This window comes from Ottowia cancrivicina (assembly GCF_029813755.1).
In the GTDB taxonomy this organism is placed as follows: Bacteria; Pseudomonadota; Gammaproteobacteria; order Burkholderiales; family Burkholderiaceae_C; genus Ottowia; species Ottowia massiliensis.
Window position 1 is genome coordinate 1 of the sequence record NZ_JARVII010000005.1, and the last position, 56,703, is coordinate 56,703.

Sequence of the window (56,703 nt, forward strand, 5' to 3'; positions counted from 1 at the left end):
GCTGCTGGAGCCTGTCAAGCGCGAAATCGAGCGCTGGCGCGAAGCGGGCGCGCGCCGGGAAGGGCTGGCATGACGGCCCCCGTGTCCACACCCGCACCCGCGCCTGAAGCCGCCCTCGCCGTCAGGCAATTGAACCACGCCTGGGCCACCCGCAGCGTGCTGGAAGACATCGGCTTTACCCTGCCCGCAGGCCGCGCCATCGCTCTTGTTGGCCCGTGCGGCCCATTGAAGATTCAAGATTCGCCAAGTCCCAAAGCGCCTGAAGCAGCGCTTTTTGCTCTGGCAAACAGACGGTTTTGAACAATCCTTTAAAGCACCGCCAACCTTGGCCCTCTGGGACTTGGGAAGCCGCCACCCCTGACAAAACCAGCGCTTTCGCTGTTACTTGCAGCGCCCAGCCGCCTCGTGCGCTTTGCCTGCTTTGCCCCTTCCGCGTCAGCTCACACATTTGTGTAGAAGCTGCGCGCAAATGAGCGCAAAAATCCCGGGCCAGACTGGCCGGGCGCAGGCAATCCAGCGCGCAAGAGACAAAGCGCGGCAAACACGGAGCGGCAGACAGGGCGGGCAGACTCGAATGTAGGGCGCTATTTTGCTCCTTTATTCGTAGCGCGATGCCCTAGATCAACCTGCGCTGACCCCCGCTTTTCGGTGCCTGGATTCGCTCTTGTTTTAGGTGATCCAGGCGCAGCCCGAAAGCGCGGCAGCATCCGCTCGCCACGCCCGCGCGGCCCAATTTCGACGTTTCCGCGCCTGTTTGGGCAGTGGCAAGTGATCAGAGGCATGGCGGATCGATTACTTGCAGCGTTTATCAAGCCGTATTTGCCAAACGCGTGTCGGGGCACATCTGCCTGGTGACGTGGTTTGCATGCCGCTGCATCCCGGCCATGCCGCTGGGTTGGTTCGAACCCGGTGCTAACGTCGATTGCCTGATTGAGACGCCAGGCTGCGCCCAAGGTCGCAGCAACGCTCCGGTCGGCTCGCGTGCCAGACCTTCGCTTTCTGGGAACCCGTGCTGCGGGCGATGTCTGGGCGCTGGGGCCGCTGTGGCGGGCGCTGGATCTGAAAGACCTGCAAACAGGCAATGACTGGAAAGGAACAGGGAGCGCAAATGCGATGCTGGCGGGCAAATGGGCGCTCGTGTGCGGAGCCAACAAAGGGCTGGGCCTGGCCGGGCCTGGGTTGTGCGCAGGCGCTGGTGCGTGAAGGGTGAACGTGGTCGTGGCGGCCTGCGGCGCAGCGGCCTTGCAAGCCAGCGCTGCGGCGGGCGGGCGCGTGCCGCCTGTCGCGGCAGACATCGCCATCGGGCAGAGGCATGCCGCCGTCTTTGCCGCGCGGCAGGACTTCGGCATCGCGGCACCTAATGCGGGCGGCCCGCCACCGGACGATTTCCGCCAGTTCGACACCGCTGCCAGGCAACAGGCGGTGCAGGCCAACATGCTCATTCCCATCGAGCTGATTCGTGCCAGCATCACCGACATGGCATAGCGCGGCTTTGGCCGCATCGTCAATGTCGCCTCCAGCGCAGTCAAGGCGTCCATCGACATCCTGGCCCCGTCCAACAGCGTGCGCTCGGGGCTGACGGGTTTTGTCGCCGCTCTGGCGTACAACCCCGAATTTGCCGCACGCGGCGTCACGCTAAACAGCCTGCTGCCGGGCAAATTCGATGCCGACCGCCTGGCCGGCACCCTGGCCAGCGCAGCCCAGAAAACTGGCCAGTATGTGGACAAAATCCACCAGGCTCAGCAAAACTAGGCCCCTGCCAGCGCACAAACAGAATGGCCAAATTGCCCGCAAGTCTCAGCGCCCCCAATCCCCAAGTGCAACACTGCCAAGGAATTGAGAGGTCCTGAGAGGCCCTGAACCACCGAGCCTGCATACCAATCAGCGAACCAGAACGCCATGCCCTAGCGCCGGGGCGCAAGCCCCAGTGCCATCAGCGGGGAAATCCAGCGCCACAGCGGCGGCTGCGGCTACGCCAGCCACTTCGCTCACATGCGCCGCCTCAGGCGTTGCAAGTTCAGTCGCCCCCCAAGAAGCGGTGCCCACAGTTCGATCTGTTTGCCTGCGCGCGCCAGCACTTGCTTTGTGCTGCTCACTCCGGCAAGCGCTGCTTACCCCGGCAAATGGCCGATCACCTCTAGAGGCGGCGCGCCCCCAGACAGGCACAAGCGCGTGTCACACGAAAGCATCTGCTCCTGCCGCTATGCACAGCCCGGCGGCGCTCTCAAAAAGGCCTTGCAGGCCTGCCTGCGCAACGGCCCACGCCCCACGGCCCGTGCCACGCGCTGGCCCCGCTCCAGGAGACAAGACAGGCGCGGGCAAATCAAGAGCCTGCTGAGCATCCATGTGCGCCCGCCCAAAGTCCATGAGCGCCAGCGGCCGGGCCACCGAGAAGGCGATCTGGAAGGCGATCGCATTGAAGGCGCCCGCAGCACCCGCGCCATCGGCGCTTGGGTCGGGCGCGCCACGCCTTGGGTCCTCTGCTGGTTAAGCTGCTGCGCCCCAACCCGGCCACAGCTGCGTGCTGCCAGCCTCCGGCGACAAGCGGCATGGCCGCTCCAATGAGAAAGAGCCTGAGCTGTGACAGGGGCCAGGAAATGGCTTGTCACGAGCCGCTGAGGCACGGGCATGAAGGCGTACTTTGGCGAGCTGCGCAGTCCTTGGCCAAGAGGCGGCAAGGAGAACGCCAGCGGGCTGCTGCATCAGCGCTTTCCCAGGGGCACGGATTTGAGCGTCTACACGCAAGAGCAGCTCGATGCCGTGGCCGATGAGATCAATGCTCGTCCGAGAAAGGCGCTGGGCGGCCGCACGCCGCTCTGTATGCCCGGTGCTTGCAGCAGCTGAGCGTGCAGGGGCAGTGCATTGAGGTGGTGTGCGGTTGGGGCTGCCTTGGCCCTCTACCATAATATAGCTACTGAAAACGTAGCATTATGTCCTAGTGGATATTGCGCGGAGCGGCATTTCGATCCCCTTGGTTTTGCTCCTGTTTTCAATGCAAATCAGCAAGCAAAGGCCGCCTCGCGCGCGGCGCCGTCCATTGCTGCCTGCTACTTTCGCCCGCCGTCTGCCGCGTGGAGCGTGCGATCATCCCGCTCCATGACGCAGCAGCACTCCCCTGATCTGGAACGCCGCTTTGGCGGCCTGGCGCGGCTTTACGGCACGGAAGGCGCAGCCCGCATTCGCGCGGCGCGCGTGGCCGTGGTAGGCATTGGCGGCGTTGGCTCATGGGCGGCGGAAGCGCTGGCGCGCAGCGGCGTAGGCGCCATCACGCTGGTTGATCTGGACAACGTGGCCGAGTCCAACGTCAATCGTCAGATTCACGCTCTCACCAGCACGCTGGGCCAGCCCAAAGTGGAGGCCATGCGCCAGCGCATCGCGCTCATACACCCCGGCTGCGAGGTGCATTGCGTGGAAGACTTTGCGGCCCCCGGCAACTGGCCGACCTTGCTGCCCGCCGCCGTGGACGGCGTGATTGACGCCTGTGACCAGGTGCATGCCAAACAGGCGCTGGCGGCCTGGGCGCTGAAAACACGCGCGCTCTTCATCACTTGTGGCGCGGCTGGCGGCAAGCGCCAGGGCGAGCGCGTGGAAATTGCCGATCTGGCCGAAGTCACGCACGACCCGCTGATGGCCGCCCTGCGCGCCCGCCTGCGGCAAACGGGCAGCATGGCCAAGGGCGGCAAAGACGGCAAAGACCGGCAGGCGCGCAGCGGCCTGCACGTGGTCTTCAGCCGCGAAGCAGTAACAAGGCCTGCGGCTTGCGGCCCGCAGCCAGGCCACGACCGCAATCTGAATTGCCACGGCTACGGCTCCGCCGTGACGGTGACCGCGACCTTCGGCCTGGTGGCCGCAGGCTGGATGCTGGAGCGGCTGGCGCAAGGCCGGGCGCTTCAGCATCCGCATACTTGAAAGGCCGTGCTAGAATCCGTCGCTTCGCTTTCCAGCAATGAAGCGGAAGCGGGCGGGTCGTTAGCTCAGCCGGTAGAGCAGCGGACTTTTAATCCGTTGGTCGCAGGTTCGAATCCTGCACGACCCACCACAGACATGAAGCGCCTGAAGCCCAAAAGCGTCAGGCGCTTTTTATTTGCCTTGATCCGGCGCTGTTCTGTCATGTCCTTATCTGCCGAAATCACCCTTTTGCTTGATGGCCAGCCGCATCGCGTGCCTGCCGGCTCCACGCTGGCAGCCTTGGTACAGGCCCTGGGCCATGCACCCGAAGGCATTGCCACGGCCGTCAATGCGCAATTTGTGCCGCGCAGCGCACGCGCCAGCTTGCAGTTGCGCGAAGGCGATCAGGTCATGCTGTTTCAGCCCATTGTCGGCGGCTGAAGGCGCAAAGCGGCTCAGGCTTTTGCCGCCTGCCAAGGCCGGAATCATGCAATGCGGCGCGCGGGCAGCGCATCGCCTGGCAAACAGCGCCGCGTGAAAACGCCGCATGAATCAAGCGCGAAAAGCGCGTGGCTTTTGCAAAGCCCAGCCAGGGTTGCCTTATGGCAAGGCAAAGCAGCTTTTTCCGTGGCGTCACTGCGCCATCCAGCCCGGCTCAAAGCGTGAAGATTGAGGGAACGTTCACGTTTTTCGCTTTTTTTAGACATTTGGCTACGCTTTGATGCCATAGATACGTCACAATTCGTGACTTGAGGCTTTCTGCGCTTGAGGCGCGCCCAGAGCTTGTAAAGACGGGCGCGCTGTTTTTGGAAGCGCTCTTTTGCCAAAGCAGTTCCAACACATGAACACATGAGCTGGTTTTCAAAACATATCTTTTCGCGGCTGGGCTTTGGCGGCAATGATGCCGAGCGCGTGGTAGAGCAGCTCGAACGCATCCGCGCAGCCATGCTGGATACCCTGGGTGATGAGGGCGCACGCAAATATCCCCTTGTCGTGCGCCGCGTCTTTCATTCCAAAGACGCGCAAGCCCTGTGGTACGCCCGTGGCGAACTCATGGCCGCTCTGGCTGATCTGCATGGCGAGCGTGTGGCGCACCAGCGCATGTCCGAGCTGTCCCACATGTTCGATGGCCTGCTGCCCAAAAGCTTGTTGCCCCGCCGCACGCGGCTAAGGGGCTGAAGCCGGCCGAGTTTTGGCAGTTTCTTTTTTGCGCTGGCGTTCAGATTGCCCGCAAGTGCTGATGCGGTCTGTCCCGCAGCGTTTCATTCAGAAAAGCAGGCTGCCTGCTTTCAGTGCTGGTGGCCGCATCCGCAGCCGTTGGGCGAGTGGCTGTGGGCATGGCCGTGGTCGGGTCGGGGCGCTGGTTGCGCGCGGAAAAAGCCAGCGCCAGCGCTGCCATGGCCCACTTCGTCTGCCGTGGCTTCGCGCACGTCATGCACACGCAAATCCAGCCGCAGGCCTATGCCGGCCAAGGGGTGATTGCCGTCAAGCACCACGTGGTCGGGGTAGATGTCGGTTACGGTGTAGATGCGGTCAGCGGGCATGGCGATGCCTGGCGGCAGGGCGCTGGCTTCAATCAGCATGCCCTCTTGCAGCCCTTGCGGGAACAGCGTGCGCGGCTGCAAAAAGATGAGCCGTTCGTCAAAGTCGCCAAAGGCGTCTTGCGGCTCCAGGCTGAGTTGCAGGCGCGCGCCTTTGGCGTGGCCTTGCAGGGCTTGTTCGATGCGGGGCAGCAGATCCGTGCCGCCTACGAGAAATTCGACGGGGCTGTCCAGCTCATCCAGCACTTCGCCAAGGGTGTCTTTGAGCGTCCAGGTCAGCGCCACGACGCATTGAGGGGTAATGTCCATGTGAGAATTGTCTCATCACCCCTTACGAATGCCCCGCGTCATGCCAAGCGAAGCTGCCACCAGTCTGCCTGCACTGCCGCAAGGCTCCCTGCAAGGGCGCGAAGCCTTCCGGCAGGCAGTGCGCGATGCCATCGCCCATGCCGCCGCTGCGCCTGCGCAGTTCAGCCAGCTCATCTTCTGCGACCCCGACTTTGCCGACTGGCCCTTGGGCGAGCGCGCCGTGGCCGATGCCCTGCAAGCCTGGGCGCTGCGCGGTCACGGCCAGTTGCTGCTGCTGGCCAGCCGCTATGACGAAGTGCAGCGCCTGCACCCGCTTTTCGTGCAATGGCGGCGCTTGTGGAGTCACAAGATCGAAGCGCGCGCCTGCTGCGCCGCGCACGCGGCCGACCTGCCCGGCGTGCTCTGGACGCCCGCCTGGGCGCTGCGCCGCTTTTCTCCCCTGCATAGCGTGTGCGTGGCAGGCAACGAGGCCGATCGCCGCACCACGCTGCGCGCAGAACTGGACGAATGGCTGGGCCGCAGCATGCCTGCTTTTCCGGCATCCGTGCTGGGTTTGTAAGAGCCTGTTCACAATCCATTCGTGGGCGCGAAAAACGCGGGCTTGAACGCTCGTGGTTCTTGCAAATCTTCGCCGGGTCGCAACAGCTGCCTGTGGTTTACGCCTTGCAGCCCAACCCGATTTGCATTTTTGCCCTTCACGGCCGGAATGCGGACAGGCTTTAGCGGCACGCCCAAAGTGACACATTTTGCTACCCCAAAAAGGCGCTGCAATCAAGGGCGTTCCTATAATTTTCTTCACTTGCCTGCGCGAATTTTGATTTGGCTCAGGCGGTCATGGCGCCAGAGGCACAGCCCGCCTTGGCCTCATGTTTTCAATATTCGTGACTCATGGAGGTTCACAAAATGAACAAGTCCTTCGATAAATCTCTCGTTCTGGCGGCCTTGGCCGCTGCCGCCATGCTGGCCGCCTGCGGCAAGAATGAAGCGCCTGCCGCTGGCTCTGCCGCAGACGCTGTCAAGCAGGAACAAGCCAGCCAGGCGCCCAGCGTGGGCGAGGCTGCCAAGCAAATGGGCGATGCCGCCACCAACATGGGCAAGGCCGTAGGCGAAGCCGCCAAGGACGCCGCCAGCGAAGCCGCCCAGGCTGCCAGCCAGGCCGCGCAAGATGCCAAGAACGCCGCCCAAGACGCCAAAGAAGCTGCCCATGGCGCCATGAATGAAGCCAAGGAAATGGCTCATGACGCCGCCCAGGCCACTGGTCACGCTGTGCAAGACGCCAAAAATGCCGCCAGCGAGGGCATGGATGCCGCCAAACAAGCCGCTGATGACGCAGCGCAAAAAGCCGCCGAGGCCGCAGGCGCGGCCAAGGAAGCCGCCCAAGGCGCTTTTGGCCCAGGCGGCAAGTAAGGCGAGCAAGGCGCGCTGAACGCCTTCTGCCACACTCCACGCCCCTCATGCCGCCTTCTGGCGCATGAGGGGTTTTCCGTTTCCGGCCCCACTGTTTCACGGCTTGCGTGCATGGAAGAGGGTTTGAGTCAAGCCTTTTTCAGCTCCTTGATTGATAGCAATATCTCCCCGCCAAATGGGCGGGAAACGCATTTTCAACGTATCTGAATTTGCTCCTTTTTTGAAGCGACACACAAAGCCTTCGCCCATGCCACACGCTTTTTCTTCCCCGACTGCCATGCCCATTGCCCTTCAGATTGCTGCCGAACTCGGCGTACGCCCGCCGCAGGTGCAGACCGCCATTGACTTGCTGGATGGCGGCGCCACCGTGCCCTTCATCGCCCGCTACCGCAAGGAAGCCACGGGCGGGCTGGACGATGCCCAGCTGCGCGAGCTGCAAATGCGCCTGGGCTATTTGCGCGAGCTGCACGAGCGCCGCGCCGCCATCCTCAAAAGCATTGAGGAGCAAGGCAAGCTCACGCCCGATTTGCGCGCCGCCATCGAAGCCGCGCCCACCAAGCAGGAGCTGGAGGATTTGTATCTGCCCTACAAGCCCAAAAGGCGCACCAAGGCGCAGATTGCGCGTGAATTCGGCATGGAACCGCTGGCCGACCAGCTTTGGGCCGACCCCACGCTGGACCCCGCGCAGGCCGCCCAACCTTTTGTGAAGGCTGAAAAAGGCGAAGGCGGCGAAGACTTCACCACCATTGCCGCCGTGCTCGATGGCGTGCGCGACATCCTGGCCGAGCGCTGGGCCGAAGACGCCGCCCTCGTGCAGAGCCTGCGCGAATGGCTCTGGCAAGAAGGCCAGTTGCAAAGCAAGCTGGCCGCCGGCAAGAACGAGGCCGATCCCGAAGTGGCCAAGTTCCGCGACTATTTCGACTACGCCGAACCCATGAGCCGCGTGCCCAGCCACCGCGCGTTGGCCGTCTTTCGCGGGCGGCAGCTTGAAATGCTGGAGGCCCGCCTCATCGCCCCTTTGGCCGAAGACGGCAAAACGAGCCTGGCCGAAGGCCGCATCGCCCTGCACCTGGGCTGGCGTCACCAGGGCCGCCCGGCGGATGATTTGCTGCGCAAATGCGTGGCCTGGGCCTGGCGCGTCAAGCTCAGCCTCTCTACCGAGCGCGACCTGTTCGCCCGCCTGCGCGAAGAAGCCGAAAAAGTCGCCATCAAGGTTTTTGCCGACAACCTGCGCGATCTGCTGCTGGCCGCCCCCGCCGGGGCCAGGGCCGTCATGGGGCTGGACCCCGGCATTCGCACCGGCGTGAAAGTGGCCGTGGTGGACGCCACCGGCAAGCTGCTGGAAACCGCCACCATCTACCCCCACGAGCCGCGCCGCGACTGGGACGGCAGCATCCACACCCTGGCGCGCCTGATTGCGCAGCACGGCGTGCAGCTCATCGCCATTGGCAACGGCACAGCCAGCCGCGAGACCGACAAACTGGCGGGCGACCTCATTCAATACATGCACAAAATGGCCGCCAGCCAGCCCGGCATCACCCTGCCCGCCATTGAAAAAGTCGTCATCAGCGAAGCGGGCGCATCCGTTTACTCCGCCAGCGAATACGCCAGCCAGGAGCTGCCCGATGTGGACGTGAGCCTGCGCGGCGCCGCCAGCATTGCCCGCCGCCTGCAAGACCCGCTGGCCGAACTCGTCAAGATTGACCCGAAAAGCATCGGCGTGGGCCAATACCAGCACGACGTGAACCAAAGCGAGCTGGCCCGCGCGCTGGATGCCGTGGTGGAAGACTGCGTGAACGGCGTGGGCGTGGACCTGAACACCGCCAGCGCGCCGCTTTTGGCGCGCGTCTCGGGCCTTTCAGGCGCCGTGGCCAAATCTATCGTGCGCTGGCGCGAGCAAAACGGCGCATTCGGCAACCGCCAGCAGCTGCTCAAGGTGGCGGGCCTGGGCCCCAAAACCTTCGAGCAAAGCGCGGGCTTTTTGCGCATACGCGGCGGCGACAACCCGCTGGACATGACCGGCGTGCACCCCGAAACCTACCCCGTGGTAGAGCAAATCATCGCCCGCACCAGCAAGCCCATCGAGCAGCTCATGGGCCGCGCCGAAGTGCTCAAAACACTCAAGCCCGAGCAGTTTGCGACCGCGCAGTTCGGCACCATCACCGTGAAAGACATTCTGGCTGAGCTGGAAAAACCCGGCCGCGACCCGCGCCCCGGCTTTCAGGTGGCGCGCTTTAACGAAGGCGTGAACGACATTGCCGACCTGAAAGAAGGCATGGTGCTCGAAGGCACCGTCAGCAACGTGGCCGCCTTTGGCGCTTTCGTCGATCTGGGCGTGCACCAGGACGGCCTCATCCACGTCAGCCAGCTGGCCAACCGCTTTGTGTCCGACGCGCGCGAAATCGTCAAAACCGGCCAAATCGTGAAAGTGAAAGTGCTGGAAGTGGATGTGCCGCGCAAGCGCATCAGCCTGAGCATGAAGCTGGACGCCGCCACCGGCAAAACAGGCAAGCACGACAAAAGCGAACCGCGCGAAAACCGCTACGCCCCGCCGCCGCGCGGCAACAAGCCGGGCGGCCGCGCGCCGCAAGCGCCCAGCACCGCGATGGCTTCCGCCTTTGAAAAGCTCAAGGGCCTGCAAACCCGCTAGCCAGGCCCAGGCGCAAAGCAGCCGCCTTGCCATTCACGGTGCGCAAGCGGCCTTCGGCGCTTCTGGAATTGATGGCCTGCTCACGGCTTGCCAGATGACATCAATAACAGGAGCGAATTCAAGGGGGTCAAAATGCCGTTTCGCGCCCTTTCCACTAGGACATCGTGCTATTGGAAAAGGAGCGAAACAACAGAATGCCCACGGCTTGCCCGGCTTATTGCCTGACGGGAATGGGCGTGCTGCGGTCTATGGGCACGGCGGCCACGCTGTTTTGCGGCGAGCCGTCAATCAGCTTGTCGGAATACGTGAGGTAGATGAGCACATTGCGCTGCACATCCACCATGCGCACCACGCGCAGGCGCTTGAAAAGAATGGACATGCGCTCGGAAAACACTTCATCCTGCGTTTCAAGCGGCTTTTTGAAAACAACCGGGCCAACCTGGCGGCAGGCAATGGAAGCCTCGGCGCGATCTTCCGCCACGCCCACGGCGCCTTTGAGGCCGCCCGTGCGGGCGCGCGCCACGTAGCAGGTCACGCCCTGCACGAGCGGGTCGTCATACGCTTCCACCACGATTTTGTGATTGGGGCCGATCAGCTTGAAGGCCGTGCTGACAGCGCCGATCTTCTCGCCGCTGGCCGCAGCAGGCAGCGCGGCGGCCAAAAGAGCGGACGCCAGGGCGGTTTTGAGAATTTTGGGAAAGCGGCTGGCAAGTAAAAACATGGCTGAAAAAAGAGTCAAAGCGTTGCAGGATAGCGCCCGCTGCCGCTAGGCGGCCAAATTGCACGCCCTAGAATCCGCCGCTTGGCCCGTGCCGCCATTGGCAAGGGCCGCTTGTTTCATCTGAAGGGAAAGGCGCAGCAAATATGAAAATCGGTAACGTTGTTGGCTTGGTCGGCTGGCGCGGCATGGTCGGCTCCGTGTTGATGGACCGCATGCAGGCGGAAGGCGATTTCAAGCTGATCGAGCCCGTTTTCTTCTCCACGAGCAACGCAGGCGGCACGGCTCCCGCCCAGGCAAAAAACGAGAAAACGCTGAAAGATGCGCGCGACATCGAGGCGCTGAAGCAGTGCGACATCATCCTGACTTGCCAGGGCGGCGACTACACCAACGAAATCTTCCCCAAACTGCGCGGCGCGGGCTGGCAAGGCCACTGGATTGACGCCGCCAGCGCCTTGCGCATGAAAAGCGATGCCGTCATCGTGCTGGATCCGGTGAACATGCCCGTCATCCAGAGCGCCCTGGCCAAGGGCGGCAAGAACTGGGTCGGCGGCAACTGCACCGTCAGCTGCATGCTGATGGGCGTGGGCGCGCTCTTTAAGGCCGGGCTGGTCGAATGGATGAATACGCAAACCTACCAGGCTGCCAGCGGCGGCGGCGCGCAGCACATGCGCGAGCTGCTGACGCAGTTTGGCGCGCTGCACGCCGAAGTGCGCGATTTGCTGGCCGACCCCAAGAGCGCCATCCTGGAAATCGACCGCATGGTCATCAGCAAACAGCGCAGCCTGAGCGAGAAGGAAACCGTCCACTTCGGCGTGCCGCTGGGCGGCAGCCTGATTCCATGGATCGACAAGGACCTGGGCGACGGCTACTCGCGCGAAGAGTGGAAGGGCATGGCCGAAACCAACAAGATCCTGGGGCAGGGCGAAGGCTTTGGCTCGCCCGCCGTGCCTGTGGACGGTTTTTGCGTGCGCGTGGGCGCCATGCGCTGCCACAGCCAGGCGCTGACCTTCAAGCTGAAAAAGGATGTGCCGCTGGCCGACGTTGAAGCCATGATCGCCGCCGACAACGAGTGGGTGAAAGTGGTGCCCAACACACGCGAGGCCACCCTGAAGGATCTGACGCCCGTGGCCGTGACCGGCACGCTGCAAATTCCCGTGGGCCGCATCCGCAAAATGAACATGGGGCCGCAATACCTGGGCGCTTTCACCATTGGCGACCAGCTGCTGTGGGGTGCCGCCGAGCCGCTGCGCCGCATGCTGCGCATCCTGTTGGAGCAATAAGCACCTTCACGCACCAGCCTGGCTGGTGGCGGGCCGGGAAACGTTACGTTGCCAGACCACAACAAGAACATGTGCATTTTTGCGCATATGGTTTGTTAGATAACGTTACCGCGTGTCTCGCCTTGTCAGGCACAAATGATGATGCTATGGTTAATTCCCTTCGCGGTCCCGAAGGGTTGGGCACGCAAAAAACAGAACGACTGAAGCCGCGCGAGCGGAATTCCGACGACAAATTCCGACAACATGCACAAACTGAACATGACACCGTGGAAACAAAAAACACTGGCCGCAGCCGCCACGCTGGCGCTGGCAGGCCTGAGCCTTGATGCCAGCGCCTTCGCGCTGGGCGCCGTCACGGTGCACTCTCACTTGGGCGAGCCGCTGCGCGCCGAAATCGAAGTGCCCCAAATCTCGGAAGCCGAGGCCAAAACGCTGCAAGCCACGTTGGCCTCGCCCCAGGCCTTCCAGGCTGCTGGCGTGGAATACAACCCGGCTGTCGTGGGCGTGCGCGTCACCCTGCATCAACGCAAAAACGGCCAGTCTTACCTGCGCCTGGTCGGCACGCGCCCCGTGAACGAGCCGTTCCTGGGCATCGTCATTGAAAGCTCCTGGTCCAACGGCCGCGTGGTGCGTGACTACACCATGCTGATTGACCCGGCAGACCCCGGCAAGCGCCAGACGGCAGAAGCCAATCAGGCCCAGACGTCAGCCTCAAAAAATGGAGGGGCCAAGCCTGCTGTGGCTGAGCAGGTGACATCGGCCCGCCCTTCCAAAGCCAACCGCTCTTCCAGGACCGCCGCCGCTTCGGGTGACGGCGAGACCGTCACCGTCCGCCGTGGCGATACGGCTTATGGCCTGGTTGCCTCCATCACGCCCCAAGGCATCTCCCTTGATCAGATGCTGGTGGCTTTGCAGCGCGCCAATCCGCATGCTTTCATCCGGGGCAATGTCAATCTGCTCAAGGCGGGCGCTGTCGTCACGCTGCCTACTGAAGAGCAGGCCAGCGCCATCACCCGCAGCGCCGCGCGCCGCGCCGTGGTGGCCCAGAGCCGGGATTTCCATGCTTACCGCTCCGGCCTTGCCAGCCACGCGCCCCGCACGGCAACGGCGTCTGCTGGCCGCAGCGACAGCGGCGCCGTGCAAGCCCACGTGCAAGAGGCTCAGCCCCGCCAGTCCAGCGGCGACAACCTGATCCTGACACGTGGCAAGACACGCGCCCAGGCTGAAGAACGCATTGCGCAGAACCGCCAGGCGCGCGAAAACAACGAGCGCGAAGCGGAGCTGAAACGCAATATCGACCAGCTCAAGCAACTGCAAACCGCTGCGGCAGGCACTGCGGCTGCACCGGGCGGCGGCGAGCCAGCCGCGCCATCCGCCGCACCTCAAATCAACGTGCCCGCCACTGCGCCTGTGGTTGAGTCAACGCCGCCTGCTGCGCCGCCGCCTGCTCCCGCCGCAGTTGAACCCCAGCAGCCGCCTGCCACGCCAGTTCCGCCTTCGCCTGTGGCCGCCACGCCAGAAGCGCCGCCCGCGCCGCCAGTGGCCGAACCGCCTGCGCCGCCAGCAGCGGAAACAACGCCTGCCGAGCCGCCTGCGCCCCCGCCCCCCCCGCCAGAGCAGCCTCCGGCACCGGTCACGCCGCCTGCGCCAGTTGTGGCCGAAGAGCCTTCCATGCTTGATTCGCTGCTTCAGGAACCTCTCATTCCGGGCATCGGCATCGGTCTGCTTGCCCTGCTGGCGGGCCTTGGCTTCTACAAAATCAGGCAGTCAAAAAAAAAGGCGGCGCCGCTCGATAGCGGGTTGAGCGAAAGCCGGCTGCAACCTGACTCCTTCTTCCACAGCAGCGGCAGCAGAACGGACAGCCGCAACAGCGACTCATCCGCCATGTCCGGCCAGACCTCCATGGCCTATTCGCCCAGCCAGCTTGACGCGGCGGGCGATGTGGATCCCGTGGCCGAGGCCGACGTCTATCTGGCCTATGGCCGCGACATGCAGGCCGAAGAAATTCTGAAAGAAGCCCTGCTGACGCATCCCACCCGGGTTTCCGTGCATCGCAAGCTGGCTGAAATCTATGCCAAGCGGCGCGACGCCGCCGCGCTGGAAGACATTGCCACGCAAGCCTATCCGCTGACCAATGGGCGCGGCAGCGACTGGGACGCCATCTGCGTTCTGGGCAACGAAGTGGACCCCGGCAACGGCCTGTACAAGCCAGGCGGCAAGCCAGGCGCCAGATCCGCCGCTGCGCCTGCCGCCGCTGCCAGCAACTATGGCGCCGACACCGAGCCGCAGGTAACGGCGCAGGCCAGCCCGCAGCCCGCAGCTTCTGCGGCGCCGGCCCCAGCCGTCAGCTCCACGCAAGCCAAGAAAGAGGAGCTTTCCGCAGCCTTTGCCGCGCAAGGCCCTTCGTCCGTAGCGCCCGCGCTGGACTCCACGATTGATTTCGACCTTGACGTGGACCTTGACAGCATCACCCCCCCGGCTCCCAAGGAGAAAGAAAAGCCTGCGGCTGCGGCCTCCTCGCCCAGCTCCGGCATGATCGAGTTCGACATCGACGCGCTCTCGCTCGACCCCGACTCTCGCGGCGCCGAGCTGAACACCGAGCAGCCTGAAGACGCAGACGACGACCCGCTGGCCACCAAGCTGGCGCTCGCCCAGGAGTTCCATTCCATTGGCGACACGGAAGGCGCGCGTCTCATGGCCAAGGAAGTCGTGGCCGAAGCCACCGGCGCGCTCAAGATTCGCGCGGAGCGCTTCCTGCACGAAATCAGCTAACCCTTTGCCCTTTTCAGCTTCCGGGCTTTTCTCAGGCGTGCCGTTTTTCCCCAAATGGCACGCCGTTTTCATTTCCTCTTTCAGAACACCCGCAACGGCAGACCGGTTGCGAGCCACAAAAATAAGAGCAAATTCAGACGCCCAGAAAACGGCTTTTCCGCCCAGTTGGCGGGGACATCACGCTATGAATCAAGGAGCGAGAATCTGCTCCGAAATGCCAAGCCATGCGCTTTGATCGCGCGGCAGCTTTTGCCCGCCGGACAGATTCAAGGCATCCCAACGCAAGGCACGCATCCGCGCGGCAAAAGGCGGCTCATGCAGCATCGCGCTCCAGCCTGCCTTGCGGCGGCAAACATGAGGGCGCCGGTCATCCCTGCGCCAACGGCCCGCGCGGCCAGACAAGGGCGGACCAACCGGCGAGCCTGGCCTCAGAACCTGTTCGCAACCTGCACGTGGGTGCAAAAAGCGCGGCGCCGGGCGCCCGTGGGCCTTGCGAAGCCTCGCCAGGCCACAAGACCCGTCTGTGGTTTACGCCTTGCAGTCCATCCCGGTACCCGAGCTTTCGCCCCTCACGGTCAGGTCATGAACAGGCGCTCAGCGCCGCGCCATCTTCTGCGCGTGCAAAACCTCCTTTGCCCGCCTTCGCGCGCAGGTTTTGCAAGGTCCGCCCCTGACTGCCGCGCCTCGCATTTCCGCCTCCCGCACTTCCACACCCCATGAGACTGGCCCTGGGCATTTCCTACCTTGGCGCGGCCTATCAGGGCTGGCAAAGCCAGCCTTCGGGCCAGACCGTGCAAGACCGGCTGGAAGCCGCCCTCGCCGCTTTTGCCACCACGCCCATCGCCACCTTGTGCGCGGGCCGCACGGATGCGGGCGTGCACGGCCTCATGCAGGTCGTGCATTTCGACACGCCCTTGCGGCGCGAACTCTTTTCGTGGGTGCGCGGCGTCAATCGCTTTCTGCCGCCTGACATCGCCGTGCAATGGGCGCGCGAAGTGCCCGAAACCTTCCACGCCCGTGCCAGCGCCCTGGCGCGCCGCTACGCCTACATCCTGCTGGAATCGCCCGTGCGCCCCAGCCTGGAAGCGGGCCGCGCGGGCTGGAGCTTTCGCCCGCTGGATGGCGCGGCCATGCAGCAAGCGGCCAGCCATCTGCTGGGCGAGCACGATTTCACTTCCTTTCGCGCCGCCGCCTGCCAGGCGCTCAGCCCCGTCAAAACGCTCACTCGAGCCAGCGTGGCCCGCTGCGGCCCCTACTGGCGCTTTGACTTCGAGGCCAACGCCTTTTTGCACCACATGATTCGCAACATCATGGGCTGCCTGGTCGCCATCGGCCAGGGCCAGCGCCCGCCGCAGTGGATGCAGCAAGTCATCGCCGCCCGCAGCCGCGATGCCGCCGCGCCCACCTTCGCGCCAGACGGCCTTTACTTTCTCGGCCCGCGATACGCCCCCGAATGGCAATTGCCGGAAAAAACGGCGGCCTTTGAATGGCTGCCCCAATCATTTTCACGCCACTGACAAGGAAAAAATCATGGCCAAATTTCTAAATACTAGTGGAATTAATTACCACCTTGAGGAAATCATCAAGGGCGCGCGGGATCGCCTCATCATCATCAGCCCCTATCTGAAACTCAATGACCGGATTCGTGAACTGCTGGAAGACAAAGACAGGCTCAAAATCGACGTCCGCATCATCTACGGCAAAGCCGATTTGCACCCCGAAGAAGTCAAATGGCTGCGCAATCTCAAATACGTGCGCACCAGCTATTGCAATAATCTCCATGCCAAGTGCTACCTGAGCGAAAACGCCTGCATCATCGGCAGCCTCAATTTATACAGCTTCAGCCAGATTAACAACAATGAAATGGGCATATTCATTGAACGGCAGAATGATCACCAGCTTTATCAGGATGCCTATGAAGAAGCCCAGCGCCTGATTCGCATCAGCGAAGAAGTGCGCATTTCCCTTGAAGTCGTGGAAAAAGACGCGCACCCCGCGCCCAAGGCCGCTGCCCATCATGAAGACGATGAAAAATCCGAAAACGCCAGCGGCCTGCTGACCACCTCCAAGCTGGCTCAGAAACACAAAATGAAAACAGAACCCATGCTCGAAAAACTGACCGCTGCGGGCTATCTGGAATGGCGCGACGACAAACACTTTTTGACCGAACAAGGCAAAAAAGCAGGCGGGCAATTCAAAACGGGCCGCTTTGGCGCCTATTTTCTGTGGCCGGAAGATATCGTGCTTTGAAAACCTGCCCAAAGTTCGTCTGTGGGCGCAAAAAGCGTGGCTCCGGGTGCGGCGTGCGGCGAACCCTCGCCGGGCGGAGCAAGGCGTAGGAATAGGCAGATTTTCGCTCCTCTATTCATAGCAATAGGTCCTAGTGGAAAGAGCGCGAAGCGGGGTTTCGCCCTCTCAAATTCGCTCCTGTTTTTAATGTGCTCTGGCTGGCGGCACAAGGCCAGTCCCTGCGGGGCGGGCGCTGCCTCGCGCTGGCAGCTTTGTTTGAAACCGCAGGAAAATACCCGCGCATCACCGGTTTTTCTGAGCGGCATTGCGGCCGGGGGCGCTTGCGATGCAGCGCAATCGAAAGCCGGATGCCCGCCTTTGCGATATGGCCTGGGAGCGATTTTTTTCATTCCGGGCTGCTTAATCACTGCCAAACCGGAAAGAACCATGAAACCCGCCCTGAAAACATGAAACCACGCACCCGAATCAAAATCTGCGGCCTCACGCGCGAGCAAGATGTGGACGCCGCCGTGGCCGTTGGCGCGGATGCCATCGGCTTTGTGCTCTACCCCAAAAGCCCGCGCCACGTCACGCCTGCGCGGGCGGCGGCGCTGGCGCGGCGGCTGCCGCCATTGGTCACGCCCGTGCTGCTGTTCGTGAATGAAACCGCCGCCAGCGCGCAGGCCGCCAGCGCGCTCGTGCCCGGCGCCACGCTGCAATTTCATGGCGATGAAACGCCCGCCGAATGCGCCGCCATCGCCCAGGCGTGCGGGCGGCCTTACTGGCGCGCCGCGCGCATTCCCAATGACATTCCCGGCGCTATTGCGGCGGGCGGGGCGGCTGGTTTCGACTTGTTAAAATTTGCCGCCGATTACGCATCGGCCCAAGCCCTTCTTCTTGATGCGCACGTCGCCGGTTATGGCGGCGGCGGAAAGTCATTCAATTGGTCACGCCTGCCAACAAACGTTGCCGCTCACCTCGTCTTGAGTGGTGGATTGACGCCTGCAAACGTGGGCGATGGCATCGCTGAACTGCGTCAGCGCGGGCTGTCTCTGGCCGTCGATGTGTCTTCCGGCGTGGAAGCCACGGGGCCAGCAGGGCAGCCCCTCAAGGGCATCAAAAGCGCAGAAAAAATGGCCGCCTTCGTGGCCGCCGTGCGCCAGGCTGATGCCTGATGCGCCTTGGCCGACACGCCCCGCGCCTGACCCAACCCGGCAGCCAGATAAAACCCGTCTGGCCTTTTCATTCCCGGCCCTGCCTGCGCGCCAAACCGCTGCGCCCATGAATTGGGCAGGCCCTGAAAACATTTTCCAGAAAACATTTTCCCTGCCATGACTTCAAATTCACAACCTGATGCCAACGGCCATTTCGGCCCCTATGGCGGCTGCTTTATCAGTGAAACGCTGACTTATGCCATCAACGAGCTGAAAAGCGCCTACGCCAAATACCAGAATGACCCGGATTTTCTGGCCGAATTCCAAAACGAACTGGCGCATTATGTGGGCCGGCCTTCTCCCGTTTATCACGCGGCGCGCACCAGCCGCGAACTGGGCGGCGCGCAGATTTACTTGAAGCGCGAAGATTTAAACCACACCGGCGCGCACAAAATCAACAACGTCATCGGCCAGGCCATGCTGGCGCGGCGCATGGGCAAGCCGCGCATCATTGCCGAAACGGGCGCAGGCCAGCACGGCGTGGCCACTGCCACCATCTGCGCGCGCTACGGCCTGCAATGCGTGGTGTACATGGGCGCGGAAGACGTCAAGCGCCAGTCGCCCAATGTTTACCGCATGAAACTGCTGGGCGCGACCGTCACGCCCGTGGAAAGCGGCAGCAAAACCCTGAAAGACGCCCTCAACGAAGCCATGCGCGACTGGGTGGCGAATGTGGACAACACCTTCTACATCATCGGCACCGTGGCCGGGCCGCACCCTTATCCCATGATGGTGCGCGATTTTCAAAGCGTGATTGGCAAAGAATGCCTGACGCAAATGCCCAAAATGCTGGGCGCTGAAAAACAGCCCGACGCCGTCATTGCCTGCGTGGGCGGCGGCAGCAACGCAATGGGCATATTCCACCCCTATATTCCTTTTGAAAAGACCCGGTTAATCGGCGTAGAAGCCGCCGGGCGCGGACTGGACAGCGGCCAGCACGCCGCCAGCCTGGAGCGCGGCAGCCCCGGCGTGCTGCACGGCAACCGCACCTACGTGCTGCAAAATGACGACGGGCAGATTATTGAAACCCACAGCATCAGCGCCGGGCTGGATTATCCCGGCGTCGGCCCCGAACACGCCTGGCTGAAAGACACGGGCCGCGCCGAATATGTGGGCATTACGGATACCGAAGCGCTGGCCGCTTTTCACCACCTGTGCCGCACGGAAGGCATTATTCCCGCGCTGGAATCCAGCCATGCCTTTGCCCACGCCATGAAAATTGCGCCCGCCATGCGGCCCGACCAATCCATTCTGGTTTGCCTCTCGGGCCGTGGCGATAAAGACATAGGCACCGTGGCCGATCTCGACGGCGTTGATTTCTACGACCGCCCCTCCATGCGTGGGCATGTGGTGAAAGGGGCCCAATAGGCCCATGCTGTCCGCCGTGAAACCGCTGGCCATAAAACCGTTTGCGGGCCGTCCCGGCCAGCCGGGTAAATCGCAGCTGTTTTTCAGGAGCCCATGCGCTGAAGCAAAGGATATGTGATGGCAAATTTTGGAAACGCAGATCTGGCACAGGGTGCGCCCGAACCTGCCCGTATCCATTCGCTCACGATCGAAGGTTTTCGCAGCCTGCGCAGCATACAGAATCTGAATCTGCCCGATCTTGCCGTGCTGATTGGCGCCAACGGCGCGGGAAAATCCACCCTGATCCGCTTCTTTGAAATGCTGAGCTGGATGTTCAAGTCAAAGAGTTTGCAGGAGTTTGTATTGCGCCACGGCGGGGGAGATGACCAGTTTTTCATGGGCGCGCGGAAAACCCCGCGCATTCATGCGGAGCTGTGCATAAAGACCGAAAAGGGCGAAAACGACTACCGCTTTGACTTGGCCCATATTTCGGCGGGCGACACGGTGATGGTGATGAATGAAGCTTACCGGTTTTCGCCGGTTGGTCATTCTGGGAAAGCCAAATGGCAAGAAATTGGCGCAGTGGGCAAAGAATCCAGTCTTCTGGAGCAAAAAGACAAAACAGCCCGAACCATTGCCAATCTTTTGCGCCAATGCTCAACTTACCAGTTTCACGATACATCCATAAACGCAGCCATTCATCACCGCTGGGATATTGCCGATTCGTTTCGCCTGCGCTCGGACGGCGGCAACCTCGCTGCCATTTTGCTCAATCTGCGCCAAACAGACCGCCAGCGTTATGAGCTGATCGTCAGGCAGATTGCCCGTGTGCTGCCGGCTTTCAAGGATTTCGTGCTGGAAGAAGAGGCCGGCAAAGTGCTATTGCGCTGGGTGGGGCGGCAAAGCGACAAGGTTTTCGGCTCGCACCTCACGTCAGACGGATCGCTGCGCCTGTTTTGCCTGCTGACATTGCTCAACTTGCCGCCCGATCGCTTGCCAGACGTGATGTTCTTCGATGAACCCGAACTGGGCCTGCATCCGCACGCCATGACCCTGGTGGCCGAGATGTTCAAACGCCTGTCGAAAAAGCGGCAGATATTCATTGCAACCCAATCACCGTATCTCGTGGACTGTTTTGAGCTGGAGAATATCATTATCGCCAGCGCAGATCATGGAGAAACCACGCTGCGCAACTTGCCGCGCGAGCAATATCAGGAGTGGTTGGCCGATGAATATCAGTTATCTGATATCTGGCTCAAGCAGGCGGTGGGAGAGACGGGATGATTCGCGTCTGCATCGTTTGCGAAGGAATGACAGAGATGGAATTTGTCAGAACATGCATGAGCCGTTATTTCATGGGCAATGGCCTGAATGTATTTCCCGTATTGCTTCAGGCACCTTCTGGCGGACATCGGGGCGGCCGCGTCACTGTGCAACGTCTGGTTAAATTCATGTCGCATCAATATCATCAGACCGATCGCATGACCACATTGGTGGATTTTTATGGGTTTCAGGACCGTGGCGCACGAAGTTGCGAACAATTGGAACAGGATATTGGCGAACAATTGCCAGAATCAAAATATGACAAAAGGTTTGTTTTACCCTATGTCCAGGTGCATGAATTTGAAGGGCTGCTTTTCAGCAACCCGGATGCCTTCAAATGCGTGGGAGACGGATGGAATCAGCAAGTTCATGAGCAATTGATGGCTGTAAGAAAGGATTTTCCTTCGCCCGAGGATATCAATGGCGGACGGCAAAGTGTGCCGTCCAAACGCATTCTCTCGATTTTTGGCCCGGGAAATTATTCCAAAGTGGTGCATGGCCCTCTGATTGCCGAGGTGATTGGCATTGATGCCATGCGGAAAGCATGCCCCCGGTTTAACGCATGGATTGAAAAAATTGCCGCCTGGGGAAAATAGCCGGCTGCATTCATCTTGCAATGCCCGTTTCTGCCAGTTTCTCCCGTTTTATTTCTCTTTGAATCTGAAAATTACTTTGATCAGCCATGAGCCGCATCCAATCCACTTTTGAACATCTCAAGCAACAAGGCCGCAAGGCGCTGATTCCCTACGTGATGGCGGGCTTTCCCGAAGCGGGCATCACGCCTGCGCTGATGCACGCGCTGGCCGATGCCGGGGCTGACGTGATCGAGCTGGGCGTGCCGTTTTCAGACCCCAACGCTGACGGCCCCGTGATTCAGCGCGCGGGCGAGCTGGCGCTGGCGGGCGGCACGGGGCTGGCGCAGGTGCTGGAGATGGTGAAAACCTTCCGCCAGCAGGGCGGCAAAACGCCCGTGGTGCTGATGGGCTATGCCAACCCCGTGGAGCGCTATGACCAGCGGCGCGGCGCGGGCGCGTTCATTCGCGATGCGGCGGCGGCGGGTGTGGATGGCCTGCTCATCGTCGATTACCCGCCCGAGGAATGCGCCGACTTTGCCGCCGCGCTCAAAAGCACGGGGCTGGACCTCATCTTCCTGCTTGCGCCCACCAGCACGGACGAGCGCATGGCGCAAGTGGCGCGCCTGGCCAGCGGCTATGTGTATTACGTGTCGCTCAAGGGCGTGACGGGCGCGGCCAGCCTGGATGTCGCGCAGGTGCAGGCGGCCGTGCCGCGCATTCGCCGCCATGTGCATGTGCCCGTGGGCGTGGGCTTTGGCATACGCGATGCCGAAACGGCGCGCGCCATTGGCAGCGTGGCCGATGCGGTGGTGATTGGCTCGCGGCTGATTCAGCTGGTGGAAAGCGCCGCGCCCGACAATCGGCTCCAGGCCGCCGCCGGCTTCATGCGCGAAATCCGCGCGGCGCTCGATGGCATTGAACCTCAACCGACGCAAAGAGCTTGAAACATGTCCTGGCTTGAAAAAATACTGCCCCCCAAAATCCGCAAAACCGACACCACTGCGCGCCATCAAATTCCTGAAGGGCTGTGGCTCAAATGCCCTTCGTGCAGCACGGTGCTCTACAAAACCGACCTGGAGCAAAACCAGTTCGTCTGCCCCCATTGCAGCCACCATAACCGCGTGGCTGCGCGCATCCGCCTGGGCCTGTTTCTGGATGAAGGCGAGCGCCATGAAATCGGCCAGGACATCACGCCCACCGACGCCCTGAAGTTCCGCGACAGCCGCAAATACCCCGAGCGCCTGAAAGAAGCCGCGCAAGCCACGGGCGAGAGCGACGCGCTCGTGGTCATGAGCGGCGCCGTGCTGGGCATGCCCGTGGTGGCCGCCGCGTTTGAATTCAACTTCATGGGCGGCAGCATGGGCAGCGTGGTGGGCGAGCGCTTCGTGCGCGGCGTGCAAGCGGCCATGGAGCGCAAAACCCCCTTCATCAGCTTTGCCGCCACCGGCGGCGCGCGCATGCAAGAAGGCCTGTTCAGCCTGATGCAAATGGCCAAAACCAATGCCGCCCTCACCCGCCTGGCGCAAGCGGGCCTGCCCTACATCAGCGTGCTCACTGACCCCACGATGGGCGGCGTCTCCGCCGGCTTTGCCTTCATGGGCGACGTGGTGATTGCCGAACCGAAGGCGCTTATCGGCTTTGCCGGCCCGCGCGTCATTGAAAACACCGTGCGCGTCAAGCTCCCCGAAGGCTTTCAGCGCGCCGAATTCCTGCAAGAAAAAGGCGCGGTCGATTTCATTTGCGACCGCCGCGAACTGCGCGAAAAAATTGCCCACATCCTCGCCATGCTCCAGCGCCAGCCCGCCGAAGCCGTGGGCTGACCGGGCCTGCGCCCAAACCAACGAAAAGCCGCCGGATGGGCGGCTTTTTCATGCGTGTATGGCTGCGCTGCGCCTTCCGCACGCCCATCAAGCTGTCCGCCGCTTTTCAGGCCTGCTCGCGGCTTTGTGCGCAGGCAGCAGAAAAAGCGAGCCGGGCCGTGGCGGGCATAAGCGCCAGATGGGCGGCTGGCGGATAGGCTATTCGCTCCTTGATTCATAGTATTGGGTCCTAGTAGAAACTGCGCAGAACGAAATTTCGACCCCATTGAATTTGCTCCTTCTTTTGATGCTTTCCGGCCCCTGTTCGCGGCCTGACTGTGAGAGGGCAGGGCAAGGCAAGGCGGAGTGGGGAAGAAGGCGCGCGCCTGTGTGAATCAGCCTGTTTATTCATTCCTGTCCCCGCCTTTTCAATGGGCGAAGCGTCCACACGAGACAGCGGGCGGCCTGCGTGGCCATGACGCAAGAGGGAATTGGCTGCAACTCGCTCCTGTATCAATAGCATGATGTCCTAGTGGAACCTGCGCGAGGCGGTATTTCATGCCCTTTATATTTGCTCCTGTTTCTGATGCAATCCGGCAGGGCAGGGCAGCGGGCAACCGCTTTTTGCGTGGCGCGCAATGGCGCTGAAAGCGGGCGGCTTCAAAAAATCAGGGCAAAAAAAACGGCGCCATGAAGCGCCGTTTTCATGAGCTGGCGGCAAAGCGCCATCAACGGTAGAGCTGGTTGCCTTCAACGCGCACGCGGTCGCCCACGCGCACGTTGGGCGGCTCGGCGTAGTCAAATGTGCGGGAGCCGCCGTTTTCCAGATGCACCGTCACGCGGTACACATCGCGGTCATAGCCGCCGCCGCTCAGGTTTTGCTCCAGCACGCGGCCAATCAGCGCGCCGCCCACGGCGCCCGCGACGGTGGCCGCCGTGCGGCCGCGCCCGCCGCCAATCTGGTGGCCCAGCGCGCCGCCAACGACGCCGCCGGCTACAGCGCCCACGGTGCCATCACTGCCGCTGCTGCCACGGCGGATGAGGTCCACACCCGCCACGCGGCCAAACTGGGAGTAGGCCTGCTGCTGGTAACCCGGCTGCTGGTACTGGCCGTAGCCCGGCTGCGGATAGGGCTGCTGCGGGTAGTAGCCGTAGTTGGGGTTGCTTTGGCAGGCCGCGAGGGTGAGCGCGGCGGCCAGGCCCAGCGTCAGGGATGCGGTTTTTTTGATGTTCATGTGAACTCTCCTGGTGAAAAAACGAAGTGACGGCGAGACTAACGCCGGATGCCTCCCTGGCGCTGACAGCGGCAGCGCGTGGCGCTGTAACAAGCAATGCAGCTTATTTCAGACCCGTGGAGCCATAGCCGCCTTCGCCGCGCTCGCTGGCGGCAAAAGCCTCGACCACGTTGAACGTGGCCTGCACCACGGGGACGATGACCATTTGCGCGATGCGCTCCATGGGCTCGATGGTGAAAGGCGTGGCGCTGCGGTTCCAGGCGCTGACCATGAGCTGGCCCTGGTAGTCGCTGTCAATCAGGCCCACCAGGTTGCCCATGACGATGCCGTGCTTGTGCCCCAGCCCGGAGCGCGGCAGGATGAGCGCGGCGTAGCCCGGATCGGCCAGGTGCATGGCCATGCCGGTGGGCACCAGCTGCCAGGCGCCAGGCGCCAGGGTGAGCGGCGCGTCGATGCAGGCGCGCAAGTCCAGCCCGGCGCTGCCCGGCGTGGCGTAGGCGGGCATTTGCGCGCGCAGGCGCCCGTCAAGAATGCGGATGTCGATTTTCATTTTTCAGAGCCTGTTCATGATCTGACCGCACGGGGCGAGTGGGCAGATCAGGGTTGGGCGGCCAGGCGCAAATCACAGATGGATCTTGTGACCCGGACGAGGCATTTGCAATGCAGCAGGAAGGTCCGGGTCCGTGCTTTCGCGCCATCAACAGATAGCGAACAGCCTCTTACTTGCGCTGCGGGGGCAGGTCGGTGCAGCTGCCGTGGGCCACTTCGGCGGCCATGCCCAGGCTTTCGCCCAGGGTGGGGTGGGGGTGGATGGTTTGGCCGATGTCGATGGCGTCGGCGCCCATTTCAATGGCCAGGGCGATTTCGCCAATCATGTCGCCCGCGTGGGTGCCGACGATGCCGCCGCCGACGATGCGGTGGCTGGCTTCGTCAAACAGGAGCTTGGTAAAGCCTTCGTCGCGGCCATTGGCGATGGCGCGGCCGGAGGCTGTCCAGGGGAAGAGGCCCTTTTTGACTTTGACGCCCTGCGCCTTGGCCTGCTCTTCGGTCAGGCCGACCCAGGCCACTTCGGGGTCGGTGTAGGCCACGCTGGGGATGACGCGGGCGGTGAAGGCGCTGCGGGCCAGGGCTTCGTCGCCCTTGAGTTCGCCTGCGATGACTTCGGCGGCCACGTGCGCTTCGTGCACGGCCTTGTGGGCAAGCATGGGCTGGCCGACGATGTCGCCAATGGCGAAGATGTGGGGCGCGTTGGTGCGCATCTGGGCATCGACTTCGATGAAGCCGCGTTCGGTGACGGCCACGCCGGCTTTGTCGGCGGCGATTTTTTTGCCGTTGGGCGTGCGGCCCACGGCCTGGAGCACGAGGTCATAGACGCCTTCGCTGCGGGCGCCGTCCAGCCCTTCAAACCGGACTTTGATGCCGTCGGGCGTGGCTTCGGCGCCCACGGTTTTGGTTTGCAGCAGGATGCGGTCAAAGCGCGGCTGGTTGAGCTTTTGCCAGACTTTGACGAGGTCGCGGTCGGCGCCTTGCATGAGGCCGTCTTGCATTTCCACCACGTCAAGCCGCGCGCCCAGGGTGCTGTAGACGGTGCCCATTTCGAGGCCGATGATGCCGCCGCCGACGATGAGCATGCGTTTGGGCACGCTTTTGAGCGCCAGTGCGCCGGTGGAGTCCACCACGCGGGGGTCGTCGGGCATGAAGGGCAGGTGCACGGCCTGGCTGCCGGCGGCGATGATGCAGCGCTTGAAGCGCACGGCTTTTGTGCCGCCAGCGGGCTGCTGGCCGCTTCCGGCGGTTTCCTGCACGTGCAGGGTGTAGGCGTCTGCAAACGCGCCGATGCCGCGCACGAGGGTGACTTTGCGCATTTTGGCCATGGCGGCCAGGCCGCCGGTGAGTTTGGCGACGACTTTTTCCTTGTGGGCGCGCAGCTGGTCCAGATTGACCTGGGGCGCGCCGAAGCGCACGCCAGCGGCTTCGAGATGGCGTGCTTCGTCGATGACGGCGGCCACGTGCAGCAGGGCTTTGGAGGGGATGCAGCCTACGTTCAGGCATACGCCGCCCAGGGTGGCGTAGCGCTCGACAAGAACGACGGACAGGCCCAGATCGGCCGCGCGGAAGGCAGCGCTGTAGCCGCCGGGGCCTGCGCCGAGCACGAGCACGTCGCATTCGATGTCAGCGGGCAGGCTGCTGGCAGGGGGCATGGCAGCGGACGCTGCAGCCGGGGCAGCGGAAGCCTTGGGCGGCGTGGGGGCGGCGGGCGCGGGCGAAGACGCCGCAGCCGGGGCAGCGGGCGTGGCGGCGGCCTCACTGGTTTCCAGCGTGAGCAGCACGGAGCCTTCGCTGACTTTGTCGCCCAGCTTCACGCGCATTTCTTTCACCACGCCGGCGTGGCTGGTGGGAATCTCCATGCTGGCCTTGTCGGATTCGACCGTGACCAGCGACTGCTCCTGGCGCACGGTGTCGCCGGGCTTGACGAGCACTTCGATGATGGCGACGTCTTTGAAGTCGCCAATGTCGGGAACCTTGATTTCAATGGTGGACACGGGGAGTCTCCTGTCTTGCGAAGGGATGAAAAGGGGAGGAAGGCGGAGCCGTGCGGCTGGCGGCGTCTGCCGCAGCAGCGGGCCACAGGGCCTGAAGGCCGGGCGGCACGGGCAGGGGCGAGGCAGCCAGGTGCGGCGTGAGCGCCACGCCCAGGCGCGCAAATGTCTCGGTCAGGCCCGCAAGCGGGCAGGCGGGCGATTCGGTCGCCATGCAGACAAGGCGGCCCGGGCGGCCATCGGCCGGGCGGTCTTGCGGCAGCAGTGCAGCCAGGCGCTCCACGACGGATTGCGCCGGGTCCAGAAACTGCACTTGCGGCGCGGCCTGCTCGAAAAAAGCGCGCAGCCAAGGCAGATGGGTGGAGGAAAGCGTGCACACATCCACACCAGGGTGCTGCCGCAGCAGCGCCTGCATGAAGGCATGAACCTGGGTTTGCGTGCCGGCCGCGTCACTCAGGAACGCGCCGCTTTCCACCAAGGCCACCAGAGCCGAGGCATTGACAACGCGCACGGCGCGGCCCGCCGCTTCGCGCTGCACGTAGGCTGCAATTTGCGGACTGCTGACCAGCGAGGCCACGCCCAGCAGCGCCACTTCGCTGCTGCGCGAGAGCGCCAGCGCCTGCCGCACTGGCGGATAGACGCCGAGCACGGGCACGGGGCTGAAGGCTTGCAACTCTTGCAGCACCATGACGGAAGGCGCGTTGGAAGCCAGCACCACGGCGCGCGCGCCCCAGTCCGCCAGGCGGGCAATGGCTGCGCCCACCACGCGCCCCAGTTCGGCATGGGTTTTGCCGCCATAGGGGAAGCTGGCGCGATCGGCCAGATAGATCACGTCCTGCCACGGGTAGCGCTGCTGGATGAGCCGGGCCACCGCGTAGCTGCCGATGCCCGCGTCGAACACGCCCACGGGCGTGCGCAGTTCCTGCCATTGCGCCGGAGCGTGCGAAGCGGCGCTTGGGCGGTCTGCATCAAAGGGCCTGACAGTGGCGCAGGGCATGGGGCCTGGAATGAATGGAAAAAAGAATTGGAAAAAGCGAATGGCGATTTGCGCTGGAATCAATCCCACCAGAAATACCAGACGGGGGAATACAGCAGGGTTTTCGCCAGCGATTCAACATCGCCCACGCCCTGATCAACGATATCGTTGCAAAACAGATATTGCTGCTGCGCTAGCTCCAGGGCCTCTTCTTTTGTTTGGGGCGGGCGGGCCACTTGCATTTCCAGCACGTCAGCCGTGGCGCAGACGATTTGCGCGCCATGGCGCTCTTGCCAGAATTTGCAAATGGCGGCCATTTCGGCAGGCAGGGGGCATGCATTCCATCCGCCCAGTTTCAGGTAGCAGGGAATTTGCCAGTTTTCTTGCGCGGGTATGCAAGCCAGGGCGGCCGTGTCGAGAAAGCGGCCCGTCAGGATGCTGCGGTGGCTGCGAATTTCGCCGTGCGCTTCTTCGGGCGATGCGGGCCATTCGGGCGGTTCTGCGCCATGCGGGGCGCTGATGCTGGCGGCGCCCACGTCCAGCCATTCTTCGGCGTCAGCATCCATATCGGCCTGCTGGCTGGCAAACCATTCCAGCGCATCGATTTCAAGGGCTTGCGCAATCAGCTCTTGCGGAGATTTTTTGTTGTGGAATTCAAAATTTTCCTGAATGCGTTCCAGGCTTTCATCGTCGCCCAAAATGACGGCAAAGCCGCCATTTTCTTGCTGTAATTGCGCCCGTTTTTCCAGCGCCTGCGCGCCAGGAACGTAATGCACCGGATAGGGAAATGTCATGCCGCCTCCTTGTCTGGCTGAACAAAATGCCCGGCGGGCGGCCGGGCATTCGGTTTTCCAATGGTTTCCGAAATGGCTTTTCCGGCCAGAAACGTATCAAAGCAGGATGCGGCGGTAATCCGCCAGCACCTGGCTGAGGTAGGCATTAAAACGCGCGGCCGCCGCGCCGTCGATGACGCGGTGGTCATAGCTGAGCGACAGGGGCAGCGTCAGGCGCGGCGCGAACTGCTTGCCGTCCCACACGGGCTTGAGGCTGCTGCGCGACAGGCCTAGGATGGCCACTTCAGGCGCGTTGATGATGGGCGTGAAGTGCGTGCCGCCAATGCCGCCCAGGCTGCTGATGGTGAAGCAGCCGCCTTGCATGTCGGCGCTGCCCAGCTTGCCTTCGCGCGCTTTTTGGGCCAGCTCGCCCATTTCCTGGCTGATTTGCAGGATGCCTTTCTGGTCGGCATTTTTGAGCACGGGCACGACCAGGCCGTTGGGCGTGTCGGCGGCAAAACCGATGTGGAAATACTGCTTGTAAACCAGCGCGTCGCCGTCAAGGCTGGCGTTGAAGTCAGGGTATTTCTTCAGCGCGGCTACCACGGCCTTGATGACGAAGGCGAGCATGGTGACTTTGATGCCGCTCTTTTCGTTTTCCTTGTTGGTGCGCACGCGGAAGGCTTCCAGCTCGGTGATGTCGGCCTCGTCGTTGTTGGTGACGTGGGGAATCATCACCCAGTTGCGCGCCAGGTTCGCGCCGCTGATTTTCTTGATGCGCGAAAGCTCCTTGCGCTCGATGGGGCCGAACTTGGCGAAGTCCACCTTGGGCCAGGGCAGCAAATCAAGCCCTGCGCCGCCCATGCCGCCGCGCGCGGCCTGCGCCTGCGTTTGCAGGGTGCCAGACATGACAGCCTGGGTGAATTTCTGCACGTCTTCCTGCGTGATGCGGCCTTTGGGGCCGCTGCCCTGCACTTCGGCCAGCGGCACGCCCAGTTCGCGCGCAAATTTGCGCACGCTGGGGCTGGCGTGGGGCAGGCCCTGGGGCTGGTTGATGGCCGGGCGCGTGTTGTCCAGCGCGGCGGCTGCCGGGGCGGGAGCGGCAGGAGCGGCCGGGGCGGCTGGCGCTTCCGTTTTGATAGCGGCTGGCGCTTGGCTGGCGGGCGCTGGGGCCGTTTTTGGCTCTTCTTTCGGTGCGGCTGCGGCGGGCGCGGGAGCCGCTGCTTCTGCGGCGGCTTCCACGATGGCGATCACGCTGCCTTCGCTCACTTTGTCGCCCAGCTTCACTTTGAATTCCTTGAGCACGCCAGCATGACTGGAAGGAATTTCCATTGAAGCCTTGTCGCTTTCCACGGTGATCAGGCTCTGGTCAGCCTGCACAGCGTCGCCGGGCTTGGCCAGCAGCTCGATCACGCCGACGTCCTTGAAGTCGCCAATGTCTGGAACCTTGATTTCAATTTGTGCCATTTGGGGTTGTCCTCTCTGGGTGCGTCGGGTCAGGCATGCAGGGGATTGACTTTGTCGGCCTTGATGCCGTACTTGGCAATGGCCTGGGCGACCTTGCTGGCGGGCAGCTTGCCTTCTTCCGACAGGGCCTTGAGGGCCGCCACGACGATGTAATGGCGGTCGATCTCGAAGTGCTCGCGCAGGCGGAAGCGGAAGTCGCTGCGGCCAAAACCATCGGTGCCCAGCACCTTGAAGCTGCGCGCCGAGCCATCGCCGTTTTTCGGGATGAAAGGACGGATGGGTTCGACGTAGCTGCGCACGTAGTCGGTGGAGGCGACCACCGGCCCTTCATGTCGGCCCAGCTGCTGCGCAACGAAAGGCACGCGCGGCGCTTCCGTGGGATGCAGCATGTTCCAGCGCTCGCAGTCCTGGCCGTCGCGGGCCAGCTCGGTAAAGCTGGGGCAGCTCCACACATCGGCAGCAATGCCCCAGTCCTGCGCCAGCAGGGCTTGGGCGGCCAGGCTCTCGCGCAGGATGGAGCCGCTACCCAGCAGCTGCACGCGCTGCACGGGCGCTTGTGCGCCGGGGCTGCACAGGTACATGCCCTTGATGATTTGCTCTTCGGTGCCTGCCTTCAGGCCGGGCATGGCGTAGTTCTCGTTCAGCAGGGTGATGTAGTAGAAGACGTTGTCCTGCTTTTCCACCATGCGCTTGAGGCCGTGGTGCAGGATTACGCCCACTTCATGCGCGAAAGTGGGGTCGTAGCAGACGCAGTTGGGAATGAGCGCCGCCTGCACCTGGCTGTGGCCGTCTTCGTGCTGCAAGCCTTCGCCGTTGAGCGTGGTGCGGCCCGAAGTGCCGCCCAGCAAGAAGCCGCGCGCCTGCATGTCGCCCGCCGCCCAGGCCAAATCGCCAAAGCGCTGAAAGCCGAACATGGAGTAGTACACGTAGAACGGAATCATGATCCGGTTCGAGGTGCTGTAGCTCGTGGCGGCGGCAATCCAGCTGGCCATGCCGCCCGCTTCGTTGATGCCTTCCTGAAGAATCTGCCCGGCCTTGTCTTCCTTGTAGTACATGACCTGGTCGCGGTCCACCGGCGTGTAGAGCTGGCCCTTGGGGTTGTAGATGCCGATCTGGCGGAACAGCCCTTCCATGCCGAATGTGCGCGATTCATCCACCACGATGGGCACCACGCGCGGCCCCAGCGCCTGATCGCGCAGCAGCTGGGTCAGAAAGCGCACGTAGGCCTGCGTGGTGCTGATTTCGCGGCCTTCCGCCGTAGGCTCCAGCACGGCCTTGAACGTTTCCAGCGCGGGCACGGTGAACTGCTCGTCGGCCCTGGTGCGGCGGTGCGGCAGGTAGCCGCCCAAGGCTTTGCGGCGCTCGTGCAAATAGCGCATTTCGGGCGTGTCGTCCGCTGGCTTGTAGTAGGGCAGCTTGGGCAGCTCGCTGTCGGGCACGGGGATGCTGAAGCGGTCGCGCATGTAGCGCACGCCTTCATCGTCAAGCTTCTTGGTTTGGTGGATGGTGTTCTTGCCTTCGCCGTACTTGCCCATGCCGTAGCCCTTGATGGTTTTCACCAGCAGCACGGTGGGCTGGCCTTTGTGGTGCTGCGCAGCATGGAAGGCGGCATACACCTTGCTCGGCTCGTGGCCGCCACGGCGCAGGCTCCAGATTTCCTCGTCGCTCATGTGCTCCACCAGCTTGGCGGTTTCGGGGTATTTGCCGAAGAAATGATCGCGCACGTAAGCGCCGTCCTTGGCTTTGTAGACCTGGTATTCGCCATCCAGCGTTTCCATCATCAGCTGGCGCAGCTTGCCGCTTTTATCGCGCGCCAGCAGATCGTCCCAGCCCTTGCCCCAGATGAGCTTGATGACATTCCAGCCCGCACCCCGGAAGTCGCCCTCCAGCTCCTGGATGATCTTGCCGTTGCCGCGCACCGGGCCATCCAGCCGTTGCAGGTTGCAGTTGATGACGAAGATGAGGTTGTCCAGCCCCTCGCGCGCGGCCATGCCGATGGCGCCCAGGCTCTCCGGCTCGTCCATCTCGCCATCGCCCAGAAAGGCCCAGACCTTGCGGTTTTCCGTATTGGCGATGCCGCGCGCGTGCAGATATTTCAGAAAGCGCGCTTCATAAATGGCCATCAGCGGCCCCAGCCCCATGCTCACGGTGGGGAATTGCCAGAACTCCGGCATCAGCTTGGGGTGCGGATAGCTGGACAGCCCCTTGCCGCCCGTTTCCTGGCGGAAGTTGTTCAGCTGCTCTTCGGTGATACGCCCTTCCAGAAATGCGCGGGCGTAAATGCCGGGCGAGCTATGGCCCTGCAAATAAACCAGATCGCCGCCATGCCCTTCACTTTCGGCGTGCCAGAAATGGTTGAAACCCGCGCCCAGCATGGAAGCAAGCGAGGCAAAAGAGCCAATGTGGCCGCCCAAATCGCCCCCGTCAGCCGGATGCAGGCGATTGGCGCGCACCACCATCACCATTGCGTTCCAGCGCATGTAGGCGCGCAGGCGCTTTTCAATCTCGATATTGCCGGGGCAACGCGCTTCCTGATCCGGCTCAATGGTGTTCACGTAGCCCGTGGTGGCCGAAAACGGCAGATCAATGCTGTGCTGGCGCGCGTGTTCCAGCATTTCCTCAATCAAAAAATGCGCGCGTTCTGCGCCTTCGCGGTCAATCACGGCGGACAGCGCATCCAGCCACTCTTTTGTTTCCTGCTCATCCGTATCCACGATGGGGGCGCCGGAAAGGTTTTTCGGGTTTTCTGACATGAAGGCATCTCCTGCAAGGGTCGTAACAAACGATATGTGGCCTGCTGGCCTGCGAGGCATAGTGAGTAATCATCGCACAGCGAAATACCCCTGCCGCCATCAAACAAACGGGGCAAACCGGAGATGAATCAAGAGCGGACCGCGCGTTTTACAAACCTTTGCACAACCACGGTTGAACTTCCTTTTTGGCACTCTTCCAAAGGGAGTGCTAACATTTTTGCCAATATGACCGAGAAAACCACAGCATTGCCTGCTTCTGCCCCTGTTTCCATGCCGGCTTCCGCCCCTGCCGCCCAAGCATCCACCGCCGTTGCCGTGGCCAATCCGTGGGCCGTGGTGCCCTCGTTGGGCAATCTGGATGCCTACATCACCGCCGTCAATCGCCTGCCCCTGCTCACGCAAGAAGAAGAGCAGCAAGCCGCGCGCGAGCTGCGCAGCAGCGGCAGCCTGGAGGCGGCGGGCCGCCTGGTGCTTTCACACCTGCGGCTGGTGGTTTCCGTCTCGCGCCAGTATCTGGGCTACGGCCTGCCGCATGGCGATTTGATACAGGAAGGCAACGTGGGGCTGATGAAGGCCGTCAAGCGCTTTGACCCTGATCAGGGCGTGCGCCTGGTCAGCTACGCACTGCACTGGATCAAGGCCGAAATCCACGAATACATCCTCAAGAACTGGCGCGTCGTCAAGCTCGCCACCACCAAGGCGCAGCGCAAGCTCTTTTTCAACCTGCGCTCCATGAAGCACGAGTTGCGCGCCGAAGACGCCCAGTCCGACATCACCCCGCGCGACACGCTCACGCAGGCGCAGGTGCTCACCGTGGCCGAAGAACTCAAGGTCAAGCCCGAAGAAGTGCGCGAGATGGAAGCGCGCATGGCTGGCGGCGATGTGCTGCTTGACCCCGCGCCCGCCGATGACGGCGACCACGCCTTCGGCCCCATCTCCTGGCTGTCTGACGCCAGCCATGAGCCTGCTGCCATGATCGAAGCCGCCCAGCGCGACCGCCTGGCCACCGAAGGCATTGCCACCGCCTTGCAAAGCCTGGACGAGCGCAGCCGCCGCATCGTCAGCGAACGCTGGCTGAACGTGCGCGATGACGGCAGCGGCGGCATGACGCTGCATGAACTGGCCGCCGAATACGGCGTCAGCGCCGAGCGCATCCGCCAGATTGAAGTGGCCGCCATGAAAAAAATGCGCAAGGCGCTGGCCGAATACGCCTGAAGCCCATCCCTATCCGCTACCTGAAGAAAAGCCGCCCTCCCGGGCGGCTTTTTCATGGCCGGGCAGGGGCATTCAACTGCCCCGCGTCATCGTCGTGCATCTTGAAAAGAGGAGCAGATTCAAGGGGTATGAAATGCGGCTTCGCGCAGTTTCTACTAGGACACCGTGCTATGGATTGAGGAGCGCATCATTCTTGCTTGTCCAGCCCTGCGCGTTCAATCTGGTCTGCTGGCTGCTCTTGCGGACAGGCGGCGCGCGGACAATTCGCGCCATGTTTCACATCGTTTTGGTCGAACCCGAAATTCCGCCCAACACCGGCAACGTTATCCGCCTGGCGGCCAATACGGGCTGCACGCTGCACCTCATTGAGCCGCTGGGCTTTTCCATGAACGACCGCCTGCTGCGCCGCGCCGGGCTGGATTACCACGAGTGGGCCGACGTGCGCCGGCATGCGGATTGGCGCGCTTTTCTCGCCGCCCGCCAGCCTGATCCCGCGCGGTGCTTCGCCCTGACCACGCGCGGCGGGCGCCTGGCGCACGACAACGCCTTTGCGCCGGGCGACTGTCTTGTTTTCGGCGCGGAAACACGCGGCCTGCCGCCTGATCTGCTCGCCGCCTTCGCGCCTGCCCAGCGCTTGCGCCTGCCCATGCGCGCGGGCCAGCGCAGTCTCAATCTCTCCAACGCCGTGGCCGTTACGGTTTTTGAAGCCTGGCGGCAGTGCGGCTTTGCCTGAGAAACTGCCCAAAGCGCCTGTTCAGGCCCTGCCCATGAGCAGGTTCCCGGGGCATGCCGGGTGAAAGGAGCGGAGGGCGCGAAGGGGGATGACGGCCTGGCCTGGCGCGGCGTCATATCTTCAAAAGAAGGAGCGAATTGAAGAGGGTTGAAATCGGCACCTGCGCTTATTCCACTAGGACGTCATGCTATTGAATCAGGAGCTGAAACAGCCTGCCGTCCGGCCCTGCATGGCGGCTCCGTGCTTTCCGCTGCTTTCTTTGCGCGCCAGGGGCAGTCCGGATAATTCCGCCCATGAAGAACATCGTCATTCTGATTTCGGGCACGGGCAGCAACATGGCGGCCATCGTGCAGGCGGCGCGGCAGCAGAAATGGAGCGAGCGGCTGGGCGCGCGCGTGGCCGCCGTCATCAGCAACCGGCCTGACGCCAAGGGCCTGCTGTTCGCACGCGAGCAGGGCATTGCCACTGCCGTGGTCGATCACACGGCGCATGCCAGCCGCGAGGCGTTTGACGCCGCGCTGGCGCAGGCGGTGGACGCGCACCGGCCCGCGCTGGTGGCGCTGGCTGGCTTCATGCGCGTTCTCACGCCCGGTTTCGTGGCCCGCTACGCGGGGCGGCTGCTCAACATTCACCCCAGCCTGCTGCCGGCATTTGCCGGGCTGCACACGCATCAGCGCGCGCTGGATGAGGGCTGCAAAGTGGCCGGGGCCACGGTGCACCAGGTTACGGCGCAGCTCGATCACGGCCAAATCCTGGCGCAGGCCGCCGTGCCTGTTTTGCCGGACGACACGGCTGAAACCCTGGCCGCCCGCGTGCTCACGCAAGAGCACTTGATTTACCCGCAAGCCATCGCCAGGCTGCTGGCCGCGCAGCAGGAGGCGGCGGTGCGCGATAGAACGCAATAGAGCGCGGACGGCAGGGGCCTGCGGCGCGGGGCCTCAAGCCTGCTGCGCCAGCTTGGCCAGCGCCTCATCCAGGGCGCGGCCCACATCCGGTTGCAGGCAGTCTTCGCCCTGCTGCTGAACCTGGGCCGCAAAGCCGGTGCGGCGGGCTATGTCCAGCGGCTGGTGCATCAGGCCGCTGACGATCAGGCGCACGCCGCGCCGCGCGCAGGCGCGGGCCAGGTGCACCAGCGCTTCGGCGCCGGTGGAGTCCACGTAGATGACGTTTTTGAGGTCCAGCACGAGCGCGCGCGCGGGCAGGTGGTCTTCCATGTTCTCCAGCACTTTGGTGGCGCCGAAAAACAGCGCGCCATACAGCCGCCAGACTTGCAGCTGCCCTTCGTGCCCGGCCAGGCGCGGGGTGGTGGCGGCGTCCAGCTGTTCGGCGCGCGAGAGGCTGGAGATGCGGTAGATGAAGGTCAGGCACGCGGCGGCAATGCCGAATTCAACGGCCACCGTCAAATCAAACACCACGGTGAGCAAGAAAACGGCCAGCAGCGTCACGCGGTAGGGCATGCGGTAGCTGCGCAGGCGGGCGAACTCGCGCCACTCGCCCATGTTCCAGGCCACGAACATGAGAATGGCCGCCAGCGTGGCCAGCGGAATGGAAGAAGCCAGCGGCGCGGCCACGAGGATGACGGCCAGCAGCGCCAGCGCGTGCACCATGCCTGCCACGGGGCTGGTGGCGCCGCTTTTCACATTTGTGACGGTGCGGGCAATCGTGCCGGTGGCGGGCATGCCGCCGAAAAAGGGCGTGACGAAGTTGGCGATGCCCTGCGCCATCAGCTCCTGATTGGGGTTGTGGCGGTCGTCAATCATGCCGTCGGCCACGCGCGCGCACAGCAGCGATTCGATGGAGCCCAGCAGCGCCAGCGTGATGGCGGGCATGAGCATGTAGCGCGCCGTGCCCCAGCTGAAATCAGGCAGCGCGAAGGCGGGCAGCGCCGCCGGTATGCCGCCAAAGCGGGTGCCGATGGTTTCCACCGGCAGATCAAAAGCGGCCACCGCCGCCGTGGCCAGCGTCAGCGCCACGATGGAGCCGGGCACGCTGGAGAGCTTGCTGCCAAAGGGCAGGATGGGGCCGATGACGGGCACGCGCGCCGTTTTGAGCCAGCCGCCGCCGTGCTGCCAAAGCACGATGACGGCCAGCGAGGCTGCCGCCACCGCCAGCGCCCAGCCGTTGAAAGTGTCCAGATGCGTCCACAGCGTGCTGACGATGCCGAAAAAGTCGCCCGGCATCTTGGCGATGCGCAGGCCCAGAAAGTCCTTGATTTGCGACAGCGCCACCAGCACCGCGATGCCGTTGGTAAAGCCGATGATGACGGCCACCGGGATGAAGCGCACCAGCGTACCCAGCCGCAGCAGCCCCATCAGGAACAGAAAAACGCCCGACATGGCCGTGGCGATGATGAGGTTGCCCACGCCGTAGCGCTCCACGATGCCATAGACGATGACGATGAACGCCCCCGCCGGCCCGCCAATTTGCACCCGGCTGCCGCCCAGCGCCGCCACGATGAAGCCGGCAATGATGGCCGTGAACAGCCCCGCTTCGGGCTTCAGCCCTGACGCAATGGCAAAGGCCATGGCCAGCGGCAGCGCTACCACGCCCACCGTCAGCCCCGCGCCCACGTCTTTTGAAAGGCGCGCGCGGTTGTAGCCCTTCAGGGCGTCAAGCAGGCGGGGGCGAAAGCGGGGCAGGGCAAAGCTCATGACGGCGGGTTGCGAAATGGCGAAACGGGCAATTGTCCGGCGGCGCCGGAGCGCGCCGCTTGACGCAGGGCAGGCGGGCGCCACGGAACACAAGAGGCCGCAAAAGGCAAAAAGATACACGCATTTGGTTGCAAAACGCTTTTATTTTGATAGCGGCCTGCGCTGATCTCACTAGGACTCGGGGCAGATTTGATACGAAAAACGGAAGTCGATGGCGTGTGCATCATGTAACTATCCATGTGTATCATTTACAGATGGCCGTTTTCCCCCAGACCTATTCCCGTATCCACGATGCCTGCGAGAACCCCGGCGAGCGCCTGGTGATGGAGCAGCTCAGGCGCTGCCTGCCCGATGAATGCGTGGTGTGGCACGACATTCCCGTGGGGCCGCTGCAAAGGCAGCCTGATTTCGTCATCTTCCACCCCGAACGCGGCCTGCTGGTGCTGGAAGTCAAGCACTGGAAGCCGGGCAGCATCCGCAAGGCCAATCTCTCACGCATTACCTTGCAAGACGGCAACAGCCCGCATCCCATGAAGCAGGCGCACGAGTGCGCCTTGCAGGCCATGAGTCCGATTCAGCGCGATGCGCAGCTGAAGCAGGCCAGCGGCCCTTACGCGGGCCATTGCGCCGTGCCCTATGGCTGGGGCGCGGTGATGAGCCGGATGACAGAAGACGACGTGGCGGCGGCGGGCCTGCAAGACATCTTCCCCGCCAGCCACACGCTGCTTCGGCCCGACTTGGCCGATAGCGTGCCGCCCGCCGCCTTTTGCGAGCGCCTCTGGAGCCTGCTGGACAAAGGCTTTGCCGCGCGCCTGAGCGCCAGGCAGCAAGAGCGCGTGCGCTGGCTGATCTTTCCCGAAGTGCGCGTCACCAATTGGTCTGCCGCGCAAAAGGCCGCCGTTGAAGCGGCGGGCCAATTCGCCATTCCCGACCTGATGCAGGTGATGGACCTGAACCAGGAGCAAGCGGCCCGCTCGCTGGGCGAAGGCCACCGCGTGATTCACGGCGTGGCCGGATCGGGCAAGACCATGATCCTCGTCTTTCGCGCGCAGCACCTGGCGCAGCGCAACACCGCGGGCCGCCCCATCCTCGTGCTTTGCTACAACCGCCCGCTGGCCGGGCGCATTGAGCACCAGCTGGCCGGGCGCGGCATCACGCCGGAGCAAGTGCAAGTCAGCACATTTCACGGCTGGTGCAGCCGCATGCTGAACGAATGCGGCATACCCAAACCGCGCAGGCTGCCCGATGGCAACCCGGACTATGAGGCGCTGGTTCACGCCGTGGAGCAGGGCATGAACAAGGGCCAGATACCCAAGGGCGCCTACGCCGCCGTGCTGATTGACGAAGCGCACGACTTTGAAGCCGCCTGGCTGCGCATGGCGGCCCAGCTGCCCGACGAAGCGCAGTCGCTGCTGGTGCTCTATGACGATGCGCAGTCCATCTACCGGCGCAGCGGCAAGCGCCTGCCCAGCTTCAGCAAGATGGGCATCCAGGCAAAAGGCCGCAGCAGCATCTTGCGGCTCAACTACCGCAACACGGCGGAAATATTGGCCCTTTCCATGCTCTGCGCGGGCGGCTTGCTGGATGAAGCCGAAGAAAGCGACACGCGCATGCCCTGCATACACCCCGGTAGCGCCGGGCGGCGCGGCCCGCTGCCTCATCTGCTGCGCTTTGCCACGGGCCGTGAAGAAGCGCAAGGGCTGGCCGCACGCATACACGAGCTGGTGCAAAGCGGCGTGCCCGCGCAAGACATTGCCGTGCTCTGCCGCGAAAAACGCAACTGGGAGCTGCTGAAAACGGCCCTGCGCCAGCGCGGCATTGAGGCCGAGGCCTATATCAGCGGTTCTGTCAGCGGCCATACCAGCGGCAGCGCCGCGCAGAAGAAAAACCAGCTGGACTGGAACGCCCCCAGCGTGAAGCTGCTGACCATGCACGCTGCCAAAGGGCTGGAATTTCCGCACGTCTTTCTCATGCGGCTGGACCTGCTGCCCGCCCAGGCCGCCGCTGAAGAAGACGAGTGGCGCCTGCTGTATGTGGCCATGACCCGCGCCACCGAGCAGCTCACCCTCTCGTGCGCAGGCGATTCGCCCGCCGTCAGCCGCGTGCAGCAGGCGCTGGAGCGCCTGCCCGGCCTGCTGCCCGCGCGGCAGAGCGGGTGAGTAAAGGCCAGCCTGCCAGACGGCATCAGAGCTTGTTCACAAAAACAGGAGCAAATTCAGGCGGGCAAAAATACCGTTCAGCGCAGTTTCCACTAGGACATCATGCTATTGATAGAGGAGCGAAAAAGCGGCTGAACGTTCAGCCTTGCCCATGCGCGGCCTGCGCCTGCGGACAGATGGCAAACAGGCGCTGAGATGGGCCAGGCTGGCTCCATGAGCCGCTCGCGGGCGGCGTTTTTGCTGCCACGCGCGGCGGGCCTGGCCGGTTCACGGTTGGATCCCTGGTTGGCTATAGTGCGCGCGCCATGAACACCCCACAACTGCAACGCACCGTTTTCCTGCTGCTGCTGGCGGCTGTTTCCATTGCCTTTTTGTGGGTGCTGGCGCCGCTGTGGGGCGCGGTGTTCTGGGCGGTGTTGATGGCCATTTTGTTTCACCCGCTGTTTGACGCGCTGTGCCGCCGCCTGAAAGGGCGGCGCAATGCGGCAGCGCTGCTGACGCTGCTGGCTTTCTTGCTGATCGTGGTGCTGCCTGCCACGCTACTGATTGGCGCGCTGGTGAACGAAGCGGCGGCGCTGGTGGATCGCATGCGCGACGGGCAGATTGATTTCCGCGCCTACGCGCAGCAGATCATGGCGGCGCTGCCCAAGTGGCTGACCGACGTGATGAAGCGGCTGGACCTGGTGGACGTGCAAAGCGTGATGGACCGCTTCTCTGACGGCTTCATCAAGGCCGGGCAGATGCTGACCGGGCGGGCGCTGGCGTTGGGGCAGAACGCGCTGATGCTGGCGGTGAACGTGGCCATCATGCTCTATCTGATGTTCTTTTTTCTGCGCGACGGGCGGCAGCTGGCGGCGCTGATCAGCGACACGGTGCCCATGTCGCGCGCGCAAACGCGCTATCTCATGCGCAAGTTCGCCACCGTGGGGCGCGCCACGGTCAAGGGCAACGTGGTGGTGGCCGTGGTGCAGGGCATGCTGGGCGGGCTGGCCTTCTGGGCGCTGGGCGTGCATGGGGCCGTGCTGTGGGGCGTGGTGATGGCGGTGCTCTCGCTGCTGCCCGCCGTGGGCGCCAGCCTGGTGTGGGGGCCGGTGGCCATCTATCTGCTGGCCACCGGATCGGTGTGGCAGGGCGCGGGACTGGCGGCGTGGGGCATGCTGGTGATCGGCATGATCGACAACGCGCTGCGCCCGGTGCTGGTGGGCAAGGACACCAAGCTGCCCGACTATCTGATTTTGCTGACGACGATTGGCGGCCTCTCGCTCTTTGGCCTGTCGGGCTTTGTGGCCGGGCCGGTGATTGCCGCCCTGTTCATGGCCGCCTGGGCGCTATTCAGGCACGCCAATGGCCGCGTGCTTGCCGACCACGAGGAAGACCCTGGCGCAGATGCGGCGCAGGAAGACGAAGACCCGCAAGCCGCAGCGGACGGCGGCGCGCCGCAGGCTGAGACACAGCCGCAAGAAGGCGAAAAAGAAGCGCCAGCGGATTCAGCGCCGGATTCGGCGGCCTGACCACGGCCTCTGAAGCGAAAAAAGGCGCAGGCCGTCATCCGTCGGAAAAGCTACAATCCGCAAGTTTTGCCCGGTCTGCCAAGGGCAAGACAAATTCCGACCCGGCCCGCCCAAGGTGCCGCGCATAACCCCAACAACGCGCGGCAAGGGGCCGGGGCTTCAAGACCCAACCTTCAGGAAAAACACATGTCCGTCACCATGCGTGAAATGCTGGAAGCCGGCGTCCACTTCGGACACCAGACGCGCTTCTGGAACCCCAAGATGGCTCCTTTCATCTTCGGCCATCGCAACAAGATTCACATCATCAACCTGGAAAAGTCGCTGCCGATGTTCCAGGAAGCGCAGAAATTCGCGCGTCAAATGGCCGCCAACCGCGGCACCATTTTGTTTGTCGGCACCAAGCGCCAGGCGCGCGATATCGTGGCTGAAGAAGCCCGCCGCGCCGGCATGCCCTACGTTGAGCAGCGCTGGCTGGGCGGCATGCTGACCAACTTCAAAACCGTCAAAACGTCCATCAAGCGCCTCAAAGACATGCAGGCGCAGCAGGAAGCGGGGCTGGACAACATGAGCAAGAAAGAGCAGCTCCTGTTCGCCCGCGAGCTGGAAAAGCTGGAGCGCGACATTGGCGGCATTCAGGACATGACCGCGCTGCCTGACGCCATCTTCGTGATTGACGTGGGCTACCACAAGATTGCCGTGGCCGAAGCGCGCAAGCTGGGCATTCCGCTCATTGGCGTGGTGGACTCCAACCACAGCCCGGAAGGCATTGATTACGTCATCCCCGGCAACGACGACTCGGCCAAGGCCGTGACGCTGTACGCGCGCGGCATCGCCGACGCCATTCTGGAAGGCAAGGCCAACGCCGTGGACGAAGTGCTGAAAGCCGTGGCTGACAGCGGCGACGAATTCGTTGAAGTGAAAGACGAAGCCGCTGCCTGATGAAGCCGCGCCCGCCTGCGCTTTTGCGTGACGCGAAGCGCCTGGGCGCTTGCAAAGGGGCTTGGCAGCCCCTTTTTTGTGAATTGAATCTGAACGAATCAACGGAGAAATCAAGAAATGGCTGCAATTACCGCAAAAATGGTGGCTGACCTGCGCGCCAAGACCGACGCGCCCATGATGGAATGCAAAAAGGCGCTGACCGAAGCGGACGGCGACATGGCCAAGGCCGAAGAGCTGCTGCGCGTCAAGCTCGGCACCAAGGCTGGCAAGGCGGCCAGCCGCATCACGGCTGAAGGCGTGGTGGCCGCTTTCATCGGAAACGGCGTGGGCGCGATGGTCGAAGTCAATTGCGAAACCGATTTCGTGACCAAGAACGACAGCTTTGCGGCCATGGCCAACGCCGCCGCCCGGCTGACTGCCGAGAAAAACCCCGCCGACGTGGCCGCGCTGGGTGCGCTGCCCTATGAGCAAGACGGCTTTGGCCCCACGCTGGAAGACGTGCGCGTGGGCCTGATCGGAAAGATTGGCGAAAACATGAGCTTCCGCCGCCTGGTGCGCAAGGCGGGCGGCAAAGTCACCAGCTACGTGCACGGCACGCGCATTGGCGTGCTGGTGGAATACGAAGGCGACGAAGTGGCTGCGCGTGACGTGGCCATGCACGTGGCCGCCATGAAGCCCGTGGCGCTGACCAGCGCCGACGTGCCCGCCGAACTGATCGAGCGCGAGCGCAGCGTGGCCCTGGCCAAGGCGCAGGAATCGGGCAAGCCTGCCGACATCGCCGCCAAGATGGTGGAAGGCTCGGTGCAGAAATACCTCAAGGAAGTGGCGCTGTTCAGCCAGCCTTTCGTCAAGAACGACAAGCAGACGGTCGAGCAGATGCTCAAAGAGAAAAACACCAAGGTGACGGGTTTCACCCTGTACGTGGTGGGCGAAGGCATCGAGAAAAAGCAAGACGACTTCGCCGCCGAAGTGGCCGCGCAAGTGGCTGCCGCACAAGGCAAGAGCTGAGCCGGCCTGGCCGGGCGGCTGCCTTGGCAGGCGGGCCGCCCGGGCCTGAACACACTGCCTGCCGCCCATGCGTTCCGCCCACAACAAGTACACGAGAGAGCCTCTTCATGCCACACGACACCCCTGCCCACAAGCGCATTCTGATCAAGCTTTCCGGCGAGGCGCTGATGGGAGACGACGCCTTTGGCATCAACCAGGCCGTCATCGGGCGCATCGTGGGAGAGATTGCCGAAGTCGCGCGCATGGGCGTGCAAGTGGCGGTGGTGATCGGCGGCGGCAACATCTTTCGCGGCATGGCTGGCGGCGCCGTGGGCATGGATCGCGCCACGGCCGATTACATGGGCATGCTGGCCACCGTGATGAACGCGCTGGCGCTGGCCGACGCCATGAACAAAACCGGGCTGACGGCGCGCGTGATGAGCGCCATCAGCATCGATCAGGTGGTGGAGCCTTACGTGCGCCCCAAGGCGCTTCAGTACCTGGAAGAAGGCAAGGCCGTGGTGTTCGCCGCTGGCACGGGCAATCCCTTTTTCACCACCGACACGGCGGCGGCCCTGCGCGGCGCCGAAATCGGCGCGGAGCTGGTGCTCAAGGCCACCAAGGTGGATGGCGTTTATTCCGCCGATCCCCGCAAAGACGCCCAGGCCACGCGCTACGCGCGCCTGAGCTTTGACGAGGCCATGACGAAAAACCTGGGCATCATGGATGCCACGGCTTTCGCCTTGTGCCGCGACCAGAAACTGCCGATCAAGGTGTTTTCCATCTTCAAGCCGGGCGCCCTCAAGGCCGTGGTCATGGGCGCGGATGAAGGAACCCTCGTTCACGTCTGAAGGAGCCGAACATGACGATTGCAGACATCAAGAAAAACCTCCAGGCCAAGATGGACCAGTCCATCGCCGCCTTCAAGAACAACCTCACGAAAATCCGCACGGGCCGCGCCAATCCGGCCTTGCTGGACACCATTCATGTGGAGTACTACGGCAGCCACGTGCCCCTGTCGCAGGTGGCCAACGTCTCGCTGCTGGACTCGCGCACCATCAGCGTGCAGCCGTGGGAAAAGAACATGGCCGCAAAAATCGAAAAGGCCATCCGCGAAAGCGACCTGGGCCTGAACCCCGCCAGCATGGGCGATCTGATCCGCGTGCCCATGCCGCCCATGAGCGAAGAGCGCCGCAAGGAAATGACCAAGCTGGTGCGCCATGAAGGCGAAAGCGCCAAGATCGCCATCCGCAACCTCCGGCGCGATGCCAATGAAGCCGTGAAAAAGCTCGTCAAGGACAAGGAAGCCTCCGAAGACGACCAAAAGCGCGCCGAGGCCGACATCCAGAAGCTCACCGACAAGCACATTGCCGAGATTGACGCGCTGGTGGCCGAAAAGGAAAAAGACGTGATGGCTGTTTGAGCGGGCTGGGCAGGCTTTGCGCGCCTGCTCTTTCCAGTCTGGCCCCGTTTTCGTCATCTCTCGACGCTTATTGCCGCTTGCCAGCGTGCTGCCCGCCCGTTTGGCTTTCCGCCGCCCATGCCTTTCTTGCCGTCTTCCGCCCATCCGCTGCCCAGGCACATTGCCATCATCATGGACGGCAATGGCCGCTGGGCGCGGCAGCGTTTTTTGCCGCGCATCGTGGGGCATCGCCAGGGCGTCGCCTCGCTGCGCCGCTGCGTGCAGGCGTGCGCGGCGCGCGGCGTGCAGGCGCTGACGGTGTTTGCGTTTTCTTCTGAAAACTGGCGCCGCCCGCCCGATGAAGTCAGCGGCCTGATGGGCCTGATGGGCAAGTCGCTCGCCAGCGAAGTGCCTGCCTTGCAAGAAGCGGGCGTGCGGCTGCGCTTTATCGGGCAGCTGAATGCGCTGGCCGAGGGCCTGCAAGCCGCGCTGGCGCAGGCCGAGGCGCAAACCGCCAGCGGCCAGCGCATGACGCTCAATGTGTGCCTGAACTACGGCGGCCGCTGGGACATCGTGCAAGCCGCAGCCCGGCTGGCCGCGCGCGGTGAAACCATCACCGAAGAAGCGCTGGGGCAAGCGCTCTCGCTGGCCTGCTCGCCTGACCCCGACTTGCTCATCCGCACCGGCGGCGAGCAGCGCATCAGCAACTTCCTGCTCTGGCAGTGCGCCTACAGCGAGCTTTTCTTCAGCGACCGGCTCTGGCCGGACTTTGACGAAGCCGCGCTGGACGAGGCCCTGGCCGCCTACGCCGCGCGCGAACGGCGCTTTGGCAAAACCTCCGAGCAAGTGCAGCCGCCAGTGCAGCCACAGGACGGGCAGGCATGCTGAAGCAGCGCGTCATCACCGCCTTGGTGCTGCTGGCCGTTTTTCTGCCCGCCCTTTTCGCGCCCGTGGCCGCGCCTTTTCTGGCGCTGACGCTGGTGCTGATTGCCGCTGCGGCCTGGGAATGGGCGCGGCTCAACGGCCTGGCTGGCGCGCCAGCCCTTGCCACGGGGCTGCTGTGCGCGGCGCTTTGCGCCGGGCTGTGGCTGGGCGGCGCGGTGGCGCGGCCCCTTCCCGCCTTGTGGCTGGGCGTGGGCGCGCTGTGGATCGCCGGCGGCGCGTGGCTGCTGCGCCGTGGCGTGGCAGGCTGGCCGCGCGTGCCGCTGATTGCGCGCTGGTGCGCGGGGCTGGCAGTGCTGACGGCCGCCTGGCTGGCCATGGCGCAAGCGCACGGCATGGGCGTGAACTTCCTGCTTTCCGTGCTGGCGCTTGTTTGGACGGCCGATATTGGCGCCTATTTCGCTGGCCGCGCCCTGGGCGGGCGCCTCACGCACGGCGCGAAGCTGGCCCGCAATATCAGCCCCGGCAAAAGCTGGGAAGGCGTGTGGGGCGGCATGGCCGGCGTGCTGCTGCTGGCCGCTGGCTGGGCGTGGCTGGATGACGCGGCCCGCCCCAGCCTGTTTGCCCGCCTGCACCAGGCCGGGCCGCTGTGGCTGGCGCTGGGCGCGCTGCTGCTGGCGGGCATGAGCGTGGTGGGCGATCTGGCCGAGTCTCTGGTCAAGCGCAGCGCCGGCATGAAAGACTCCAGCGGCCTGCTGCCCGGCCACGGCGGCGTGCTCGACCGCATAGACGCCCTGCTGCCCACGCTGCCCCTGGCGCTGGCGCTGACCGGGCTGATGGACTGACATCCCATGAAAAAACAACGCCTGGCCGTGCTTGGCTCCACAGGCTCCATTGGCGCCAGCACGCTGGATGTGGCCGCGCGCCATCCTGACCGCATTGAAGTCGTCGCGCTCACGGCCGCCACGCAGGTGGACAAGCTGCTGGCGCAGTGCGAGCGCTTCCGCCCCCGCGTAGCAGCCATGGCCAGCGCCCCCCACGCCGCGCAACTGGCCGAAAAAATCAGGCAAAAAGGGCTTGAAGTCCGCGTGGATACTGCGCCGGCAGCTATTGAAAACATAGCGTCCAGCGCAGAGGTGGACACCGTTATGGCCGCCATCGTCGGCGCGGCGGGCCTGGCGCCCTGCCTGGCCGCCGCCCGCGCGGGCAAGCGCCTGCTGCTGGCCAACAAAGAGGCGCTGGTCGTCGGCGGCAGCCTGTTCATGCGCGCCGTGCGCGAAGGCGGCGCCACGCTGCTGCCCATCGACAGCGAGCACTCCGCCATCTTCCAGTCCCTGCCCGAAGACCCCGCCACCTGGGGCCAGCGCGTCGAGCGCATCATCCTCACCGCTTCAGGCGGCCCCTTTCGCACCTGGGAGCCGGCCCGGCTGCGCAGCGTCACGCCCGAACAGGCTTGCGCCCATCCCAACTGGCGCATGGGCCGCAAGATTTCCGTGGACTCGGCCACCATGGTGAACAAGGCGCTGGAAATCATCGAGGCGCGCTGGCTCTTTGGCATGCCGCCTGAAAAGCTCTGCGCCCTCATTCACCCGCAAAGCGTCATCCACTCCATGGTTCAGTATCTGGACGGCTCCATCGTCGCCCAGCTGGGCACGCCCGACATGCGCGTGCCCATCGCCTACGGCCTGGCCTGGCCGCAGCGCATGGCATCCGGCTCGCCCGCGCTGGACTTTGGCGCCTTGCAGGGCCTGACCTTTGAAGACATGCAAAGCCACGGCCACCCCGCGCGCTTTCCGTCCCTGGCCCTCGTCTGGCAAGTGCTGCGCGCGCCTGAAGGCGCCTGCGCCGTCTTCAACGCCGCCAATGAAGTGGCCGTTGAAGCCTTCTTGCAAGGCCGCATCCGCTTTGACCAGATTCACGCCGTCATCCAGTCCACGCTGGAAGCCGGCGCTTGCCACCCCGCGCCCGATCTGCCCGCCCTGCTCGCGCTGGACGCCAGCGCGCGCCGCACGGCGCAGGAAGCGGCGCGCAAGCTGGCCTGAAAGCCTGTCAGGGCCTTCGTCCGCCCGATGGGCAGGCGCCGAAGCGGCTACATCGAAACACAGGGCGGCTGGCGGGCGAAGGGGGCTTCTGGTTCATCTTTCGCTTGCCAGGGACTAACAAAAACAGGAGCGAATTCAAGGGGATCAAAATACCGACTGGCGCATTTTTGACTAGGACATCATGCTATGAATTAAGGAGCTAAAAATGCCGTCCAATCAGCATAGTTTTATCGTTCATGCCGCGCTCATTTTTCAACCAACCCAATTCGTTTTTTGCCGTTTGCAGCCAAGCCATGAGCAGCTGATGGAGCAGGAAACGGCAGCACCAGTCCAAGGGCAAATGGGCATGCAGCCTGGGCGCGGATTGGGTTTGCCGCGATTCAAACAAGGCAGGCAGGCTTTTCGTCAAAGCGGCATGACCATGAAAAAAGCGCCTTCAATGAGGCGCTTTTTTCATGGCTGGCAAAAGCCGTTCAACCTTGATGCGGGCGCTTGCCAGCGTTTTTCTTGCTGCGCGTGTGAGCGCCGCGCTCCAGGCTTTTGCGCTGGCCGCCGCCCAAGCGGGGCGCAGGCGCGCCAGGCAACGGCTTGGTGGCTTTGCGATCGGCTTCGGTAACGAGTTTGTTGCCCATGATGTGAAGTTCCTTTCAAGTAACGGCGGGATTGGAAAAACCGGATATTGTCACTGCTTTTTGGCTATTTGGTTATAGATGAACAAGGCGATGAGCGCGCCAATGATGGAAGCGCCCCAGCCCATGGGCGAGCCTGCCGGGTACAGCCCCAGCGCGCCGCCGCCATAGCTGGCCAGTACAGACCCGGCCATGCCCAGCAGCGCCGTCGCGAAAAAACCCATGCTCTGATTGCCCGGCATGAGCGCCCGCGCTATCAGCCCCACGATAAAACCCACGATTACGGCAACGATGAGATCCCACAGCATCCGGCTTGTCCTTTGCAAACGATGGAAAGGACTGACTGTAGCAGCGAATCTGCCGCAAATCCGGCGCGCTTGCACAAACCCGGCCGCCGCAGGCGCATGGCTGGCATGCCATGAAGGGATATTTCCGGCCAGCGGCGTTTTCAGGTCTTTCATATTCATACAGGCTCATACAGGCGAATATCATGACCGCCCAGGCCTGTATGGCGTTCGCAGGAGCCGGGTGGCTTTTGTTTCCATGCCGTTCAGTGCACGCTTTTTCTGAATGTACGTCTGGATATACGCTCAGCCACAGCCTGGCGGCAGATTGGATTGATTCACGTCCTTTCCACCCATTGCCTTGTTTGCCGCCGCTTGATTTTTTTATTCCCTCGCCCCATTTGCCCGCGCCATGACTGCTGAAAACCCCCTGTTCAATCTTTCCCCTCTTCCACGTTTTGATTTGATTCGTCCCGAGCATGTGGCCCCGGCCATTGACGCGCTGCTGGCCAAGGCGCGCGCTGCGCTGGAGGAGGTGACAGCGCCTGGCTTTGCCGCCAGCTGGCAGGCGCTTTCGGCCACGCTGGATGTGGCGACCGAGCGGCTGTCTCTGGCCTGGGGCGTGGTCAGCCACCTGAACGCCGTGGCTGACACGCCCCAGCTGCGCGCCGCCTATAACGCGGCTTTGCCCAAAATTGCCGAGTTCTACACGCGCCTGGGCTGCGACGAGCGCCTGTATGCCAAATACAAGGCTATCGACGCCAATGCGCTCAATGCCGAGCAGCGGCAGGCGCTGAAAAATGCCTTGCGCGGTTTTGTGCTGGGCGGCGCGGAGTTGCACGGCGAGGCCAAGAAGCGCTTTGCTGAAATTCAGGAGCGCAGCGCCGAGCTGACGCAGAAATTCAGCGAAAACGCGCTGGACGCCACCGACGCTTTCGCGTACTACGCCAGCGCCGAAGAAATGGCCTGCGTGCCTGACGATGTGAAAGCCGCCACGCGCGCCGCCGCCGAAGCCGAGGGGCAAAGCGGCTACAAGCTCACACTCAAGCTGCCCTGCTATCTGCCGATGATGCAGTTTGCTGCCAGCTCCGCGCTGCGCGAGCGCCTGTATCGCGCCTATGCCACGCGCGCTTCCGACCAGGCCGAGGGCGATGCCCGCCGTTTTGACAACACGGCCATCATGCAGGAGATATTGGCGCTGCGGCATGAAGAAGCGCAGCTGCTGGGCTACCCGGACTTTGGCGCTGTCTCGCTGGTGCCTAAGATGGCTGAATCGCCCGAAGAAGTGGTGCGTTTTTTGCGCGAGCTGGCAGCCAAGGCGCGCCCCTACGCCGAACGCGATGTGCAGGACTTGCGCGACTACGCCCGCAAGGAGCTGGGGCTGGACGATCCGCAGCCCTGGGACTGGACTTACCTGAGCGAGCGTCTGCGCGAGGCGCGTTACGCCTTCAGTGAGCAGCAAGTCAAGTCTTATTTCACGCTGCCCAAGGTGCTGGCGGGGCTGTTTCGCATTGCCGAGACGCTGTTTGAAATCAGCATCCGCCCCGATCAGGCGCCCGTGTGGCACAGCGGCGTGAGTTTTTACCGCATTGAGCGCGACGGCAAGCTGCTCGGCCAGTTCTATCTGGACCCTGCCGCGCGCCCCGGCAAGCGCGGCGGCGCGTGGATGGATGACGCGCGCTCGCGCTGGCTGCGCCCCGACACCGGCCGGCTGCAAACGCCCGTGGCCTATCTTGTGTGCAACTTCGCCGAAGGCGTGGACGGCAAGCCCGCCTTGCTCACGCATGATGACGCGACCACGCTCTTTCACGAATTCGGTCACGGCCTGCACCACATGCTCACGCAGGTGGACGAGCGCGATGTTTCCGGCATCAGCGGCGTGGAGTGGGACGCGGTGGAGCTGCCCAGCCAGTTCATGGAGAACTTCTGCTGGGAATGGAACGTGCTGCAACACATGACCGCCCACGTGGATACGGGCGAGCCGCTGCCACGCGAGCTGTTCGACAAGATGCTGGCCGCGCGCAACTTCCAAAGCGGCATGCAAACCCTGCGGCAAATCGAATTCGCCCTGTTCGACATGCTGCTGCACACCGCCAGGGAGCCGGTGAAAGACGTGCAGGCCCTTTTGCTGGCCGTGCGGCAGGAAGTGGCTGTGCTGCACCCGCCGGCCTGGGGCCGCATGGCGCACACCTTCAGCCACATCTTCGCGGGCGGCTACGCGGCGGGTTACTACAGCTACAAGTGGGCTGAAGTGCTGGCCGCCGACGCATACGCTGCTTTTGAGGAAACCGTCACGCCTGACGGCCAGCACAGCCTGGAAACCGGACGAAAATACCGCCAGGCCATTCTGGAGGCTGGCGGCAGCCGCCCCGCCATGGAGTCATTCAAAGCTTTCCGGGGCCGTGAACCCAGCCTGGATGCGCTCCTGCGCCACCAAGGCATGGCCTAAAGTGTGCCACTCACTAGGAGAAAACAGACCAATGAAATCCGCTCGCTCACTGCTTCTGCCCGTAGCTGCCCTGACTCTGCTTGCAGGCGCCGCGCAAGCGCAGGTTTATCGCGTGGTCGGCCCTGATGGGCGCGTCACCTTTTCAGACAAACCACCCGTCAATGCCAGCCAGCCCGTTACGGCCCAGCGCAGCGGCGGCAGCCCCGTGCCCGCCACAGCTCCCAACGGTCTGCCATACGAGCTGAACCAGGTGGCGCAGAAATACCCTGTCACTCTCTACACAAGCACAGACTGCGCTCCTTGCGACGAGGGCCGCAGCTACCTGAACCAGCGCGGCATTCCCTACGCCGAAAAAACCATCGCCACCAACAACGACATTGCTGCGCTGAAAAAGCTCACGGGCGGCGATACGACTTTGCCCGCCCTCACCATTGGCGGCCAGCGCCTGGCGGGCTATTCAGATGTGCAGTGGGGCCAGTATCTGGACGCGGCTGGCTACCCCAAAACCTCCCAGCTGCCATCCAGCTACAAGCGCCCTGCACCGGCCGCGCTGTCACCCATCAAGATCGCGCCTGCAGCGCCCCAAAAAGCGGAAGGCAGCGCACCAGATGCCAGCGGCTACCAGCCGCCCAGCGTCACTCCTCCTGGACCATCGGCTGACAATCCGGCGGGCATTCGCTTCTGAGAACCTGTTCAGAGCGCCGAAACCCCGTTTGAAGCCGCCTCCGGGCGGCTTTTTCTTGTGCTTTTGCCTGCAATTGGCGGCTCCAAATCCTGAAACGACTGTTGCGGCGTGAATGAAAAGGGGAACGCAAAGTCAATACAGGCGTGCCAGTTTGTAAGAAAACGGGGTACGGAAGCTCGAAAAGGCGTTTCACGCGCTTGCGCAGCTCTGCTTATCCAGTAGCATCGCGGCCAGCCGCCTTGGGGCGCTGCGCATCAGGGCTGCTTTTTTTTGTTCTGGACATTTATTTCCAAGGATCAACCATCATGGCAACTGCAAAAAAAGCAACTGCTAAGGCCCCTGCGGCCGCCAAGAAGGCTCCCGCCGCCAACAGCGGCTTCATGAAGCCCCTGACCCCCAGCCCGCAGCTGGCCGCCATCATCGGCAGCAAGCCCATGCCCCGCACCGAGGTGACGAAAAAAGTGTGGGAATACATCAAGGCGCACAAGCTGCAAGACGCCGCCAACAAGCGCAACATCAACGCGGATGCCAAGCTCAAGGAAATCTTCAAGAAGCCCCAGGTTTCCATGTTCGAGATGACCAAGCTCATCAGTGGCCACCTGTCTTGACTGACCGGCTTCAACGGTCACTGTCAGACCGGCCTGCGGGCCGGTTTTTTCTTGCCTGTTTTTTCATTTGCGAACCTCTGAAAAAAGACGGGGTTCACTGGTAATAATCGCGCCTTTTTTCAACCACCTGACCCTGAAAGGCTGCACGATGCTCGTGGGCTTTATCGTCCTGTATTTACTGGCCTCAATTGGCGTGGGGCTGTATGCGGCGCGGCGCGTGCACAACACGGCCGATTACGCGGTGGCCGGGCGCAGCCTGCCCATGGCCGTGGTCATCGCCACGACTTTTGCGACCTGGTTCGGCTCCGAAACCGTCATGGGCGCGCCCGCGCAGTTCATGGCCAACGGGCTGGGCGGCGTGGTGGAGGAGCCTATTGGCTCCAGCCTGTGCCTGGTGCTGGTGGGCCTGTTTTTCGCGCGCAAGCTGTATGAGCTGAACATCATCACCATTGGCGACTACTACCGCCAGCGCTACGGGCGCGTGGTGGAGGTGGTGTGCTCGCTGATGGTCATCTTCAGCTACCTGGGCTGGGTGGGCGCGCAGATCACGGCGCTGGGGCTGGTGTTCAACATGCTCAGCCACGGCTCGATTTCACTGACCTGGGGCATGGCGCTGGGCACGGCGGTGGTGCTGCTGTACACGCTGTACGGCGGCATGTGGTCGGTGGCGCTGACGGACTTTGTGCAGATGATCGTCATCGTGCTGGGCCTGATGGCCATTGCCTGGTACGCCGCCGGCCTGGCAGGCGGCGCGCAGCGCGTGCTCGAGTTCACGGCCAGCGAGGGCAAATTCCGTTTCTTCCCCACGGGCGGCGCCAAGGAGTGGCTGTTTTTCGTGGCAGCGGCCATCACGATGATGCTCGGCTCCATTCCGCAGCAGGACGTGTTCCAGCGCGTGATGTCATCCAACAGCGTGCAGACGGCGCGGCGCGGCCCCATCGCGGGCGGCCTGCTGTATCTCGTGTTCGCCTTCGTGCCCATGTTCATCGTGATGACGGGCCTGCTGGTGGTGCCCAACGCCGCCCAGGTGCTGGCCGACGATCCGCAAAAGCTGCTGCCCACGCTGGTGATGAGCCACATGCCCATCGCCTTGCAAGTGGCCTTTTTCGGCGCGCTGCTGTCGGCCATCATGTCCACGGCCTCGGCCACGCTGCTGGCGCCTTCCACCACCTTTGTGGAAAACATCTTGCGCAACCTGCGCCCCGGCATGAGCGACGCGCACACGCTCAAGGCCATGCGCGCCAGCGTGCTGATCTTCACCATCTGCGTGCTCACCTACGCCATCACGATGGAAGGCTCGTCCATCTATGACCTGGTTTCGGGCGCCTACCAGATTCCGCTGGTGGGCGCGTTCGTGCCGCTGGTGTTTGGCATCTACTGGCGGCGCGCTTCCACGCAAGGGGCCATGCTGGCGGTGGCGATGGGGCTGGGCGTGTGGCTGCTGTTTGTGGCCAGCCCCATGCTCCGGGCCGCTTTTCCGCAGCAGCTCGCGGGCTTGCTGGCCGCCGTCATCGGCATGGTGTTCGGCTCGCTCGCCCCGCAGTGGCTGCCCAACCAGAAGGAATATGCGCCGCAGTATCGCGGCAGCCCCGCGTGAAAACCTGTTCATGGTCTGGCCATGAGGGGCGAAAGTGCAAACCGGGGCCGCAAACCGCAGACGGGTCTCGTGAGCCAGTGAAGATTCGCAACATCCACGCCCGGGTCCGCACTGGCTCTGGCAGGGCGCTTGCAAGGCGTGCGGCGCCTTGCTGCCGCCTGAAGCCGCAAGGCGCGCTCCGGCATTTCTAAAATGCCGCCATCCGCCTGAAACGGCCCCGCTGCTGGGGCCGTTTTGCATTGGCATTTGAGCTGGGCGCGCATTTTTAGCGCGCTGACGGCTTCACTTTTCAAGGAGCGCCTTCATGCAACGCCACCGCTTTGCCACCGCCGCTGCCCTGGCCGCCGCCTTGGCGCTGGCCGCCTGCGGCAAGCATCCCGCCGCGCCCGCGCCTGTGCGCGCCGTCAAGCTGATGACTGTGGCCGCCGCCCCGGCTGCCAGCCAGCCCGAATATGCGGGCGAAGTGCGGGCCGAAGTGGAATCGCGCCTGGGTTTTCGCGTGGCGGGCAAGATCATCGAACGCGCCGTGGAGCCAGGCCAGCATGTGAAAAAAGGCCAGCTTCTGGCCCGGCTGGATGCGCGCGACTACCAGCTTGCCGCCGATGCGGCGCGCGCCCAGACGGCCGCCGCGCAGGCCCAGCGCGATCTGGCCGCCACGGATCTGGAGCGCTTTTCCGCTCTGCGCGACAAAGGCTTCATCAGCAGCGCGGAGCTGGACCGGCGCGCCACGGCGCTGCAATCGGCTGAATCGGCGCTCAAGCAGGCGCGCGCGCAGCTGGCCGCCCAAGGCAATCAGGCGGGCTACACCCATTTGCTGGCCGATGCCGATGGCGTTGTCACCGGCGTGGATGCCGAAGCGGGCCAGGTGGTGGCCGCAGGCGCGCCCGTCGTGCGCCTGGCGCGCGACGGCGCGCGCGACATTGCCTTTGCCGTGCCTGAAGGCCAGGCGCAGCGCCTGGCGGCTGGGCAAAACGCCACCGTGCGCCTGTGGGCCAGCGATGAGAAGCTGCCCGCCCGCATCCGCGAGATCGCCGCCAGCCCCGACCCTGCCACCCGCACCTATACCGTCAAGGCCGCCCTGCAAGGCCAGGCCGCTGCCAGCGCCCCGCTGGGCGCCACCGCCTACGTCACGCCGGAAAGCGCCGCCCAGGCGGGCGCCGCCGCCCTGAGCCTGCCGGGCAGCGCCCTGTGGCAGGCCGCTGACGGCCAATCCGCCGTCTGGCGCTATGACCCGGCCAGCAGCGCCGTTGAGCAGCTGAATGTGCAAGTGGGCGGCGTGCAAGGCGATAGCGTGCTGATTAGCGGCGGCCTGCAAGAGGGCATGCAAATCGTCACCAGCGGCGTGCACGCCCTCCAGCCGGGCCAGAAGGTCAGCATCTACAAGCCCCGGGCCGCCGCCGAAGCCGCTGAAGCTGCCGAAACGGCGCAAGCCCAAGACGCGCCGCCATCCGGCAGCCCGGACAGCGCCACCGCTCCATGACACGGCTCAGCAACACCGCCCGGCAACGCCGCTCAGGCACGCCAGATCATGCGCCCGCTTCAGAAACAGGAGCGAATTCATGCGATTGAAAACGCCGCTCGCGCAATTTCCACTAGGACCTCATGCTATGAATAGAGGAGCGAAAACAAGCCCTCTTCTTCTCAGAACCTGTCCAGAGTCTGGCCGCAAGGGGCGAACGTGCGGGTCGAAATGGGCTGCAAGGCGCAAACCGCAGACTGCTTTTGTGACCCGGCGGAGATTTGCAACGCCGCACAGCGCCTTGAGACCGTGTCCATGTCCGCACTGGCCGCAGCCACGGGCAGATTTTGGACAGCCTTTCAAACGCGCACCGCGCCGTCATTGAACGTCATTGAAAAATGGATTGCGTCACAAAAAACGCCATGACGAAAAAGAAAGCCTTGCCGTGCGGCTGGAGCTTGAAATGAATCATCCGGGCGGGCATGCCCATCCGGCGGCTCATGACGCCGCCGCCGCAATTGAAAAGAAGAGGAATATTGATGCAGGCCAGTGAGGTGAATGCGGGCGGCAGCCGTTTCAATCTTTCGCGCTGGGCGCTGGCGCACGCGCCGCTGGTGCGCTATCTGATGGTGGCACTCATGCTGCTGGGCGCGGCCGCCTACTTTCAGCTGGGGCAGGATGAAGACCCGCCCTTTACCTTCCGCGCGATGGTGGTGCGCGCCTGGTGGCCGGGCGCCAGCGCGCAGCAATTGGCCGAGCAGGTGACCGACAAGCTCGAGCGCGCTTTGCAGGAAGTGCCTTATGCCGACAAGATCGTCAGCTATTCCAAGCCGGGCGAAACCACCATTACCTTCCAGCTCAAGGACCATTCGCCCGCGCGCGATGTGCCGCAAATCTGGTACACGGTGCGCAAGAAAATCGGCGACATGCGCGCCACGCTGCCCCAGGGCGTGATCGGCCCGTATTTCAATGATGATTTTGGCGATGTCTATGGCGTGATTTACGCGCTTCAATCCGGCGGCGGTTTTTCAAAGGCTGAAATGAAAACCATCGCCGATGATGTGCGCCGGGAGCTTTTGCGCGTGAAAGACGTGGCAAAAGTGGAGATTTTCGGCGCGCAAGACGAAAAAATTTATATCGAGGTTTCGCAAAAGCGCCTGGCCGAGCTGGGGCTGGACATGAACGCCGTGCTGGCGCAGCTGGGGCAGCAAAACGCCGTGGTTTCAGCCGGCAGCGTGGAAACGGCGCTGGAAGTGGCGCCCGTGCGCGTGAGCGGCGCTTTCGGCTCGGTGCAGGCGCTGCGCGACATGCCCATTCGCGGCCCTTCGGGGCGGCAGCTGCGCCTGCAAGACATCGCCCAGGTGCGGCGCGGCTATGTGGAGCCGCCGCAGGTGAAGGTGCGCCACGATGGCAACGAAGTGATTGCGCTGGGCGTGTCGATGGCCAAGGGCGGCGACATCATCGCCCTGGGCAAGGCGCTGAAAGAGGCGGCGGCCCGCATCGAAAGCACGCTGCCCGCCGGCATGACGCTCCAGCAAGTGCAAGACCAGCCTGCCGTGGTGGCCGGCTCGGTCAATGAGTTCGTGCGGGTGCTGGTGGAGGCCGTGGCCGTGGTGCTGGGCGTGAGCTTTCTCTCGCTGGGCCTGCACAAGCGCCCCGGCGGCCCCCATCC

The 56,703-nt window shown here is 63.5% G+C and carries 52 protein-coding genes, 1 tRNA gene and 1 pseudogene (1 of these 54 only partly in view); 39 read left to right on the forward strand and 15 right to left on the reverse strand.

The genetic code is table 11. The features are described 5' to 3' along the window. Positions 1–69 precede the first annotated feature (69 nt). From QB898_RS03735 to thiS, 6 genes and pseudogenes are all read left to right on the forward strand, one after another. Positions 70–300 (forward strand): hypothetical protein, encoded by a 231-nt coding sequence (locus QB898_RS03735; RefSeq protein WP_279523850.1) that lies wholly within the window; start codon positions 70–72, stop codon positions 298–300. A gap of 813 nt (positions 301–1,113) precedes the next feature. Then, positions 1,114–1,746: pseudogene (locus QB898_RS13400) on the forward strand (SDR family NAD(P)-dependent oxidoreductase); the annotation flags it as partial. An 882-nt stretch (positions 1,747–2,628) separates the two neighbouring features. Next, positions 2,629–2,844 carry a hypothetical protein gene (locus tag QB898_RS03755; protein ID WP_279523854.1) on the forward strand — a complete coding sequence of 72 codons (216 nt, stop codon included), beginning with the start codon at positions 2,629–2,631 and terminating at the stop codon, positions 2,842–2,844. 252 nt (positions 2,845–3,096) lie between these two features. Beyond that, positions 3,097–3,909, forward strand: coding sequence for a tRNA threonylcarbamoyladenosine dehydratase (locus QB898_RS03760; protein ID WP_279523932.1), 813 nt, complete (start codon positions 3,097–3,099; stop codon positions 3,907–3,909). Positions 3,910–3,963: 54 nt separating this feature from the next. Then, a tRNA-Lys gene (locus QB898_RS03765) sits at positions 3,964–4,039 on the forward strand. 71 nt (positions 4,040–4,110) lie between these two features. After that, a complete protein-coding gene (gene thiS / locus QB898_RS03770) occupies positions 4,111–4,329 on the forward strand; it encodes a sulfur carrier protein ThiS (RefSeq protein ID WP_279523855.1) in 219 nt (72 codons plus the stop codon). Between the two features lie 44 nt (positions 4,330–4,373). On the opposite strand, the gene QB898_RS03775 is transcribed toward thiS, so the two are convergent. After that, entirely contained in the window at positions 4,374–4,715 is a 342-nt protein-coding gene (locus QB898_RS03775) for a hypothetical protein (protein WP_279523856.1), read from the reverse strand. Positions 4,716–4,737: 22 nt separating this feature from the next. On the opposite strand from QB898_RS03775, the gene QB898_RS03780 reads away from it, so the two are divergent. Continuing rightward, positions 4,738–5,067 (forward strand): hypothetical protein, encoded by a 330-nt coding sequence (locus QB898_RS03780; protein WP_050714527.1) that lies wholly within the window; start codon positions 4,738–4,740, stop codon positions 5,065–5,067. 110 nt (positions 5,068–5,177) lie between these two features. On the opposite strand, the gene QB898_RS03785 is transcribed toward QB898_RS03780, so the two are convergent. Further along, the gene (locus tag QB898_RS03785; protein ID WP_279523857.1) at positions 5,178–5,738 is read right to left on the reverse strand and encodes a peptidylprolyl isomerase; all 561 of its coding nucleotides are present in this window, start codon (positions 5,736–5,738) and stop codon (positions 5,178–5,180) included. Positions 5,739–5,778: 40 nt separating this feature from the next. Between QB898_RS03785 and QB898_RS03790 the strand changes: the two genes are divergently transcribed. After that, on the forward strand, positions 5,779–6,297 hold the full coding sequence (locus QB898_RS03790; protein WP_279523858.1) for a hypothetical protein: 519 nt from the start codon (positions 5,779–5,781) through the stop codon (positions 6,295–6,297). A gap of 344 nt (positions 6,298–6,641) precedes the next feature. Further along, positions 6,642–7,145 (forward strand): hypothetical protein, encoded by a 504-nt coding sequence (locus tag QB898_RS03795; protein WP_279523859.1) that lies wholly within the window; start codon positions 6,642–6,644, stop codon positions 7,143–7,145. Between the two features lie 96 nt (positions 7,146–7,241). Here QB898_RS03795 and QB898_RS03800 read toward each other — a convergent pair whose 3' ends face one another. Further along, the gene (locus QB898_RS03800) at positions 7,242–7,424 is read right to left on the reverse strand and encodes a hypothetical protein (RefSeq protein ID WP_279523860.1); all 183 of its coding nucleotides are present in this window, start codon (positions 7,422–7,424) and stop codon (positions 7,242–7,244) included. Here QB898_RS03800 and QB898_RS03805 point away from each other — a divergent pair. Beyond that, the gene (locus QB898_RS03805; protein ID WP_279523861.1) at positions 7,423–9,795 is read left to right on the forward strand and encodes a Tex family protein; all 2,373 of its coding nucleotides are present in this window, start codon (positions 7,423–7,425) and stop codon (positions 9,793–9,795) included. The genes QB898_RS03800 and QB898_RS03805 overlap by 2 nt on opposite strands. A gap of 214 nt (positions 9,796–10,009) precedes the next feature. On the opposite strand, the gene QB898_RS03810 is transcribed toward QB898_RS03805, so the two are convergent. Beyond that, positions 10,010–10,516 (reverse strand): CreA family protein, encoded by a 507-nt coding sequence (locus tag QB898_RS03810; RefSeq protein WP_050714524.1) that lies wholly within the window; start codon positions 10,514–10,516, stop codon positions 10,010–10,012. A gap of 149 nt (positions 10,517–10,665) precedes the next feature. Between QB898_RS03810 and asd the strand changes: the two genes are divergently transcribed. Together asd and QB898_RS03820 are read left to right on the forward strand one after the other, a co-directional pair. After that, the gene (gene asd / locus QB898_RS03815) at positions 10,666–11,796 is read left to right on the forward strand and encodes an aspartate-semialdehyde dehydrogenase (protein WP_102284619.1); all 1,131 of its coding nucleotides are present in this window, start codon (positions 10,666–10,668) and stop codon (positions 11,794–11,796) included. A 258-nt stretch (positions 11,797–12,054) separates the two neighbouring features. Continuing rightward, positions 12,055–14,568, forward strand: coding sequence for a FimV/HubP family polar landmark protein (locus QB898_RS03820; RefSeq protein WP_279523862.1), 2,514 nt, complete (start codon positions 12,055–12,057; stop codon positions 14,566–14,568). A 189-nt stretch (positions 14,569–14,757) separates the two neighbouring features. Here the strand turns inward: QB898_RS03820 and QB898_RS03825 are convergent, their stop codons facing one another. Beyond that, on the reverse strand, positions 14,758–14,892 hold the full coding sequence (locus tag QB898_RS03825) for a hypothetical protein (protein WP_279523863.1): 135 nt from the start codon (positions 14,890–14,892) through the stop codon (positions 14,758–14,760). A 392-nt stretch (positions 14,893–15,284) separates the two neighbouring features. Between QB898_RS03825 and truA the strand changes: the two genes are divergently transcribed. The 8 genes from truA to accD all read left to right on the forward strand — a co-directional run bounded on the left by truA (position 15,285) and on the right by accD (position 23,076). Further along, the gene (gene truA, locus QB898_RS03830) at positions 15,285–16,085 is read left to right on the forward strand and encodes a tRNA pseudouridine(38-40) synthase TruA (RefSeq protein ID WP_279523864.1); all 801 of its coding nucleotides are present in this window, start codon (positions 15,285–15,287) and stop codon (positions 16,083–16,085) included. A 13-nt stretch (positions 16,086–16,098) separates the two neighbouring features. Next, positions 16,099–16,818 carry a phospholipase D family protein gene (locus tag QB898_RS03835; RefSeq protein ID WP_279523865.1) on the forward strand — a complete coding sequence of 240 codons (720 nt, stop codon included), beginning with the start codon at positions 16,099–16,101 and terminating at the stop codon, positions 16,816–16,818. 395 nt (positions 16,819–17,213) lie between these two features. Next, positions 17,214–17,972 (forward strand): phosphoribosylanthranilate isomerase, encoded by a 759-nt coding sequence (locus QB898_RS03840; protein ID WP_279523933.1) that lies wholly within the window; start codon positions 17,214–17,216, stop codon positions 17,970–17,972. 156 nt (positions 17,973–18,128) lie between these two features. Next, positions 18,129–19,379 carry a tryptophan synthase subunit beta gene (trpB, locus tag QB898_RS03845; protein WP_279523866.1) on the forward strand — a complete coding sequence of 417 codons (1,251 nt, stop codon included), beginning with the start codon at positions 18,129–18,131 and terminating at the stop codon, positions 19,377–19,379. A gap of 117 nt (positions 19,380–19,496) precedes the next feature. Next, complete coding sequence (locus QB898_RS03850; protein WP_279523867.1) at positions 19,497–20,642, forward strand: AAA family ATPase; 1,146 nt, start codon at positions 19,497–19,499, stop codon at positions 20,640–20,642. 26 nt (positions 20,643–20,668) lie between these two features. After that, on the forward strand, positions 20,669–21,277 hold the full coding sequence (locus tag QB898_RS03855) for a DUF4276 family protein (RefSeq protein ID WP_279523868.1): 609 nt from the start codon (positions 20,669–20,671) through the stop codon (positions 21,275–21,277). An 86-nt stretch (positions 21,278–21,363) separates the two neighbouring features. Further along, positions 21,364–22,200 carry a tryptophan synthase subunit alpha gene (trpA, locus tag QB898_RS03860; protein ID WP_279523869.1) on the forward strand — a complete coding sequence of 279 codons (837 nt, stop codon included), beginning with the start codon at positions 21,364–21,366 and terminating at the stop codon, positions 22,198–22,200. 3 nt (positions 22,201–22,203) lie between these two features. After that, the gene (gene accD / locus QB898_RS03865) at positions 22,204–23,076 is read left to right on the forward strand and encodes an acetyl-CoA carboxylase, carboxyltransferase subunit beta (RefSeq protein WP_279523870.1); all 873 of its coding nucleotides are present in this window, start codon (positions 22,204–22,206) and stop codon (positions 23,074–23,076) included. A gap of 707 nt (positions 23,077–23,783) precedes the next feature. On the opposite strand, the gene QB898_RS03870 is transcribed toward accD, so the two are convergent. From QB898_RS03870 to aceE, 7 genes are all read right to left on the reverse strand, one after another. Continuing rightward, entirely contained in the window at positions 23,784–24,290 is a 507-nt protein-coding gene (locus tag QB898_RS03870) for an outer membrane lipoprotein (RefSeq protein ID WP_050714515.1), read from the reverse strand. Positions 24,291–24,393: 103 nt separating this feature from the next. Then, the gene (dut, locus tag QB898_RS03875) at positions 24,394–24,840 is read right to left on the reverse strand and encodes a dUTP diphosphatase (protein ID WP_279523871.1); all 447 of its coding nucleotides are present in this window, start codon (positions 24,838–24,840) and stop codon (positions 24,394–24,396) included. A 169-nt stretch (positions 24,841–25,009) separates the two neighbouring features. After that, the gene (lpdA, locus tag QB898_RS03880; protein WP_279523872.1) at positions 25,010–26,833 is read right to left on the reverse strand and encodes a dihydrolipoyl dehydrogenase; all 1,824 of its coding nucleotides are present in this window, start codon (positions 26,831–26,833) and stop codon (positions 25,010–25,012) included. Beyond that, on the reverse strand, positions 26,820–27,827 hold the full coding sequence (locus QB898_RS03885; RefSeq protein WP_279523873.1) for a glutamate racemase: 1,008 nt from the start codon (positions 27,825–27,827) through the stop codon (positions 26,820–26,822). Before QB898_RS03885 ends, lpdA begins: the two co-directional genes overlap by 14 nt. Positions 27,828–27,886: 59 nt before the next feature. After that, the gene (locus tag QB898_RS03890; RefSeq protein ID WP_279523874.1) at positions 27,887–28,600 is read right to left on the reverse strand and encodes a DUF4253 domain-containing protein; all 714 of its coding nucleotides are present in this window, start codon (positions 28,598–28,600) and stop codon (positions 27,887–27,889) included. A 96-nt stretch (positions 28,601–28,696) separates the two neighbouring features. Beyond that, entirely contained in the window at positions 28,697–30,079 is a 1,383-nt protein-coding gene (gene aceF, locus QB898_RS03895; protein ID WP_279523934.1) for a dihydrolipoyllysine-residue acetyltransferase, read from the reverse strand. After that, positions 30,076–32,799 (reverse strand): pyruvate dehydrogenase (acetyl-transferring), homodimeric type, encoded by a 2,724-nt coding sequence (aceE, locus tag QB898_RS03900; RefSeq protein WP_279523875.1) that lies wholly within the window; start codon positions 32,797–32,799, stop codon positions 30,076–30,078. The genes aceF and aceE overlap by 4 nt, the downstream gene beginning before the upstream one ends. Positions 32,800–33,069: 270 nt before the next feature. On the opposite strand from aceE, the gene rpoH reads away from it, so the two are divergent. The 3 genes from rpoH (at position 33,070) to purN (ending at position 35,652) form a co-directional block, all read left to right on the forward strand. Further along, positions 33,070–34,014: an RNA polymerase sigma factor RpoH gene (gene rpoH / locus QB898_RS03905; RefSeq protein WP_050714509.1), complete on the forward strand. Its 945-nt coding sequence runs from the start codon at positions 33,070–33,072 to the stop codon at positions 34,012–34,014. Between the two features lie 271 nt (positions 34,015–34,285). Beyond that, positions 34,286–34,747 (forward strand): tRNA (cytidine(34)-2'-O)-methyltransferase, encoded by a 462-nt coding sequence (locus tag QB898_RS03910; protein WP_279523876.1) that lies wholly within the window; start codon positions 34,286–34,288, stop codon positions 34,745–34,747. 293 nt (positions 34,748–35,040) lie between these two features. Further along, the gene (gene purN, locus QB898_RS03915) at positions 35,041–35,652 is read left to right on the forward strand and encodes a phosphoribosylglycinamide formyltransferase (protein WP_279523877.1); all 612 of its coding nucleotides are present in this window, start codon (positions 35,041–35,043) and stop codon (positions 35,650–35,652) included. A gap of 33 nt (positions 35,653–35,685) precedes the next feature. On the opposite strand, the gene QB898_RS03920 is transcribed toward purN, so the two are convergent. After that, on the reverse strand, positions 35,686–37,398 hold the full coding sequence (locus tag QB898_RS03920) for a SulP family inorganic anion transporter (RefSeq protein ID WP_279523878.1): 1,713 nt from the start codon (positions 37,396–37,398) through the stop codon (positions 35,686–35,688). Positions 37,399–37,652: 254 nt separating this feature from the next. On the opposite strand from QB898_RS03920, the gene QB898_RS03925 reads away from it, so the two are divergent. The 9 genes from QB898_RS03925 to dxr all read left to right on the forward strand — a co-directional run bounded on the left by QB898_RS03925 (position 37,653) and on the right by dxr (position 47,320). Next, on the forward strand, positions 37,653–39,557 hold the full coding sequence (locus QB898_RS03925; RefSeq protein WP_279523879.1) for a 3'-5' exonuclease: 1,905 nt from the start codon (positions 37,653–37,655) through the stop codon (positions 39,555–39,557). A gap of 305 nt (positions 39,558–39,862) precedes the next feature. Continuing rightward, positions 39,863–41,068: an AI-2E family transporter gene (locus tag QB898_RS03930; protein ID WP_279523880.1), complete on the forward strand. Its 1,206-nt coding sequence runs from the start codon at positions 39,863–39,865 to the stop codon at positions 41,066–41,068. Positions 41,069–41,254: 186 nt separating this feature from the next. After that, positions 41,255–42,007: a 30S ribosomal protein S2 gene (gene rpsB, locus QB898_RS03935; protein ID WP_102284079.1), complete on the forward strand. Its 753-nt coding sequence runs from the start codon at positions 41,255–41,257 to the stop codon at positions 42,005–42,007. Between the two features lie 117 nt (positions 42,008–42,124). Then, entirely contained in the window at positions 42,125–43,015 is an 891-nt protein-coding gene (gene tsf / locus QB898_RS03940; protein WP_050714503.1) for a translation elongation factor Ts, read from the forward strand. Positions 43,016–43,122: 107 nt separating this feature from the next. Beyond that, positions 43,123–43,845 carry a UMP kinase gene (gene pyrH, locus QB898_RS03945; RefSeq protein ID WP_050714502.1) on the forward strand — a complete coding sequence of 241 codons (723 nt, stop codon included), beginning with the start codon at positions 43,123–43,125 and terminating at the stop codon, positions 43,843–43,845. 11 nt (positions 43,846–43,856) lie between these two features. Then, positions 43,857–44,417: a ribosome recycling factor gene (gene frr / locus QB898_RS03950; protein ID WP_050714501.1), complete on the forward strand. Its 561-nt coding sequence runs from the start codon at positions 43,857–43,859 to the stop codon at positions 44,415–44,417. Between the two features lie 117 nt (positions 44,418–44,534). Continuing rightward, positions 44,535–45,284: a polyprenyl diphosphate synthase gene (uppS, locus tag QB898_RS03955; RefSeq protein WP_279523881.1), complete on the forward strand. Its 750-nt coding sequence runs from the start codon at positions 44,535–44,537 to the stop codon at positions 45,282–45,284. Then, positions 45,278–46,123, forward strand: a complete 846-nt coding sequence (locus QB898_RS03960; RefSeq protein ID WP_279523882.1) for a phosphatidate cytidylyltransferase — start codon at positions 45,278–45,280, stop codon at positions 46,121–46,123. Before uppS ends, QB898_RS03960 begins: the two co-directional genes overlap by 7 nt. A 6-nt stretch (positions 46,124–46,129) precedes the next feature. Then, positions 46,130–47,320: a 1-deoxy-D-xylulose-5-phosphate reductoisomerase gene (dxr, locus tag QB898_RS03965; RefSeq protein WP_279523883.1), complete on the forward strand. Its 1,191-nt coding sequence runs from the start codon at positions 46,130–46,132 to the stop codon at positions 47,318–47,320. A 473-nt stretch (positions 47,321–47,793) separates the two neighbouring features. On the opposite strand, the gene QB898_RS03970 is transcribed toward dxr, so the two are convergent. Continuing rightward, positions 47,794–47,952, reverse strand: a complete 159-nt coding sequence (locus tag QB898_RS03970) for a hypothetical protein (RefSeq protein WP_172674002.1) — start codon at positions 47,950–47,952, stop codon at positions 47,794–47,796. 50 nt (positions 47,953–48,002) lie between these two features. Beyond that, positions 48,003–48,257, reverse strand: coding sequence for a GlsB/YeaQ/YmgE family stress response membrane protein (locus QB898_RS03975; protein ID WP_279523884.1), 255 nt, complete (start codon positions 48,255–48,257; stop codon positions 48,003–48,005). A gap of 388 nt (positions 48,258–48,645) precedes the next feature. Between QB898_RS03975 and QB898_RS03980 the strand changes: the two genes are divergently transcribed. The 7 genes from QB898_RS03980 to QB898_RS04010 form a co-directional block, all read left to right on the forward strand. After that, positions 48,646–50,682, forward strand: coding sequence for a M3 family metallopeptidase (locus QB898_RS03980; RefSeq protein ID WP_279523885.1), 2,037 nt, complete (start codon positions 48,646–48,648; stop codon positions 50,680–50,682). A 31-nt stretch (positions 50,683–50,713) separates the two neighbouring features. Next, complete coding sequence (locus tag QB898_RS03985; protein WP_279523886.1) at positions 50,714–51,367, forward strand: DUF4124 domain-containing protein; 654 nt, start codon at positions 50,714–50,716, stop codon at positions 51,365–51,367. Positions 51,368–51,747: 380 nt separating this feature from the next. After that, positions 51,748–51,975, forward strand: coding sequence for an SWIB/MDM2 domain-containing protein (locus tag QB898_RS03990; protein WP_233199922.1), 228 nt, complete (start codon positions 51,748–51,750; stop codon positions 51,973–51,975). Positions 51,976–52,123: 148 nt separating this feature from the next. Continuing rightward, positions 52,124–53,572, forward strand: a complete 1,449-nt coding sequence (locus tag QB898_RS03995) for a high affinity choline transporter 1 (protein ID WP_279523887.1) — start codon at positions 52,124–52,126, stop codon at positions 53,570–53,572. Positions 53,573–53,876: 304 nt separating this feature from the next. Further along, positions 53,877–55,052 carry an efflux RND transporter periplasmic adaptor subunit gene (locus QB898_RS04000; protein WP_102284087.1) on the forward strand — a complete coding sequence of 392 codons (1,176 nt, stop codon included), beginning with the start codon at positions 53,877–53,879 and terminating at the stop codon, positions 55,050–55,052. A gap of 382 nt (positions 55,053–55,434) precedes the next feature. Continuing rightward, the gene (locus tag QB898_RS04005) at positions 55,435–55,584 is read left to right on the forward strand and encodes a hypothetical protein (RefSeq protein ID WP_279523888.1); all 150 of its coding nucleotides are present in this window, start codon (positions 55,435–55,437) and stop codon (positions 55,582–55,584) included. Beyond that, positions 55,571–56,703 carry the 5' end (the start) of an efflux RND transporter permease subunit gene (locus tag QB898_RS04010; RefSeq protein ID WP_279523889.1) on the forward strand. Its footprint extends 2,107 nt past the window's final position, so 1,133 of the gene's 3,240 nt are visible here — the first part of the coding sequence; it begins with the start codon at positions 55,571–55,573; its stop codon lies off the right edge, out of view. Before QB898_RS04005 ends, QB898_RS04010 begins: the two co-directional genes overlap by 14 nt.

Coding starts and splice junctions, on each gene's coding strand:
- purN (WP_279523877.1), top strand. CDS start 35,041: ATGAAGAACATCGTCATTCTGATTTCGGGCACGGGCAGCAACATGGCG.
- QB898_RS03970 (WP_172674002.1), bottom strand. CDS start 47,952: ATGGGCAACAAACTCGTTACCGAAGCCGATCGCAAAGCCACCAAGCCG.
- trpA (WP_279523869.1), top strand. CDS start 21,364: ATGAGCCGCATCCAATCCACTTTTGAACATCTCAAGCAACAAGGCCGC.
- QB898_RS03820 (WP_279523862.1), top strand. CDS start 12,055: ATGACACCGTGGAAACAAAAAACACTGGCCGCAGCCGCCACGCTGGCG.
- QB898_RS03960 (WP_279523882.1), top strand. CDS start 45,278: ATGCTGAAGCAGCGCGTCATCACCGCCTTGGTGCTGCTGGCCGTTTTT.
- truA (WP_279523864.1), top strand. CDS start 15,285: ATGAGACTGGCCCTGGGCATTTCCTACCTTGGCGCGGCCTATCAGGGC.
- QB898_RS03995 (WP_279523887.1), top strand. CDS start 52,124: ATGCTCGTGGGCTTTATCGTCCTGTATTTACTGGCCTCAATTGGCGTG.
- QB898_RS03855 (WP_279523868.1), top strand. CDS start 20,669: ATGACAGAGATGGAATTTGTCAGAACATGCATGAGCCGTTATTTCATG.
- QB898_RS03795 (WP_279523859.1), top strand. CDS start 6,642: ATGAACAAGTCCTTCGATAAATCTCTCGTTCTGGCGGCCTTGGCCGCT.
- QB898_RS03835 (WP_279523865.1), top strand. CDS start 16,099: ATGGCCAAATTTCTAAATACTAGTGGAATTAATTACCACCTTGAGGAA.
- QB898_RS03825 (WP_279523863.1), bottom strand. CDS start 14,892: ATGCTGCATGAGCCGCCTTTTGCCGCGCGGATGCGTGCCTTGCGTTGG.
- QB898_RS03925 (WP_279523879.1), top strand. CDS start 37,653: ATGGCCGTTTTCCCCCAGACCTATTCCCGTATCCACGATGCCTGCGAG.
- rpsB (WP_102284079.1), top strand. CDS start 41,255: ATGTCCGTCACCATGCGTGAAATGCTGGAAGCCGGCGTCCACTTCGGA.
- QB898_RS03920 (WP_279523878.1), bottom strand. CDS start 37,398: ATGAGCTTTGCCCTGCCCCGCTTTCGCCCCCGCCTGCTTGACGCCCTG.
- QB898_RS03810 (WP_050714524.1), bottom strand. CDS start 10,516: ATGTTTTTACTTGCCAGCCGCTTTCCCAAAATTCTCAAAACCGCCCTG.
- QB898_RS03910 (WP_279523876.1), top strand. CDS start 34,286: ATGTTTCACATCGTTTTGGTCGAACCCGAAATTCCGCCCAACACCGGC.
- dut (WP_279523871.1), bottom strand. CDS start 24,840: ATGAAAATCGACATCCGCATTCTTGACGGGCGCCTGCGCGCGCAAATG.
- QB898_RS03805 (WP_279523861.1), top strand. CDS start 7,423: ATGCCCATTGCCCTTCAGATTGCTGCCGAACTCGGCGTACGCCCGCCG.
- tsf (WP_050714503.1), top strand. CDS start 42,125: ATGGCTGCAATTACCGCAAAAATGGTGGCTGACCTGCGCGCCAAGACC.
- QB898_RS03800 (WP_279523860.1), bottom strand. CDS start 7,424: ATGGCAGTCGGGGAAGAAAAAGCGTGTGGCATGGGCGAAGGCTTTGTG.
- aceE (WP_279523875.1), bottom strand. CDS start 32,799: ATGTCAGAAAACCCGAAAAACCTTTCCGGCGCCCCCATCGTGGATACG.
- QB898_RS03890 (WP_279523874.1), bottom strand. CDS start 28,600: ATGACATTTCCCTATCCGGTGCATTACGTTCCTGGCGCGCAGGCGCTG.
- rpoH (WP_050714509.1), top strand. CDS start 33,070: ATGCCGGCTTCCGCCCCTGCCGCCCAAGCATCCACCGCCGTTGCCGTG.
- QB898_RS03760 (WP_279523932.1), top strand. CDS start 3,097: ATGACGCAGCAGCACTCCCCTGATCTGGAACGCCGCTTTGGCGGCCTG.
- thiS (WP_279523855.1), top strand. CDS start 4,111: ATGTCCTTATCTGCCGAAATCACCCTTTTGCTTGATGGCCAGCCGCAT.
- QB898_RS03990 (WP_233199922.1), top strand. CDS start 51,748: ATGAAGCCCCTGACCCCCAGCCCGCAGCTGGCCGCCATCATCGGCAGC.
- QB898_RS03780 (WP_050714527.1), top strand. CDS start 4,738: ATGAGCTGGTTTTCAAAACATATCTTTTCGCGGCTGGGCTTTGGCGGC.
- QB898_RS03870 (WP_050714515.1), bottom strand. CDS start 24,290: ATGAACATCAAAAAAACCGCATCCCTGACGCTGGGCCTGGCCGCCGCG.
- QB898_RS03980 (WP_279523885.1), top strand. CDS start 48,646: ATGACTGCTGAAAACCCCCTGTTCAATCTTTCCCCTCTTCCACGTTTT.
- QB898_RS03735 (WP_279523850.1), top strand. CDS start 70: ATGACGGCCCCCGTGTCCACACCCGCACCCGCGCCTGAAGCCGCCCTC.
- QB898_RS03975 (WP_279523884.1), bottom strand. CDS start 48,257: ATGCTGTGGGATCTCATCGTTGCCGTAATCGTGGGTTTTATCGTGGGG.
- pyrH (WP_050714502.1), top strand. CDS start 43,123: ATGCCACACGACACCCCTGCCCACAAGCGCATTCTGATCAAGCTTTCC.
- QB898_RS03930 (WP_279523880.1), top strand. CDS start 39,863: ATGAACACCCCACAACTGCAACGCACCGTTTTCCTGCTGCTGCTGGCG.
- QB898_RS03850 (WP_279523867.1), top strand. CDS start 19,497: ATGGCAAATTTTGGAAACGCAGATCTGGCACAGGGTGCGCCCGAACCT.
- trpB (WP_279523866.1), top strand. CDS start 18,129: ATGACTTCAAATTCACAACCTGATGCCAACGGCCATTTCGGCCCCTAT.
- uppS (WP_279523881.1), top strand. CDS start 44,535: ATGCCTTTCTTGCCGTCTTCCGCCCATCCGCTGCCCAGGCACATTGCC.
- QB898_RS03885 (WP_279523873.1), bottom strand. CDS start 27,827: ATGCCCTGCGCCACTGTCAGGCCCTTTGATGCAGACCGCCCAAGCGCC.
- QB898_RS03985 (WP_279523886.1), top strand. CDS start 50,714: ATGAAATCCGCTCGCTCACTGCTTCTGCCCGTAGCTGCCCTGACTCTG.
- frr (WP_050714501.1), top strand. CDS start 43,857: ATGACGATTGCAGACATCAAGAAAAACCTCCAGGCCAAGATGGACCAG.
- dxr (WP_279523883.1), top strand. CDS start 46,130: ATGAAAAAACAACGCCTGGCCGTGCTTGGCTCCACAGGCTCCATTGGC.
- QB898_RS04000 (WP_102284087.1), top strand. CDS start 53,877: ATGCAACGCCACCGCTTTGCCACCGCCGCTGCCCTGGCCGCCGCCTTG.
- QB898_RS03785 (WP_279523857.1), bottom strand. CDS start 5,738: ATGGACATTACCCCTCAATGCGTCGTGGCGCTGACCTGGACGCTCAAA.
- accD (WP_279523870.1), top strand. CDS start 22,204: ATGTCCTGGCTTGAAAAAATACTGCCCCCCAAAATCCGCAAAACCGAC.
- QB898_RS03790 (WP_279523858.1), top strand. CDS start 5,779: ATGCCAAGCGAAGCTGCCACCAGTCTGCCTGCACTGCCGCAAGGCTCC.
- QB898_RS03755 (WP_279523854.1), top strand. CDS start 2,629: ATGAAGGCGTACTTTGGCGAGCTGCGCAGTCCTTGGCCAAGAGGCGGC.